General features: G+C 64.1%; 52 protein-coding genes (1 of these 52 cut by a window edge). 24 read left to right on the top strand and 28 right to left on the bottom strand.

What is annotated here, in order from left to right; translation table 11 throughout:
• Positions 1–653, bottom strand: partial view of a hypothetical protein gene (locus IPL79_17770; GenBank protein ID MBK9072825.1) — the 5' end (the start) only. It extends 787 nt beyond the left edge of the window; only the first 653 of its 1,440 coding nucleotides appear in the window; its start codon is at positions 651–653; its stop codon lies beyond the left edge, outside the window.
• Between the two features lie 165 nt (positions 654–818).
• On the opposite strand from IPL79_17770, the gene hflX reads away from it, so the two are divergent.
• Complete coding sequence (gene hflX / locus IPL79_17775) at positions 819–2,255, top strand: GTPase HflX (protein MBK9072826.1); 1,437 nt, start codon at positions 819–821, stop codon at positions 2,253–2,255.
• A gap of 20 nt (positions 2,256–2,275) precedes the next feature.
• Here hflX and IPL79_17780 read toward each other — a convergent pair whose 3' ends face one another.
• From IPL79_17780 to IPL79_17790, 3 genes are all read right to left on the bottom strand, one after another.
• Positions 2,276–2,890 carry a hypothetical protein gene (locus IPL79_17780; protein MBK9072827.1) on the bottom strand — a complete coding sequence of 205 codons (615 nt, stop codon included), beginning with the start codon at positions 2,888–2,890 and terminating at the stop codon, positions 2,276–2,278.
• Positions 2,891–3,075: 185 nt separating this feature from the next.
• Complete coding sequence (locus IPL79_17785) at positions 3,076–3,831, bottom strand: hypothetical protein (protein ID MBK9072828.1); 756 nt, start codon at positions 3,829–3,831, stop codon at positions 3,076–3,078.
• Complete coding sequence (locus IPL79_17790) at positions 3,821–6,439, bottom strand: AMP-binding protein (GenBank protein ID MBK9072829.1); 2,619 nt, start codon at positions 6,437–6,439, stop codon at positions 3,821–3,823. Before IPL79_17790 ends, IPL79_17785 begins: the two co-directional genes overlap by 11 nt.
• Positions 6,440–6,499: 60 nt before the next feature.
• Between IPL79_17790 and IPL79_17795 the strand changes: the two genes are divergently transcribed.
• Both IPL79_17795 and IPL79_17800 read left to right on the top strand, forming a co-directional pair.
• Positions 6,500–6,919: a hypothetical protein gene (locus tag IPL79_17795; GenBank protein MBK9072830.1), complete on the top strand. Its 420-nt coding sequence runs from the start codon at positions 6,500–6,502 to the stop codon at positions 6,917–6,919.
• Between the two features lie 5 nt (positions 6,920–6,924).
• A complete protein-coding gene (locus tag IPL79_17800) occupies positions 6,925–7,122 on the top strand; it encodes a hypothetical protein (protein MBK9072831.1) in 198 nt (65 codons plus the stop codon).
• Positions 7,123–7,146: 24 nt separating this feature from the next.
• Here IPL79_17800 and IPL79_17805 read toward each other — a convergent pair whose 3' ends face one another.
• From IPL79_17805 to IPL79_17815, 3 genes are all read right to left on the bottom strand, one after another.
• On the bottom strand, positions 7,147–8,214 hold the full coding sequence (locus tag IPL79_17805) for a hypothetical protein (GenBank protein MBK9072832.1): 1,068 nt from the start codon (positions 8,212–8,214) through the stop codon (positions 7,147–7,149).
• A 225-nt stretch (positions 8,215–8,439) separates the two neighbouring features.
• Positions 8,440–9,252: an enoyl-CoA hydratase/isomerase family protein gene (locus IPL79_17810; GenBank protein ID MBK9072833.1), complete on the bottom strand. Its 813-nt coding sequence runs from the start codon at positions 9,250–9,252 to the stop codon at positions 8,440–8,442.
• Between the two features lie 3 nt (positions 9,253–9,255).
• Positions 9,256–17,151: a tetratricopeptide repeat protein gene (locus IPL79_17815; protein ID MBK9072834.1), complete on the bottom strand. Its 7,896-nt coding sequence runs from the start codon at positions 17,149–17,151 to the stop codon at positions 9,256–9,258.
• A 199-nt stretch (positions 17,152–17,350) separates the two neighbouring features.
• On the opposite strand from IPL79_17815, the gene IPL79_17820 reads away from it, so the two are divergent.
• Together IPL79_17820 and IPL79_17825 are read left to right on the top strand one after the other, a co-directional pair.
• A complete protein-coding gene (locus IPL79_17820; GenBank protein MBK9072835.1) occupies positions 17,351–18,865 on the top strand; it encodes a deoxyribodipyrimidine photolyase in 1,515 nt (504 codons plus the stop codon).
• Positions 18,866–18,958: 93 nt separating this feature from the next.
• Positions 18,959–19,402 (top strand): hypothetical protein, encoded by a 444-nt coding sequence (locus tag IPL79_17825; GenBank protein MBK9072836.1) that lies wholly within the window; start codon positions 18,959–18,961, stop codon positions 19,400–19,402.
• Between the two features lie 23 nt (positions 19,403–19,425).
• On the opposite strand, the gene IPL79_17830 is transcribed toward IPL79_17825, so the two are convergent.
• From IPL79_17830 to asnB, 3 genes are all read right to left on the bottom strand, one after another.
• On the bottom strand, positions 19,426–20,643 hold the full coding sequence (locus IPL79_17830) for a PQQ-dependent sugar dehydrogenase (GenBank protein MBK9072837.1): 1,218 nt from the start codon (positions 20,641–20,643) through the stop codon (positions 19,426–19,428).
• Positions 20,640–21,488: a hypothetical protein gene (locus tag IPL79_17835; GenBank protein MBK9072838.1), complete on the bottom strand. Its 849-nt coding sequence runs from the start codon at positions 21,486–21,488 to the stop codon at positions 20,640–20,642. The genes IPL79_17830 and IPL79_17835 overlap by 4 nt, the downstream gene beginning before the upstream one ends.
• Positions 21,489–21,699: 211 nt before the next feature.
• The gene (gene asnB, locus IPL79_17840) at positions 21,700–23,691 is read right to left on the bottom strand and encodes an asparagine synthase (glutamine-hydrolyzing) (GenBank protein MBK9072839.1); all 1,992 of its coding nucleotides are present in this window, start codon (positions 23,689–23,691) and stop codon (positions 21,700–21,702) included.
• A gap of 2 nt (positions 23,692–23,693) precedes the next feature.
• On the opposite strand from asnB, the gene IPL79_17845 reads away from it, so the two are divergent.
• The 5 genes from IPL79_17845 to IPL79_17865 all read left to right on the top strand — a co-directional run bounded on the left by IPL79_17845 (position 23,694) and on the right by IPL79_17865 (position 27,902).
• Complete coding sequence (locus tag IPL79_17845; protein MBK9072840.1) at positions 23,694–24,002, top strand: acyl carrier protein; 309 nt, start codon at positions 23,694–23,696, stop codon at positions 24,000–24,002.
• 32 nt (positions 24,003–24,034) lie between these two features.
• Positions 24,035–25,012 carry an NAD(+) synthase gene (gene nadE, locus IPL79_17850; GenBank protein ID MBK9072841.1) on the top strand — a complete coding sequence of 326 codons (978 nt, stop codon included), beginning with the start codon at positions 24,035–24,037 and terminating at the stop codon, positions 25,010–25,012.
• A complete protein-coding gene (locus IPL79_17855) occupies positions 25,002–26,426 on the top strand; it encodes a hypothetical protein (protein ID MBK9072842.1) in 1,425 nt (474 codons plus the stop codon). The genes nadE and IPL79_17855 overlap by 11 nt, the downstream gene beginning before the upstream one ends.
• Positions 26,380–26,736 (top strand): YkgJ family cysteine cluster protein, encoded by a 357-nt coding sequence (locus IPL79_17860; protein ID MBK9072843.1) that lies wholly within the window; start codon positions 26,380–26,382, stop codon positions 26,734–26,736. Before IPL79_17855 ends, IPL79_17860 begins: the two co-directional genes overlap by 47 nt.
• A 446-nt stretch (positions 26,737–27,182) precedes the next feature.
• The gene (locus IPL79_17865; protein ID MBK9072844.1) at positions 27,183–27,902 is read left to right on the top strand and encodes a hypothetical protein; all 720 of its coding nucleotides are present in this window, start codon (positions 27,183–27,185) and stop codon (positions 27,900–27,902) included.
• A gap of 17 nt (positions 27,903–27,919) precedes the next feature.
• On the opposite strand, the gene IPL79_17870 is transcribed toward IPL79_17865, so the two are convergent.
• The gene (locus IPL79_17870) at positions 27,920–28,954 is read right to left on the bottom strand and encodes an NAD-binding protein (protein ID MBK9072845.1); all 1,035 of its coding nucleotides are present in this window, start codon (positions 28,952–28,954) and stop codon (positions 27,920–27,922) included.
• 52 nt (positions 28,955–29,006) lie between these two features.
• Positions 29,007–29,723: a hypothetical protein gene (locus IPL79_17875; GenBank protein ID MBK9072846.1), complete on the bottom strand. Its 717-nt coding sequence runs from the start codon at positions 29,721–29,723 to the stop codon at positions 29,007–29,009.
• 39 nt (positions 29,724–29,762) lie between these two features.
• Here IPL79_17875 and IPL79_17880 point away from each other — a divergent pair, with 39 nt between their 5' ends.
• A complete protein-coding gene (locus IPL79_17880) occupies positions 29,763–30,596 on the top strand; it encodes an alpha/beta hydrolase (protein ID MBK9072847.1) in 834 nt (277 codons plus the stop codon).
• On the opposite strand, the gene def is transcribed toward IPL79_17880, so the two are convergent.
• On the bottom strand, positions 30,591–31,166 hold the full coding sequence (def, locus tag IPL79_17885; protein ID MBK9072848.1) for a peptide deformylase: 576 nt from the start codon (positions 31,164–31,166) through the stop codon (positions 30,591–30,593). The two genes, IPL79_17880 and def, sit on opposite strands and share 6 nt — an antisense overlap.
• Positions 31,167–31,408: 242 nt before the next feature.
• On the opposite strand from def, the gene IPL79_17890 reads away from it, so the two are divergent.
• A complete protein-coding gene (locus IPL79_17890; protein MBK9072849.1) occupies positions 31,409–31,927 on the top strand; it encodes a hypothetical protein in 519 nt (172 codons plus the stop codon).
• Here IPL79_17890 and IPL79_17895 read toward each other — a convergent pair.
• Positions 31,924–32,943, bottom strand: a complete 1,020-nt coding sequence (locus IPL79_17895; GenBank protein ID MBK9072850.1) for a quinone-dependent dihydroorotate dehydrogenase — start codon at positions 32,941–32,943, stop codon at positions 31,924–31,926. The genes IPL79_17890 and IPL79_17895 overlap by 4 nt on opposite strands.
• 45 nt (positions 32,944–32,988) lie before the next feature.
• Here IPL79_17895 and IPL79_17900 point away from each other — a divergent pair, with 45 nt between their 5' ends.
• Positions 32,989–33,837, top strand: a complete 849-nt coding sequence (locus IPL79_17900) for an MBL fold metallo-hydrolase (protein MBK9072851.1) — start codon at positions 32,989–32,991, stop codon at positions 33,835–33,837.
• A 355-nt stretch (positions 33,838–34,192) separates the two neighbouring features.
• Here IPL79_17900 and IPL79_17905 read toward each other — a convergent pair whose 3' ends face one another.
• Entirely contained in the window at positions 34,193–34,387 is a 195-nt protein-coding gene (locus IPL79_17905; protein ID MBK9072852.1) for a cold-shock protein, read from the bottom strand.
• A gap of 330 nt (positions 34,388–34,717) precedes the next feature.
• On the opposite strand from IPL79_17905, the gene IPL79_17910 reads away from it, so the two are divergent.
• Entirely contained in the window at positions 34,718–35,236 is a 519-nt protein-coding gene (locus tag IPL79_17910; GenBank protein MBK9072853.1) for a hypothetical protein, read from the top strand.
• 16 nt (positions 35,237–35,252) lie between these two features.
• Here IPL79_17910 and IPL79_17915 read toward each other — a convergent pair whose 3' ends face one another.
• Complete coding sequence (locus tag IPL79_17915; GenBank protein ID MBK9072854.1) at positions 35,253–36,845, bottom strand: peptide chain release factor 3; 1,593 nt, start codon at positions 36,843–36,845, stop codon at positions 35,253–35,255.
• A gap of 109 nt (positions 36,846–36,954) precedes the next feature.
• Between IPL79_17915 and IPL79_17920 the strand changes: the two genes are divergently transcribed.
• Both IPL79_17920 and IPL79_17925 read left to right on the top strand, forming a co-directional pair.
• On the top strand, positions 36,955–37,554 hold the full coding sequence (locus tag IPL79_17920) for a hypothetical protein (GenBank protein MBK9072855.1): 600 nt from the start codon (positions 36,955–36,957) through the stop codon (positions 37,552–37,554).
• A gap of 44 nt (positions 37,555–37,598) precedes the next feature.
• Entirely contained in the window at positions 37,599–38,030 is a 432-nt protein-coding gene (locus IPL79_17925; GenBank protein MBK9072856.1) for a hypothetical protein, read from the top strand.
• Here the strand turns inward: IPL79_17925 and IPL79_17930 are convergent.
• A complete protein-coding gene (locus tag IPL79_17930; GenBank protein ID MBK9072857.1) occupies positions 37,998–38,684 on the bottom strand; it encodes a TetR/AcrR family transcriptional regulator in 687 nt (228 codons plus the stop codon). The two genes, IPL79_17925 and IPL79_17930, sit on opposite strands and share 33 nt — an antisense overlap.
• Before the next feature lie 72 nt (positions 38,685–38,756).
• Between IPL79_17930 and IPL79_17935 the strand changes: the two genes are divergently transcribed.
• From IPL79_17935 to IPL79_17945, 3 genes are read left to right on the top strand one after another with little or no spacing between them, the layout of a single operon-like run.
• On the top strand, positions 38,757–39,620 hold the full coding sequence (locus IPL79_17935) for a metal-dependent hydrolase (protein MBK9072858.1): 864 nt from the start codon (positions 38,757–38,759) through the stop codon (positions 39,618–39,620).
• A complete protein-coding gene (locus IPL79_17940) occupies positions 39,610–40,953 on the top strand; it encodes an NAD(P)-binding domain-containing protein (protein MBK9072859.1) in 1,344 nt (447 codons plus the stop codon). Before IPL79_17935 ends, IPL79_17940 begins: the two co-directional genes overlap by 11 nt.
• Positions 40,950–41,762, top strand: a complete 813-nt coding sequence (locus IPL79_17945; GenBank protein ID MBK9072860.1) for an SDR family NAD(P)-dependent oxidoreductase — start codon at positions 40,950–40,952, stop codon at positions 41,760–41,762. The genes IPL79_17940 and IPL79_17945 overlap by 4 nt, the downstream gene beginning before the upstream one ends.
• 293 nt (positions 41,763–42,055) lie before the next feature.
• Here IPL79_17945 and IPL79_17950 read toward each other — a convergent pair whose 3' ends face one another.
• From IPL79_17950 to IPL79_17965, 4 genes are all read right to left on the bottom strand, one after another.
• Positions 42,056–42,658: a GTP cyclohydrolase I gene (locus tag IPL79_17950; protein ID MBK9072861.1), complete on the bottom strand. Its 603-nt coding sequence runs from the start codon at positions 42,656–42,658 to the stop codon at positions 42,056–42,058.
• 6 nt (positions 42,659–42,664) lie between these two features.
• Complete coding sequence (gene mutY, locus IPL79_17955) at positions 42,665–43,762, bottom strand: A/G-specific adenine glycosylase (protein MBK9072862.1); 1,098 nt, start codon at positions 43,760–43,762, stop codon at positions 42,665–42,667.
• Positions 43,749–45,299: a hypothetical protein gene (locus tag IPL79_17960; GenBank protein ID MBK9072863.1), complete on the bottom strand. Its 1,551-nt coding sequence runs from the start codon at positions 45,297–45,299 to the stop codon at positions 43,749–43,751. The genes mutY and IPL79_17960 overlap by 14 nt, the downstream gene beginning before the upstream one ends.
• Positions 45,300–45,366: 67 nt before the next feature.
• Positions 45,367–45,951 carry a hypothetical protein gene (locus IPL79_17965; GenBank protein MBK9072864.1) on the bottom strand — a complete coding sequence of 195 codons (585 nt, stop codon included), beginning with the start codon at positions 45,949–45,951 and terminating at the stop codon, positions 45,367–45,369.
• A 247-nt stretch (positions 45,952–46,198) separates the two neighbouring features.
• Between IPL79_17965 and IPL79_17970 the strand changes: the two genes are divergently transcribed.
• Both IPL79_17970 and IPL79_17975 read left to right on the top strand, forming a co-directional pair.
• Positions 46,199–46,756, top strand: coding sequence for a hypothetical protein (locus IPL79_17970; GenBank protein ID MBK9072865.1), 558 nt, complete (start codon positions 46,199–46,201; stop codon positions 46,754–46,756).
• A gap of 112 nt (positions 46,757–46,868) precedes the next feature.
• Positions 46,869–47,054, top strand: a complete 186-nt coding sequence (locus tag IPL79_17975) for a hypothetical protein (protein ID MBK9072866.1) — start codon at positions 46,869–46,871, stop codon at positions 47,052–47,054.
• A 61-nt stretch (positions 47,055–47,115) separates the two neighbouring features.
• Here IPL79_17975 and IPL79_17980 read toward each other — a convergent pair whose 3' ends face one another.
• Together IPL79_17980 and IPL79_17985 are read right to left on the bottom strand one after the other, a co-directional pair.
• Positions 47,116–47,529 carry a DUF2171 domain-containing protein gene (locus tag IPL79_17980; GenBank protein MBK9072867.1) on the bottom strand — a complete coding sequence of 138 codons (414 nt, stop codon included), beginning with the start codon at positions 47,527–47,529 and terminating at the stop codon, positions 47,116–47,118.
• Between the two features lie 158 nt (positions 47,530–47,687).
• Entirely contained in the window at positions 47,688–48,542 is an 855-nt protein-coding gene (locus tag IPL79_17985) for a hypothetical protein (protein MBK9072868.1), read from the bottom strand.
• A 605-nt stretch (positions 48,543–49,147) separates the two neighbouring features.
• On the opposite strand from IPL79_17985, the gene IPL79_17990 reads away from it, so the two are divergent.
• Complete coding sequence (locus IPL79_17990) at positions 49,148–49,318, top strand: hypothetical protein (GenBank protein ID MBK9072869.1); 171 nt, start codon at positions 49,148–49,150, stop codon at positions 49,316–49,318.
• A 96-nt stretch (positions 49,319–49,414) separates the two neighbouring features.
• Positions 49,415–49,819 (top strand): hypothetical protein, encoded by a 405-nt coding sequence (locus IPL79_17995; protein ID MBK9072870.1) that lies wholly within the window; start codon positions 49,415–49,417, stop codon positions 49,817–49,819.
• A 27-nt stretch (positions 49,820–49,846) separates the two neighbouring features.
• Here IPL79_17995 and IPL79_18000 read toward each other — a convergent pair whose 3' ends face one another.
• From IPL79_18000 to IPL79_18020, 5 genes are all read right to left on the bottom strand, one after another.
• A complete protein-coding gene (locus tag IPL79_18000; protein MBK9072871.1) occupies positions 49,847–50,419 on the bottom strand; it encodes a sigma-70 family RNA polymerase sigma factor in 573 nt (190 codons plus the stop codon).
• Between the two features lie 4 nt (positions 50,420–50,423).
• Complete coding sequence (locus IPL79_18005) at positions 50,424–53,063, bottom strand: serine/threonine protein kinase (GenBank protein ID MBK9072872.1); 2,640 nt, start codon at positions 53,061–53,063, stop codon at positions 50,424–50,426.
• 150 nt (positions 53,064–53,213) lie between these two features.
• The gene (locus IPL79_18010; GenBank protein ID MBK9072873.1) at positions 53,214–53,744 is read right to left on the bottom strand and encodes a hypothetical protein; all 531 of its coding nucleotides are present in this window, start codon (positions 53,742–53,744) and stop codon (positions 53,214–53,216) included.
• A 53-nt stretch (positions 53,745–53,797) separates the two neighbouring features.
• Entirely contained in the window at positions 53,798–54,325 is a 528-nt protein-coding gene (locus IPL79_18015; protein ID MBK9072874.1) for a hypothetical protein, read from the bottom strand.
• A gap of 498 nt (positions 54,326–54,823) precedes the next feature.
• Positions 54,824–55,345 (bottom strand): hypothetical protein, encoded by a 522-nt coding sequence (locus IPL79_18020; GenBank protein ID MBK9072875.1) that lies wholly within the window; start codon positions 55,343–55,345, stop codon positions 54,824–54,826.
• 1,014 nt (positions 55,346–56,359) lie between these two features.
• Between IPL79_18020 and IPL79_18025 the strand changes: the two genes are divergently transcribed.
• Positions 56,360–57,151 (top strand): hypothetical protein, encoded by a 792-nt coding sequence (locus IPL79_18025; GenBank protein MBK9072876.1) that lies wholly within the window; start codon positions 56,360–56,362, stop codon positions 57,149–57,151.
• Positions 57,152–57,289 lie beyond the last annotated feature (138 nt).

The following is a 57,289-nucleotide window of genomic DNA, read 5'->3' on the forward strand; positions in this document are numbered from 1 at the left end:
CTGCCCGCCGCCTCGCCGGAGCCGATGGACGCGGCGGCAAAGGCGAGCTTGCCAGCCATTTTCTTGTGAAAGTCGTGCGGCTGGCCGTCGTCGGTTACGCGCTTGGCCATAAAGGCGGCCTCGGCGGCGGCCGCGGCGGCATCCACCGCATCGGTCTTGGCTTGCGTAACGGCGCCGTAGTGGCGTTGCTGCGCGGCCTGGGCCTTTTGCAGATGTGCGATGCGCTTTTCATATTCGCCCAGGCGCGGCCAGGCCGGCGACTTTTCTTTGAGCGCGGTGAAGGCAGCGACCAGCTTGGCCATCTCGCGTTCGACGTAGGCGACGTCGCGCCCGCTATTGCCCGCTGGGTCTTCCTTCCACGCCCAGATCGTCGCGGTGGGCTTTTCCATGCTGTAGATAGGATCTTCGACCGCCTTGATTTCTTTTTTTTCGGGCAGCTTGCTCATCTCGCCGGGCTGCGTCTTTTTGAGCTTGTCGGCATCTGCTGGCGGGCTGGGCGCATCTGCGGGCGCGGCAACCGTAACGCCCCGCGCGGCCGCGGCGTGCGGCGAACGGTCTTTTGATGGGGCGCTGCGTGGGTCGGCCCAGCTCGGCGTGACAAAAACAAGTGAGGCCAAAAGGCAGATGTGGTGGAGCAAGGATGGCGTGGTCATATGGTCGAAAATCCCCCTGAATTGTAGTGGCCAGCGCCCGCGTGGCGGCCCTGCGCCGTAGGCCGCAATGATATTGAGCTTCATGACGTGGCACACCCGCGCTTGTTCACATTTTTGTGACGGCGACGCTTCAGTATGTAGTTGGAGGTGTGGTTAGTAGGGTGGATGGCCACCGACGCTGATGCACCACTTGCCGTCTTGCTGGCCGTGCAGTTGCCGGGGGTGGACGAGGCCGAGCTGGCGTCGTCGCTCGACGAACTGCAGCGGCTGGTCACGACGCTCGGCCTGCAAACCATAGGGCGGGTGACGCAGAAGCGGCGCCAGCTCGCGGCGGGCAAGGTGGTCGGCGATGGCAAGCTCGAAGATCTGGCCACCTGGACCGGGGGCAGTGGCCGTGTCGAAGGCTTTGTCGCGCTGAAAAAACGCCGCGAGAAAGACGCGCGCGAGGCCGAGGATGAGGCCGGCGACGAAGACGAAAGCGATCAAGCCATCGAGGTCGCAGCCTCTGATGAGGTCGACGAACACGACGCGGCGGCGCCGAGCAGCCGCAAGCCTAAAGACTCGCCGTTGGCCACCGTGGTCGTGGTCGATCACGAATTAACGCCGACCCAGCAGCGCAATCTCGAGCGCGCGACCAAGGCCGAGGTGCTCGATCGCACGTCGGTGATTTTAGAGATTTTTTCGCGCCACGCCAAGTCGCGCGAGGCGCGGCTGCAAGTCGAAGTCGCCAAGCTCAAGTACTTGGCGCCGCGGCTGCGCGAGGGCGGTGGCGGCGAAGATCGCGTGCGCGGTGGAGTGGGCGGCAAGGGCGCCGGCGAGACCTCGCTCGAGCTCGATCGCCGCCGCATTCGCGATCGCATCGCCGAGGTCAAACAGGAACTCGCGCGCATCGAGGGCGGCGCCAACGTGCGGCGCCATCGCCGCCACGATGCCCTCACCATCGCGCTGGTCGGCTACACCAATGCCGGCAAGTCGTCGCTGATGCGTGCGCTCACCAGCAGCGAGATCTATGTCGCCGACAAGCTGTTTGCGACGCTGGATACCACCGTGCGCGCGCTGCATCCGCGCAGCGAGCCGCCGATCTTGGTGACCGACACGGTGGGCTTCATCAAGAAATTGCCGCACGATCTGGTGGCGTCGTTTCGCTCGACGCTGGATGAAGCCAACGAGGCCGACTTGCTCTTGCACGTCGTCGATGCCGCCGACCCCGCGATGTTGCAGCAGTTCGCCGTCACGCGCGAGGTGCTTGCCGAAATCGGCGCCGACACGCGCCCGTCGCTGCTGGTGCTCAACAAGGCCGACCAGCTGTCGCCCGAGCAACTCGCGGCGCACCGCGCGGCCTATCCTGACGCCGTGTTGATGTCGGCGCGCAGCCCGCAAGACGTGGCGCGGCTGCGCGAGCGCATCATCGAGCACTTTGCCGGGGCCTTTGCCACCGCGACCATCCTCTTGCCGTGGGCTGACTTTGGCAAGATTGCGCAGATTCGCGCGCAATGTCAGGTGCTCTCGCAGCAAGATGGCGACGCCGGCGCGCAGCTCGAGTTGCGCGGGCCCGCCGCCATGCTCGAGTCCTTGGCGCAGGCGTATCCAACGATCGGTTAGCCGCGTGTTGCGTTGCCTGCCTAGCGGTGTGCGCTCGGTTGAAAGCCCTTAACGATGACGCGCTCGGGTGCGGGGATGTTTGCGCCCGGTGGCAACATCAAGGAGGGTGCCTCGGGCAATATCAGCTTGGGCTTGTTCGCGACGTAGCCTCCCGCGTAGCCAATTAGACGGCGCATGCCAAACATGCCTGGCACGTCATTTGGCGTCGGATCGTCAGGCACGATCGCCTGCTTGAAGCCAATCGTGCGGCGGCTGCCAAAGAGCGGCAGGATTGAATCCGGGCCGCTGATAATCACGGGAGCACGCGACGCTTGCCCACGTGTGAAAAAGCCGATGCGGCGAGGCGTGCGCTGATCATTTGCCGGCGCGATTACCTCTGGCCTAAAGCCGATGCCGATGCGAGCGCCGAACCAGTTCCGTGGCGGATGGTTGCCACCGATGGTATCCGGTTTAAACCCTAGTCTTGTGCGCTGAGCTGTATTGCCCGGCGATCGTATGCTGCGCACCGGGCCATGGCCGGTACGAGGCTTGAGGTGCGGGTTGGTTGGCTTGACGCGGCGATTTGCTTGGGCGTGCGCTGAGTCGACCGCGATCACGGAGCCTGCCGGTAAGCCGGCAATCATCAGCCACGCCACGCAGGCCCCCACCATATTCCACGACCGTTTTGTGCGCATTAGGCGAAGTACTTCATGATTCGTGCCATCGCACGCTGGGGCGGTCCTAGCCCGCGCGGCGCGGCTGCAGGCGTCGCGGACCTCAAGCTGAGGCTATTCGTCCCCGGCAGCGCGGCGGTTTACCGGCTACGGTCGTTGCCAGGGGACTACGGCCGCTTGACTATGAAGACGCGGCTATTTGAAGCGGCGTCGGTAGTGATAGCCGTCGCCGCTGGTAGGCCAAGCAAGCGCAGCAGGGCCTGCGCTTCGCGATCGGTAGCTTCGAGGCATGCAGCAGGTGGCTGCATGCCGCAGTCACGCGATCCAAGTTGGTGAGTCGAGCCATCATTCATGTGCGCAAACAGTCGCGCCACCGTATCGCTGTCGCGGCGCCACGAGGCATAACGTCCAACCTTGGTGCCTATGGCGCGAACGTTGCCGACCGCCAGGATCACTGGCGCTTCGGGGACAAACGTTATCGGCGCAAGGCGCCGCAGCGTAAGGGTCCGCGCCTTGGTGTCGATGGTCGTCACCTGTCGCGGCACGCCGCGCACGAGCGCAAACCCATAGAGGGCGACCAAGGCGTAGGTGGCGAGCGTGGCGCGCGGCTGCCATTTGCTATCGCCGCGGCCCAGGAGGCGAAACGGTACGTAGACGAGCATCCCGACAAAGGTGCCGCCGATAAACGTAACCATGAAGTGGGCAAAAATTTGCAGCACGATGCCAGGCTGCGCCACGGTTAGATAGTGCGCGCTTGGCCACCACGTATAGTTGCGATACGGCGCTAGCTCATCGCCTCCGCGCCACCAAAGCGCGGTCAGGTACAGCACCCACCACGCCGCGAAGATGCCAAAGGGCGCGATGAGTCCTCGCCACCACGGCCCGGTCTGGGTTGGCCCTGCTGGCTCATCGTTAGGCTGCATCGTTCGTGCTCAATTTGGTGGCTGGTTGCGCGGGGCGGTCGACTCGGCCGCGCAGAAAGACGTCGCCATCGGCATCCATCGTAGCAAGTTCTCGTGTGGCATACCAATGGTCGCCAAAGGCAAAGACGTCGGCCAAGATGGCTTGCGGCGCGCGCGCCCCGAGCTGATCCCAGGCGCCCTCCAGCTTGGCGATCAGCAGGCCAGGCGCTCCCGCTGCCATCGCAAGCACGTGGCCGTCAGCGCCTCGCCGCACCGCGCGCTGCTCCACATCGTAGCTGGCGATGGCCACTTGCGCGCTGCCAGGCAACGGCCTGCCGACGCTGCCAATTTTTTCGCCCGAGGCATTCACCAGCACAACGCTTGCCTCAGACGCGCCATAGAATTCGACGATGCCGGCGCGAAATCTCGCCTTCATCTGCCGCCAGGTGTCGGCGTCTAGCCCGCTGCCCGCAAACAAACGAATCGGCAACGCATGCTCATCGCCGCTGCGTGGCACTTGCACGAGCCGCCGGCAAACCTCGCCGGCATAGAACACGACCGTGACGCCATAGGTGCGCGCATCGTGCAGCAATTGCAACGGCGCGTAGCCCTGTGCGAGCGCGAGGCGTGCGCCGCCAACCAGGGCGCTGCTCGCGGCGACGAGCAAGCCGCTGGGATGATGCAAGGGCAGGCAACAATAGACGGTGTCACGTCCGGTTAGCATGCATGCGGCCGCGGCCCCAAGCGCCGAAAACGCCCAACGACGATTGGTGATATGCGTGGTGCGCAGGCTACCGTCTTGATCCTGCCGCACAAAAATAAGGGCGAGCTCGCGCGCCAGGCCGGGGTTTGCGGCGGGGCCATCGGTCGGGGGAGTTGGCTGCGATACCGGCCCCTCGATTGTTGCGACCCCAAGCGTCTTGATCGGGATGACCGTCGTAAAGACTTGGGCGGCCGTCGCCGTGTGTTCTGGGTCGACCAGCGCGATCTCGGTGCGGGTTAGCGACGCGGCATCGAAGGCCGCCGTCGCCGTTAGCTCCGGAGGCATGATCGCGGCAACGGCGCCAAGCCGATTTAAGGCAACGATCGCCATTAGCAAGCTTGGGCGGGAGTCCATCCATACGGCGATGGCATCGCCGGCGCTCACCCCCCGCAACGCGAGCGCGGCCGCCACCGCATCGACGCGCGCATTTGCCTGGGCATACGAGACGGCGCGTCCCGCCCAGATGAATAAGGTTTGATCGCCGTGCGCGGCGGCACCGTCGGCAAGCGCGCGGCCAAGCGAGATCGCGGTGTCATCGCGGAGCGTGGCCAGGGCCGATAGCCGCGGCACCTGCCAGCGTGCATTTTCCAAGTGCCGTCCCAGCTCGGCCCCGGCGTCGGCGGCTTTGCCGGTAAGCGCGTCGAGCGATTGCGCAAGCACGTCGCGCCATCGCGGCGTGCTTGGCGGCGGCGAGCTGGCGGCTTGCCCTGTTGTGCTGGGGGTCGGCAGGCCTCGCGCGACGCGATGCAGCCATGGCGGTGGGGGCGTGGCGTTGCCGATCCAGCTCATCCAGGCCGCCACTTGTGGCCATGTTTGCGCTTGCGCAACGCGACCCACGACAATGCCAAAATGGCCCGCTGGCACCGCGCTTTCAAAGATCTGCGCATCGGCCGGTGCGGCGTCGACGATGGCGCGCACGGTGGGGGGACGGGCGATTTCGTCGTGCTGGCCGATGAAATACAAGACGGGGCAGGTGAGGTCGCGCAGCGATACGACATCGCCATCAAGCACCAAGCCGCCGGCAGTCAGGCGATTGCCGACGACCAATTCATCGATGAAGGCGCGCATGGCGGGGCCCGGCCACGAGATAAAGCCACCGCCGCCAAGAAAGAGCCGCCGCGCCTCGCGTCGGGCGAGGGCCTCGCGGTCGTGCAGGTTGCCGATGAACTCGACCAGCTGGCCTAGCTCCTTGCGCGCCGAAACCAATTTGAAGCCAGCCGCCGCGACGGCGCCCGGCACGCGGGTCATGCGCGAGAGTGGTGCATCCAAGATGGTGCGGATCCCAACTAGCAACTTATCGGTGATCTCCGGCGCCACCTTGGGCAGCGTCCTATGCCAGTCGACCGGGCTGCCGAAAGCGACGACCGAGGCGATGCCAGCGCCTTTGCGCCAGGCCGCGGCCTGATAGCAAAACATCCCGCCCTGTGAATAGCCCGCCAAATGCACGGGCTGCCCCGTGGCGGCATAAACATGATCAAGCGCGCGCGAGATAGCGCGGACGTGGTCGTCGAGCGTGCGGGCATTGCCGCCGGGTGCGAGCTCGGGCGCGCCAAAATCCACGACCCAGACATCGGCGCCACGGTCGAGCAGGGCACGGACCGCGCTGGTCTCGTGAGATATGTCGTAGACCTCGGCGGTGACCATAAGCGGCGGCACCAGCAAGATGGCGCCGGTAAGGGGTGGCACACGCGTCGGCCCAGGCGCGCGGTAGCGTCGCAAGGCAAACGAGGCGCCTAGATCATCGCGGTCAAAGGGCGTGCCATAAGGCTCGCTGATGCGACCCTCGCGCATAATTTCAAGCAGGTTGGCCCACGCCAGGCCGAGACGTCCTGAGACGCGCGCCGGCTCGACATTGTTTATCGACACGCCGCAAAGTATACTGGATCGTCGTCGCGGGGCTATTGCCGCGACCATGGAGGCAACCAAATGAAACGCCAGACGCGCCTGCACCGCTCACTTGTTGCCCTTGTGCTGGCGGGTGCGCTCGCTAGCGGGTCGACAGCCTGTCGCACCGATCAACGCGCTGGCGCGAGCGAGGCGGCGGCGACGGATCCTGCGTCACGCCCCAAGGCTCGGTCGGCGGCGGCACGCGCCATGGAAGAAGCGGGCGACGACACCAGCTATGCCCGCGGTAGCGAGGCCGACGGCGGCGCGGTGCCAACCCCTAAGGGCAAAGACTGGGACGGCTGGCGCTATCGCGGCGATCGCGGCACGTGTTTTTATCTGGTGGACCGCCGATGTGAAACCTCGCTGGCAGCGGCTTGCGAGCGTGCCGCTTGCGAAGCCGGCGAGGTGTGCGCGACGCGCGGCGAGGCGCCGGTGCGTGTGGAGTGCCGAAAAAAATAATGTGGTTGGCGAATCTCGCCGACTTTGGCATTCCGCTGATCGTAGGCGGGTATTGCGCGGCGCTGGGGCGCGACATGGGGGGCGCATGGGGCTTGCGCCTGCCGGTAGCGACGCGACGCTTGATTGGGTGGCTCGGAGCCGCGTTGGTGGTGGTGACCTTGCTGCGCATGGCGATGGCGCTGTATCTCGCGCAGCGCGCTTAGCACGTGCGGCGCAGGGCCATCGCGCTACGCGGCTGCTTGCGCGTGATGCTGCATGGTGAGCACGCGCGGCACGGAGATGGTGGGCCCGAGGCGAAACTCAAGGCGCGTGATGTCGCGATAGCATTCGCCGTCGATCACGGGTGAGAGCCGCTCGCCATCGGTGGCCGTGACGATCAGCTCGCGGCACGGGCGGTCGATGATGTCGCGACCGGTCATGTCCTTGCCCATCGCCATGCGCGGCAGATTGCGCGCGATACCGAGCGCCGTCGGTGCGCCGACCAGTGCGTTCATCACGCCCGGCGCGTCGGCCTTGCCGAAAAAACGAAAGACGCCGCCGATGTTGATCGACATTGAGGCGATGTGGATGCCGGTAAACTCATTGCCGGGCAGCGTGACGCCGTCAATGGAGATTTGAGCACGGGTGGGCGAGAACAGCTCATTGGCATAGCTGGCATACGGCGCCAAGCCCGGCACGTGGCGCAACGAGGTGAACGCCACCGGCATCGAGGCAAGCGCCTGGCCGACGACGCGCATGATGGTGCGCGGATTTGGATCGGGGTCTTGATAGTATTTATCAAAGAAGCGTTGCCCAATGCCGCCCGCCGCGACGGCGAAGCCATAGGTGCGCAGCGGCGAGGTCGTGCCATCCGCCGCGGCCACGGTTGCATCGATGCACATGGTCTCGACCTCCGCCGTGGCAATGTGCTGCTCGCGCGCGATGGCGCCGCGCAGCGCCGCGATCAAGCTTTCGGCGTTGCCGACGAGGCCGACATTATTGGCAACGAAGTCGATGGTGCCCCCCCGCGTCGGCATGATGGGGGGCAAGTTATAATGACGAAACTCCGGTTCTTGCAGCACCTCGAGGGCGCTGCGCATCACCCAATGCAAGGCGCCGTCGCCGCCGTCCGCAACGATGTACTTGCAGCCCGCTGCAAGAAACGATCGAATGGCTGGTTTGATGTCTGCGAGCTGCTTGGTTTGTACGACCACGCCAGCGTCGCCAACCAGCCGCGCCAGCTCGCCGGCGCGCTCTGGATGAAGCTTGTTTTTGCGCGCGTTGGGATTGGTGATGATGCCGATGTCGATGTCCATAGGGTCCCCAGCGGGGAACTTGGAGGAAATGCAATACAGATGCCGATGGGCGTCGGTGGTGGAAATCTTTGTGCTCGCAATACATTCAAGTAGTTACGAATTAGTGGGCTTTCCCTGGTTGAACTTAGCTTCTGTTGCCGGGGGCGATGATCGAGACCTCGAGGCTCCATGCGCAACCCATTACGCACCAGGCGCCGCCGGGCGAGTAGCTGGCAACGCACCGCTTTAGCGGCCGGAAAACGTGGGCGGGCGCTTGGCGAGTAGCGCCGCAACGCCTTCTTTGGCGTCGCTGGTTTCCAGCGTCGCGGCTTGGGCAAAGCTTTCGGCATACGCGGCGGCGCGCGCGGCGGCGGCATGCGCGCCTCGCAAGCTGCGCTTGGTCAGGCGTACCGCAATCGGCGCGTTTTCCGCGATCTGCGTCGCCAACGCGAGCGCGGTTGGAAGCACCTCGGACGCGGGCACGGCCTGACCCAGCACGCCCATCGCCTCGGCCGCGCGGCCATCGAGCAGGCGACCGGTAAATAACAACTCGGCCGCACGCGCGCCGCCGATGAGCTGCGGCAATAGATACGTGATGGCCATCCCAGGATGAATGCCGAGCTTGACGAAATTGGCGCCAAACTTTGCGTCCTGCGCGCCGATGCGGAGGTCGCATGCCAGCGCGAGGCCAAAGCCACCGCCCACCGCGTGGCCGTTGCAAGCCGCGATGGTTGGCACCTCGAGATCGAGCAACGACAAAAACGGTTCGTACATCAAGGCGGAGCGCTCGGCGGAAATTCGCGAGGCGTCGTCGCGCTGAATGTTCGAGCGAAAGTCCGCGCCCGCGGAAAAAAATCCGCCCTCGCCGGTTACCACCAGCGCGCGCAACTCGGCATCGGCGCGCGCCAGCGCGGTGGCCACCGCGAAGCCATCGAGCAATTCGGGCGTCATGCTGTTGCGATTAGCGGCGCGCTGCAGGCGGATGATTCCGACGCCCGCATGTGCGTCAGGCGAGGCGGGGCGCTCATATGTTACGGCTGCGGTTGGCGTCGCGGTCATGGCCTACGCTCCTAGCTCGGCGAGAAAGGTCTGCGCGTCGGCAAACGACGGATCTTCGCGCAAGGCCTTCTTGGCCCACAGCTCGGCCTTGGCGCGGTTGCCGCGGGCATTTTCAATTTTCGCCTCCCATAAAAGTGCCATCGGCCGTGTGACGGGCTGGGGGTTTTCCATCAGCGCGATCGCGCGCAGCGGCTTGAGCGCGAGCTCATAGTCGCCGGCCTCGGTCGCGAGCTGCGCCAGCTCGGCGGCAATCTCGGAGCTTTTGCGGTCGACATCGAATGCCTTTTTGAGCCAGCCGAGTTGGGCCTCCTTATCGCCCAGCGCGCCACACACGCGCCCCATGCGCTGCTGCAACGCCGCGAGCTCGGGCGTGCGCTTCTTGTGGGCATTGATCGAGGCCTCCAGCGTCGTGGCCGCCTCGTCGGTCTTGCCCGAGGCAATTAGCACGTCGACGAGCAACATCGCCAGCGCGTGGTCTTCGGGAAAGACGGCAAGCGCTTGCTGCGCCGGGCCGGTGGCGGCCTCGGGACTGCCTACATTGTAAAGGTAGATTTCCGCGGCGCGCCTGAGATTTGTGAAGCGTTCCGCGGGGCTTGTGGCGTGCGCGGCATCAACGATGTGAAGGGCCGCCAGCGGTTCAAATAGCTCCTTGCTGGTATAGTAGTCGCGTAAGCGGGCGCGCAGCTGCGCCGCGCCAGGTTGCGCCTCGTGAACGCGTTGGAGCGTTTCGATGGCGTCCTGTTCGCGACCTAGCTTTTGCGCGGCCTCGGCCGTTCGCAACGCGGCCTCGACTTGGTCGCTCCCCGTACATACCAGGGCAAGCTTGGCGCTCGCGGCCAACACGCCATCCCAATTGCCAGACTTTACATCGATGTCGCGCAGGAGCTGCAAGGCTTCAATGTCATCGCCGTGGGCCCCCGTCCACGCAGTTAAAAGTTCGCGGGCACCTTCATGGTCGTGGTGGGTGACGTGAAGGTGACCTTCCTTAAACAGCAACTCGCGCTCACGGGGCGCATCTTTTTTGCTTGCCGCGGCCAGCCGCGCACGCGCGTAGCCCGCGGCCAAGGCCTCGTAGCTCGCCGCTGGCGCCACTTGATACGCACTTTCATACAAGGCCAGCGCGTCCTCTAGGCGCCCAAGCTCCATCAACACGGTCGCGCGCGTCGTCGTCAAGGCGGCGACGACCGGTGGGGAAAAGTCTGGACGGGCCAGCGCCGTCTCAAGCAACGCGTCTGCCTCCGGGCTGCGCCGCGCCGCCACGAGGGCATCGGCAAGTTCGGCGATCACCGTCGCGTCGTGGGGTGCGCGTTGATTAGCCAGCGTGAGGGCCTCGATCGCCTCGGGCAGTTGCGACAAGGAATCGCGATAGATCCGCGCCGCATCGCGCAGGCTTTCGACCGCCGCCTCGACCTTGGCGTTGCGCTTACCGTCCGCCAGGTGGAGTCGCGCCAGCCCGCCAAGATCACCTGACTCGGCGTACCAGTTCTCGAGCTGGGTGCGAATCAGGCGATCTTCAGGTGCGGCTTGCAGCGCGGTCTCGAGCACCCGCTTGGTGGCCGCGCTGTCGCCGGCCAGGCGCCATAGCTCGGCGACCTTGCTCGCAAGCACGGCGACTTCGGCTGGCTCTTCCACGGCCAACAAACGCTCGCTGAGCTGCGCCTTTTCACGAGGATCCGCATCCGCCGGCAGCGCCTCTAACAGGCCGTGCAGGATCGCGCGGTCGGCGGGCGCAATCGCCAAGGCCCGCCTGAACAGGGACTCGCGCGCATGTGGCCTCGAGATGGACGCCAAGCGCACCGCGAGGCGGCTGGTCGATTCCTTGGCGCCGCGCGCGATCGCGTCATCAAACTGTTGTGACAAATAGGCGGCCAGCCCATCGCGGTCGCCGGATTTTTCGAGGGTTGCCTCAAAGAGGGTGGCCGCCTCGGCGTGATCTGGGTTGTCTTGCAGCACCTCTTTGAGCAACGTAATGGCTTGCTCGTAGCCGCCCGGGCGCGCGAGCAGGTAGCGCGCTTGTTCGAGGCGCAAGTCGTTGCGCTCGTCAACATCGGTGAGCTGCGGCATGACGCGGCCAAGCAATTGAGTCAGCGCTTCGTCGTTGCCGCGTTCGTGGTAGAGGGTGACGAGTGGCCTCCAGATGTCTGGATCGTGTGGCCGCCGTTCTTGCAAGAACTCAAGCACGCGGACATGGACGTCGGCACCCGCGCCCTTGCTGTGGCCGCCTGCGTTGACGGTGATGGACGTGATAATATCGTTTGCCAGCTTTTCGATGATCGCGCCTTCGGCCAAGGGGGCCGCGGCGAGCAGCAACGCGAACGATCCGGTCGCGTCGCCTTTGCGCAGCGCGTGGCGCGAGGAGGTGACGTAGGCCCACGCAGTTTGCGAAGCGTCGAGCTTGCCGTCCTTGGCCTGGGCGGTGGCCCGCGCCAGCAGCGCATCGACTTTTTCGTGGCGACCTAGCTCCTGCGCAATCTCAACCGCGCGCTCGAGCTCGGCGCCGGCAACGTCGGCCGTCTGCGATTTCTTTTCGAGGTAGTCGAGCAGGACATCGAGATCACCGGCCTGCTGCGCCACCTTGCCGTAAAACGCCAACGCGCGCTCGTCGCCACCGGCATCCGTGATGACGCGCAGGGTGCGCCCCACCTGAGCCCATCGAGGCTCGACCGTAAAGGCGCGCTCGAGTAAATCGACGCTTTGCTTGCGCCGCTGTGGGTGCGAGGCAAACACCTCGGCCAAGCGGTACATGGCGTCCAGCTGCGCCGCGCTCGGATCGGCGGCGCCAGGGCCGGCGACTTGCATCATCGCATCGAGCACGCGCGCCTGCTCTTCGTCGTCACCGAGTTCGCCGGCAATGCGTGCCAAGCCTCCGTACGCCTCGGCGAGATGAATGCCCAGCAGCTCGACGCGGTGGTAGAGCTTGGAGGCCGCGCGGAGGTCGCCGGCATCGTGTTCGAGCGCCTCGGCCGCAGACAGCAGCAGCGCCGACACGATGGGCGGATCGTCTTGGCGACGCAGCCGCTCGCTGATCGCGACGACGCTGTCGACGTAGAGTTTTTGCGCGCCTTGCTCCTTGGCAAGCTTGCGCGCGCGATCGCGTATGTCGATGTCGGCGGGGCTGCCTTGCAAGGCGGCGATGAGCGCCTCGAGCGCCTCACTGCCGCGTCCCATGTCGATGAGGAGATCGGCCTTGTCGGTGAGCAAGGGGCCGTTGCCGGTGGCGCCCGACATGCTCAGGCGACGGTCGATAATCTGTAGCAAGCGCTCGCGATCGCCATGCGCGAGCATGGATCGCCGCAGGCGCCTGACCTCGATATTTGAGGCCACGGCCGCCTCGGTCGCGCTCTGCAGCAGCTCCTTGCTTTGCGCCGCCTCGCCGCGCGCCTCGGCCAGCTTGTGGAGTTCGTAGAGCACCTCGCTTTGGCCGACGGCTTCAAGTTCGTCGGGGCTGGCTTGACGGCGTACGACGAGCAGAAGCGCGCGATAATTGCGTTCGGCGCGATCGATCTGGCCGGCGCGCTTGGCCAATTGCGCGAGCTCAAGCTGGATCGCCGCGCTGTTGACGTCCATGCGCGCCGCTTGTTCGAGTTCCGTAAGGGCCTCCTCTTGATTGCCCTCGGCCCACGCGATGCGGCCTAACTCCACGTGTAGCTCGGCGCGATCCGGCGTGCGGCGACGTCCGTATTCGGCGATGAGCGCGCCGATCACGTCGCGCGCCTCCTTGAACTGTTTGGCCGCGCGATAGGCGGCGGCGAGCCCGGTTCGTAGCACGCGATCGTTTGGATCTTGGACCAGCGCGCGGAGCAGCGCGGGCACCGCATTGCCGGGCTCGCCGAGGCGCTGGCTATAGATCTCTGCGGCCTCACGCGCAAACGCCGTGGCCTGGTCATCGGCGACTAAGTCAAGGCTGCCCGTCAAGAGCTCGGCGAGGTCGCGCCATCGCGCGAGCTGGCGATAAATCGTCGCCAGCAGGCTGCGCAGCTCGATCGAATCGTTAAATTCGGGGAGGGCTTTTTCGATTACGCTGGCGGCGCGTTCGGGTTGGCCGACATCGGCGTGGACCCGCGCGAGCTGGATGACGACCTCGATGCGTTCAGGCCCGGTCGTCGTGCCAAGCAGGCTTTCAAACCACGGCAGCGCTTGGGCGGGTTGCTTGCGCTCCATCTGCAGCCGCGCTAGCGATCGCAGCGAGTCGGCGGTTGGCGCCAACGCGACGACGCGGCGATGGCCCGCGATCGCGCGGTCTGGCTCGCCGAGGTCGATCTCGGCGATTTGCGCGTAGTGCCGCCATAGGCCCGCGGCGGGCTTCATGTCGCCCAGCACCTCGAGCTTGCGGGCCTCGCGTTCGAACAAGAGGGCCAGGCGGCTTAGCTCGCCACGTTGGCGCAAGAGCTCTGCGAGCGCGTCCATTGAGGCGGCGTGACCGGGCGCGTCTTCGAGATTTGCCAGGAGCACCTCGACGCGGCCCGAGCGGCCTTCGACGATGCCCATGCTCTTGGCCATTTCGAGCCGCAGGCCCACGCGTTCGCCCACGTCGGCGCTCTCCGCGACTTGGTGGCGGCGGATGGCGATCAGCTCGGCATGCTTGTCTTCGCGCGCATAAATCTCGCCGAGGGCGGCGAGCGCCTCGGGTTGATGCGGGTCTTCGCGCAAGATCGAGACGTACATGTCCGCGGCGAGCGCGGCGTCGCCGAGCTTGCCCAGCGCGATGTTGGCGGCTTGCACCCGCAAGGATCGCCGAACGCCGGGCGCAAACGGCAAGCGCGCGGCTTCGGTGAGCTGCTCAAATGCCTGGGCAAATGAGCCCTGCGCCAGCAACGCGTCGACCAAGCGGCTGGCCGTTGCGTTGGCGAGCTGCTCGATGGGGCTGGGAGGTTGCGTCGCGCCCTCAAAGCGCGACACCGGCGACGATGAGCGCCGCCCGATGCGCGCGGCACTCTTGTTGCTCGCCGGCGGCGGCGTAGCCTTGCCTTGGGCAAGGATGGCCGGGACGCTGGCGCCGGTGCCATGAATACGCCATTGCGCGGCGACGCGCGCGAACTGCTGCGCCAGCAAATCGATCAACGCGGCTTGATCGCCAATGTCGTCGGCGACGGCGATGGCGTCGCCGAGCACGGTGAGGTCGGCAGGCAAGAGCTCCGCGAGGCGACGCAAGGTGGTGAGCCGCGCGGCCGAGGCAGGCTGCGCCTGCTCGATGCGCCGGATGGCCCCCAGCAGCTCCACGCGATCGGGGGTGCGCGCGATCGCCTGGCGCAAACAGCGCAAGGCGCTGGCCGTGTCGTTGTTGCCTTCGAGATGCCATTGCGCCAGTTGCTGTCGCACCTTGGCCTCGAGGTCGGCGGCGAGCGAGCCGTTGCTTAGCGCCGTCTCCAGGGCCGCCGTCGCCGCGGCAAAATTATTGCTGTCATCGGCAGCCTTGCCATAGCCGGCGACGAGCTCGGGATGCAGCACGTCCTTGGCCACGGCGTTGCCAACCAACGCCGCCGCGGCGTGGTCCCACCCGTGCTGCTTGGGGGCTAGCCTAATGATCGCCGTGGCGGCGCCAAGATGCGACTTCTCATAGGAGAGCACTTGGCGATACGCCGCAATCGCGGGCCCCGCCTGTTCTAGCTCATTTTCATAGATGTCGCCCAGCCGCATCGCGAGGCGCGCAATATCGGCCGCATCCGTTTCGGACTCGACCGCGCCAGTGAAGGTGTTGATGGCGTTCTCGATGCTCGTAGCCGCGACTTCCCACGCATCGGTTTGATGCGCCAGAGAGATCACTTGCGCGAGCAGGGTGGCGTCGCTTGGCGCCAAGGGGAGGCACGCCGCCAAGTTGGCGAGGGCGCCGGCGGCATCGCGCAAATACTCGACTTGCATGGCCGCGGCCTCGCGGCGCAGGCGCAGCTGTTCACGCTCGTCGCGCGCGTCGCTGAGGCGATGCGGCAAGAGGCCCAATAGTTGCGCCCATTCGCCGCTTTGCTGAAAGCTATCAACAAGCGTCTGCGTCGCTTGCGCCCGCGTTGCGGGCGTCTCGACCAACGCCAAGAGGCCGGCGCGCGCGCGCGGGTTGCCGGGTGCCAGCGCGAGCACGTGGCGATACGCCGCCAGCGCCTGGGCAGGTTGCGCGAGATGGTGCGCATATGCGTCGCCGAGCGCCAAGATCTCGCTCAGCTGACGCGAGGTTTCTCGGCTCGCCGCGCGGGCGAAGAGCTCCGCCATCTCGCCCCATCGTTCGGCCTTGGCTAACAACTCGCCCAGCGCCGAGGTCGCCTCGGGGTCGTCGCCGGTCTCGGTGATCACGCGTTGCCACGCCGCGGTGGCCTGCTCGCGGTCGCCGAGTTGGTGTTGCCACAGCTTGGCAATCGTCATGAGATCGGCGCGCCGTTGGATGTCGTTCTTGGTGGCGGCGGCCCGCGCGCCTAGCGACTCGATCAGCTCGTCAAAACGGCCCGCGGCCTGCAGCAAATAGATCCTTGAATCGAGCGGCGACGTGTCGCTTGGATCGAGCTCAAAGCGCCGCTGCCACAACGCCAACGCGCGATCTGCATCGCCGAGCGATTCGGCCAGACGTGCCGCCTCGCCGAGCAAGCCGCGCTTGGTCGCTTCGCCGGGCTCGAGCTGCGCTAGGCGTTCCAAGGTGTCGAGTTGCGCTTCCGTCTTGTTGGCGCGGCTGTAGAGCTCGCCCAAGCGACGTTGCACCGTCAGCTCGTCGTGCTCGCTTAGGTCGGGGGTCTGCAGCGTTTGCAGATACAACGCCGTCGCGCCCTCGGCATCGCCGAGTAAATCGAGGCGCGTCCGCGCGGCCTCGGTGAACAATTCGACGCGGCGCCCGGCCTTGGCGGTGAGCGCGGCGGCGAGCACGGCCTGCGCATAGCGCTCCCATTGCCCACTGCGTTGCGAGACGAGGCGGAGGCGTTCAAGCGTCACGCTGGAGTCGGGCAGGGCCAGCAGCAGCTGCGCATAATGCTCAAGCGCGGCATCGTCGTTGCCTAGCTCGGCCAAGCGCGATGCAGCTTCTTCGCGTAGCAGGTGGCTGCCGGCAGGATCGGCGTTGATCGCTAGTTCGAGCACGCGCACGACGTCGCGCGGCCGCCCCGAGCCCTCGTAGTGCGAACGGAGCAGCTCGATCGCGCCGTCGCGAATGGGGCGCTTGGCTTGCTTGCTTTGCACGATGCGCTCGAGAAACGCGCACGCATCATGATCGGACTCGGCTTCGCTTAGGAGCCGACGCGCCACGGCGAGCGCCTGCGTCTCGTCGCCGACTTGCTCAAGCCAACAGGTCGCGATGCGGGTTAGGGTTTTTTCGCGTTCACGACGCGTTTGCGTATCGAGTTGACGCTGCCACAGCGCGATGAGATCGTGCCAGCGTTCATGGCGCTCGAGCAAGCGTTCGAGACCCGCGCGCAATTGGCCGTCATCGGGCGTCAGGCGCAGCAGGCGCTGCATGTAGCCAATGGCCTGCTCGGGCCGATTGGCGACGTCCTTGGCCAGTTGCGCCGCCTCTTGCAAGAGGCGGATCTGGCGCAGCGAATCGACGCTGCGATCGCAGAGCGATTCATAGAGCCCAAGAATATCGTCCCATCGCTCGGCGACGGTGTACGTCATCGACAAGCGCTCGACGGGCGCCTCGGCGTCGGGCGCGGCCTCGAGCACGGCGAGCAAGACGCCCTCGAGCACGCGCGGGTCGTCGCCAAACCACTCGTCGCAAAAGGCAACGGCGCGCTGGCCAACGATCTCCGCGACCTCGGGGCCAGGCCGTGAGGCTAAGATCTCGCGATAAAGCGCGACGATCGTCGTCGGCCCGTTGCCGGGATCTTGCCCCGTCGCGGCCTGCTCGGCTTCGTCCCAACTCGGATGCAGATGCGGCGCGCTGCGGACGGCTTTGAGCGCGAGTTCGAGATCGGTTGCGTTAGCCATGAATTCCCCTGCGATCGTGCGGCAGCGTATGCGATGACGCGGCGTTATGCCTGATCACCGCTGATGCCGCCGAAAAATTGTAACCCCGTGCGCGCAGCAGCGGCAGCCCGCACCCGCGATTTTTGATCGACCCCAAGTGTAGGTCCAACACCGACCAAACCGCGTGCGACACCGCGGGTTTCGAGCTACGTTGGGGGCAATGCGTCGCGATCAAGCTTCGATACCAACTGGCCTGGCCACGCGCGTCGCGCACGCAAACGCGCAGCCGGTGAATTCGGCGGGGCGCTACGTCTTGTATTGGATGATTGCGGCGCGGCGCACCACCTATCATCCCGGCCTGGAGCACGCGCTGTCGTGGTGTGCGCGGCTTGGCCGGCCGCTGCTCGTGCTGGAGGCGCTTCGGCTGGACTACCCATGGGCGAGCGCACGCCTACATGCGTTCGTCATGGCAGGCATGCGCGACAACGCGGCGGCCTTCGCGGCGGCCGAAATTGCATATCTACCTTACGTCGAGCCCACACCAGGGTCCGGCAAAGGGTTGTTGAGGCGGCTGGCACACGACGCCTGCGTCGTGGTGACCGACGAATTTCCCTGCTTCTTTTTGCCGTCGGCGGTGCGCGCGGCCGCGGCGCAGGCGCCGGTGGCGCTCGAAACCGTCGACAGCAATGGCATCATGCCGCTGCGCGCATTTCCGCGCGCCTACACCACCGCCGCCTCATTTCGCTGGGCGTGGCAAAAGGTGATCGCGCCGTATTTGATCCATTTTCCCGCGGCCGCGCCGCTGCTATCGACGCAGGCGAACGTCGCGCGCGGAGGCTGCATCCCAGACGATGTGCTAGCGCGCTGGCCGGCGGCCGCGCTCGCCGCGCCTGGCGCTGCAAATGCGCTGGCGGCGCAACTACCCATCGATCAAGGCGTCGCCATATCGCCCATCGGCGGCGGCCCCGTCGCGGCGGCTGCCGCGTGCACGCGCTTCATCGAAGCGCGCCTGGCCCGCTACGCAACCGACCGCAGTCAGCCCGATGCGGAGGCCGCTAGCGGGCTTTCGCCATACCTGCATTTTGGTCATATCTCGACGCATGAGGTGGTTGCCGCGCTGATGCGCGCCGTCGATTGGACGCCGGCCTTGGTGGGTACCAAGGCAAATGGTCGCCGCGAGGGATGGTGGAATCTGCCTGACGCGCCGCAGGCCTTCCTTGATGAACTCATCACGTGGCGAGAGCTTGGGTATGGCTATTGCTTCCACACGCCGGACTATGCGAGCTACGCGTCGCTGCCCGCGTGGGCCTTAGCGACGCTTAAAAAACACGCGGCAGACCCCCGGCCCCATCTCTACAGTCCCGCGCAGCTCGACGCGGCCCAGACGCATGATGCGCTATGGAATGCGGCGCAGCGCCAGCTTCGCGGTGAAGGCATCATTCAGAATTACCTCCGCATGTTGTGGGGGAAAAAAATCTTGGAATGGTCTCCCACCCCCCAGGCGGCGCTGGCGACCATGGTGGACTTAAATAACCGCTACGCGCTCGATGGGCGCAACCCCAATTCGTACTCCGGCATTTTTTGGACGCTCGGTCGCTTTGATCGCGCCTGGGGGCCCGAGCGCCAGATCTTTGGATCGGTGCGCTATATGTCGTCCGAGAACACCGCGCGCAAGCTGTCGCTCAAAGCGTATCTGCGGCGGTGGGGCACACAGAGCGGTTTTACCTACAATTAGAAATATTGCGGAACCTGCGCATGCGCGTAGAAACCGACATGTCAACCTCGTTACTAAGAGAGGATGGGCAAATTTCGCCTCATGGAGAGAGACATGAAACGAATTCTTCTTGCGTTTGGATGTGTGGTCGGGCTGACGTCGTGTTTATACAGCGACAGCATCGATGAGGGTGGACAAGGAGAGGTAGCCGAGGTGCCCATTTATGGGCCAGGCTCCCAGGAGGAGCTATGCCCCTTGCTGGAACCCGATGCCTGCCGAACCGAGGCGGGATGTCGACAGGAGGGAACATGTCTCGGCGGCACCTGCGCCCAGATCGAACTCACCGCATGCCTGCCGGTGTCCTTTGGGACGCCTGGCGATGTGCGATCGTGCAGCCAGCTCGACGCGAGTGATTGTCGCACGCGTGCCGACTGTCTGTCCGCGGTGGAAATTGGTGGTGGCAGCCTTTGCATCCCTGAGTCACGCACCGAAGACACGCATATCAGCGACGACGATCGGGTGATCGTCACCGTCGATCTGCCACAGGTTGTTCGCTAAGCCCCTGCGGGCCAGCGCCAAGGCTACGGGCGGGCAACGCGATAGATGGTGCCGGCAATCGAGACGACATAGAGCTCGCCAAAACCATCGCTGCCAAAGCTCACGAGCGTGCCGAGCAAATCGCCATCTGGGTCGAGCGCGCTCGTGTGCGAGGTAAGGCCAGAGGTGGCATTGCCCGAAATCGTGAAGCTATTTATTTCCCCGGTGCAGTAGTCGCCAAAGAAGTAGCGCCCTTGCAGGTCGGTGAGGCAATTGCCGCGGTACACACTGCCGCCGATCACCGAGCATTGCGAGGTCTGCGTGCGGTTGTACATGTGCAACGGTGCCGTGAAGTCGCCGTCGCAATTGCCGGGGGAACGGCACAGGTCGCCTTCGACTAGGGGCCAGCCGAAGTTCAGCCCTGGCGCCGCAGGAGTCACGAGATTAATTTCTTCGAAATCGCCTTGGCCGACGTCGCCAATAAGCAAGTTCCCGTTCGCCGGGTCAAAACCAAAGCGCCACGGATTGCGCAACCCCCACGCGTACATCTCTTCGGCGCCGGTGTTGGTGCCGGCCCAGGGGTTGCCTTCGGGAATGGCATAAGGCGCCGCGCCATCGACGTCAATGCGCAAAATCTTGCCGAGTTGGGTCTGCTCGTCTTGAGCGTTGTCCGGCCCCTCGCCCATGGAGATATAGAGCAGCCCATCGGGGCCAAACGCAACGGTACCGCCGTTGTGGTTGGTGGCGCCGCTGTGCTCGGCCTCGATCAGGATGCCTTGCGCGGTTGCCGAGGTGCCATCGCTGTTAGCTAAATACTCTTCGACCACGAGCGCGCGATCGGTGCGGGTATAGAAAATAAAGGCGCGGCCGTTAGCGGCAAAATCGGGATGAAACGCGAGGCTTAGCAGCCCTTGCTCTTCATCGCTGGTCGCGATGTCGCCGCTGACGTCGATAAAGGGCGTGGTCGCGACTTGCCCGTCATCCCACACGCGAATCTTGCCACCGCGTTCAACGACATAGAGGCGCTCGTCTGCCAGCGGCGCCGTGACATAAACCGGCGCATTCAGATCGGTAACGATGGGCTGCAAGGTGAGCGCGCCGCTGCTGCTCGGCTCGCAAAAGCCCGGTTGCGGGAAGGGAGGGAACGGCGGATTTGGCGGATTGGGCGTGTCGCCGCCAGAGTCGCATGCTGCCGCAAGGCCGAAGGCCGCCGCGACCAAGGTCGTGGCGAGAGAAAAACGGCTAGCGGCGAGAGATTTCATTTTTTGCTTTTTTTTCCCTTGGTCGGTTTTTTCACGGCCTTGCTCGCGGCCGCTTTTTTGGCGGGCTTGCTCGGCTTCTTCGCCGGTGTAGCACGCTTCTTACCTACGGGTTTCGTGACTTTTTTCGCTTTGGGCTTGGCAGCCTTTGAGGCGGGTTTGGCGATTTTTTTGGCTGGCTTGGCTGGCTTGGCTGGCTTAGCTGGCTTGGCTGGCTTGGCTGCCTTCGTCGTCGCTTTCTTTGCCACCGGTTTGGCTGCAACAATGGGTTTGCCAGCAATAGCGGGCTTGGCGGCAATAACCGGCGCTAGCGGTGTTTTGGCCACAGGCGGCGCAGCGGGCTTAATCGCGACGGGCGGGCGTACCGCGGGCTTGGGCGCCACGAAGGCTGGCTTAATCGCGACGCTGCTGTAATCGTCATCATCATCGTCCAAGGCGACGCGCACGCCCACGGCGGGGGCATCGTCATCATCGTCAGTTTCTTCGCCGTCGATGAGCATGTCTTTCTCATCTTCTTCGTCGTCATCATCGTCGGCACCCCAGTCGCCGCCCCACTCGGCGTCTTCGGCGATCACCGGCGCGACGGTTTCTTCTTCCTCGTCTTCATCTTCGTCATCCGTATCGTCGTCGTCATCGTCATCGTCATCTTCAGGGGCCGCGCCGGCACCCCAATCATCCTCTTCTTCTTGGGCCTGCGCATCGGCCGCGGAGGCTGTCCACGTGCTGTCGGTCTCGCTAGCGGCGGCGTCCGCGGCCAAGGTGGTCGTGATCGAAGCGTCAAGCGGCGCATCGGGCGTCACGGCTTTTGGGGTGATTGCGGCGGTTGGGGACAAGGCAGGTTGGGTCATCGAGTTGGCTCCTGAAAAATCGCTGTTGCGAATTCTAACCACGGCGTTGCTAGCACGTTCAAGCGAGCGGAGGTACAACTGCCGCTACCGGTGCGATTGCGGCTGGGGCCTTTACCTGGCCGGCGGGGTGCGGCGCCGCGATACCTTGTGTTGTGACTGGATAGTTTTGAGCCATCAGACTTGGTCTGCTTCCGTGGGGCGTCGTTAAAAACTAGGCGGTTAGGCCAAAACGCTCGCCCAACCAGTGCGTCGTGACAACGCCCACAAGCGCCGCGACGTCGGTGTGGGACGCGCTGGCACCGCGTTGGTGTTGGCGCAGCAATTTGTCGCGGAGGCTGGTGACGGCGGGGGCGGCAAAAACCCCAAACTTGACGCACGCCGCGGGGCTGGTGATGTCGTGCAGCCACGGTGCCGCTAGGAGCGCCCGCAGGTCCGGCGCGCGGTAGGGTTGCTTGGGGCGATGCACGATGGAGTCAGGCACGAGCCCCATCGCGATGCGCTTTAGCAACCATTTTTCGCGAGTGCCAAAAATCTTAAAATGATCAGGCAGGCTGGCGGCCAGCGCCGTGACCTCGGCATCCAGAAATGGAAATCGCCCCTCGACGCCATTGCCGAGCAACATGCGGTCGCCTTGGCTTGAGAGCAAGTAGCCCGCCATCAAGGTGCGCAGCTCGAGATATTGATCAAAGGCCAGCGGCGACACCGTTTCCGACGCGGCGGCGGCAAGATGCGACGTTACGGCGGCAAGCGCGGCGAGCTGTGGCGCCTCGGCGTGGCCAGCCACGGCCGTAAACTCGGGTGACCACAGGCGTGCGATCGCGGCACCGACGCGCCAACGAGTCTGGTGGGCAAACCCGGGCTCGCGCGCGTGCTCGAGGCCTTGCGCGAAAAAGCGCACCGACATCTCGCGCATCGCCACGGGCGAGCGGGCGAGATACGGATACAGCCGCAAGATAAGCGATTGCCGCGCCAGCGAATCGGGCTGCCGCGCCCAGAACCGTCGCACGATGCCCTCGCGAAAGATGTCGTAGCCGCCAAACCATTCGTCGGCGCCCTCGCCAGTTAAGACGACTTTGATGCCGGCCTGGCGCGTGGCGCGCGCGAGAAGAAACATCGGCACCGGTGCGGTGCGCAGCCACGGGCGCTCGGCGTGCCAGACCGCGTCGGGCAGCGCGGCGGCGATATCGGCGTCGCTGACCGTGACGCTGATGTGGCGATGTCGCGTCGTGGCCGCGATTGCCGCGACCGCGGCGTGTTGATGATTGCCTTCATCGAACTCAGCGTCGGCAAAACGCAGGCTCAGCGTGGTCAGTGAGGGCGCCATGCCGGCGGCCATTAGCGCCAGCAACGTGCTATCGACGCCGCCCGAGAGGTAACACCCTACCTCGACGTCGGCGCGCACGAGACGCATTTGGGTGGCGTTGTGCAACGCCGCGCCGAGTTCGGCGGCGGCGTGGGCTGGCGTCCAACCGCGGGTTAGCGCCGTCGTTGCGATGCGCGGCAAGGCGACCTCGCTCGCTGTGCGCGTGCCCGCCGTCTCGCCGCGCAATTGATAACGCCACACCGCGCCGGGCGGCAACTCGGTCACGCCGGCAAACACGGTGGTAGGGGCAAGGGGCGCCCACAGCGAAAACACTTGGGCGAGGCCTTGCGGGTCAAAAGTGCGTGGCAGCTGAGGCAGGCCGGCGAAGATCGCCTTGACCTCGCTGGCAAAGGCAAGCACGCCCGCATGCTGGGCGACATATAACGGCGCGATACCCATGGCGTCGCGCGCCAAGATCAATTCGCCGCAGCGTCGATCCCACAGCGCGAAGGCGTATTGGCCATTGAGGCGCGGCAGCACCTCAGCCCCCCACGCGTGCCAAGCTTGCAGCAGCACCTCGGTGTCGGAGGCGGTCGCAAACGCGTAGCCCAACGCGACCAACTCGGCGCGGAGCTCAATGTAGTTAAAAATCTCACCATTAAAGCAAATGACGCAATCGCCGCCTGCGGTGGCCATGGGTTGGGCGCCAAGCGCGGGGTCGATGATGGCCAGGCGCGCGTGGCCAAGCGCCGCGAATTCGTCGGCCACGATGCCATGGCCATCGGGGCCGCGATGCGCGAGCTGCGCGACCATTTGGCCGACGCGCGCGGGCGCATCGCCTTGCAGTGGCGCCGCGGCGCATGCGTCCGCAAACGCAACTAACCCGGCAATCCCGCACATTTATGTACTATACACGCAGACGTCACACGACGTGGCGATGGTATGCTTTTTTGGTGGCGGCAACGACAGAACAACAGATCGTAGACTTCATCGTCAAAAACTTCTTGTTTGGCAAACGCGAGCAAGCACCCGCGCCCGAACAGTCGTTCCTCCAGGCGGGCGTCATCGACTCGACCGGCGTGCTCGAGCTCGTTGCCTTTGTCGAGGAAACGTATGGGATCGCCGTCGCGGACGACGAATTGGTGCCCGCGCATTTCGATTCGGTGCGCAATCTGGCGGCCTTTGTGGAGCGCAAGCGGGGGCAAGCGTGAGTTCGCTATCGCAAGGCGATCTGGCAGCCGCGATGGCGCTCGATCTGCCCGCTGAGGCGGCGCGGATCGGCGAGCAAATTGTTGCGCTGCTCACCACCCAGGTCAAACGCCGCGGCATCGTGCTAGGGCTGTCGGGCGGCATCGACTCAAGCTGCGTGGCGGCGCTGTGCGTGCGCGCGCTGGGACCTGAGCGCGTGGTCGGGCTGCTCATGCCCGAGCGTGAGTCGTCGGCCTCGACGCTTGGCATCTCGCGCAACTTGGCGGAGACGCTTGGGATCAAATATCACCACGTCGATATTTCGGCGCAACTGGCGGCCTCGGGTGCATATGCCGCGCGCGACGCGGCCATCGCTAGCGTCGTGCCGGGCTATGGCGACGGCTGGAAATCTAAGATCGTGCTGGGCCATGTCGGCGCGCAGGGAGGCGCCGCGTCGCCGGGCATGAACGTTTATTACGTAGTCGCGCAACCACCAAGTGGCGAGCAAATCCGCAAGCGGCTGACGCGCGACGCCTACCTAACGATTGTTGCGGCGACCAACTACAAGCAACGCATACGCAAGATGACGGAATATTTTTGGGCGGATAAGCTGCACTTCGCGGTCGCGGGTACGCCCAACCGCCTCGAATACGACCAGGGATTTTTCGTCAAGGGTGGCGACGGCCTGGCTGATATTAAGCCCATCGCCCACCTCTATAAGACGCAGGTCTATGCGATGGCTGCGGCCACCGGCGTGCCCGCGGACATTTGCGCGCGCGCGCCAACCACGGACACGTATTCGCTCGAGCAAGGCCAAGACGAGTTTTACTTTGCGCTGCCGTATCAGCAAATGGACCAGTGCCTGTGGGCAAAAAACCACGGCTATAAGCCAGGCGACATCGCGGGGGCGCTCGGGCTATCTGTCGAGCAGGTCGCGCATGTGTACGCGGACATCGACCAAAAGCGCGCCACGACGCGGCCGTTGCATCTCGCCGGATTGCTGTGCGGAGACGTGCGTGAGCTTGAGCCGTAGCTTGTTGGCAGGTTCGCGCGAGCGCGCGGCCGTGCGATGGGCGTTGGCGCTTAGCGTGCTCGTTGGCGTGGCAAGCCACGTCGAGACCGCCGCCGCGCAGGCATGGCGGCCCGCCTTCGTCGGCCAAGGCGCCGTGACGGTTGGCTATACGGATAATGTATTTTCCGTCGCCGATGACGCGACCGATCCGCCGCACGTAAGCGATTGGTTCTATCGCCTGCGCGCGGGCGTCGCGGCGCACTTTGTTGGCCAGCGGCAATACACGCTGCTTGAGTATATGGCCGAGGGTGAGCGCTACCAGACGCAGACCGACGAGATCTTATGGATCCATCGCGCGTCGGGCGTGCTCAGCCGCACCGTGTCGCGTCGCAGCACGCTTGATGCGGCGGCGGGCTATGAGCGCGGGCGTTCGCACGTGTTTGCCGGCGCGGGGGCGCGGCGCGATCAGACGCTGGGCGTGCGCGTCGGCGAGCGCGCATTTTCGCTGCTGCGCGGCTCGCAGCGCATCGACTACGAAGTCAGCGACACGATAAGCGTCTTTGAGCGCACGTGGGCGCAGAAATTTGCCAGCGAGGACACGCAGGAAAATACCGCCAGCGGCTTTGAGCTCGGCGGCCAGGGCGGCCTCGAGCGGGAATGGCGCAACACGACGGGCTTTCTCACCGCCGGGCCGCGCTACATCAGCTTTAAGCAACTGGGCGCACCCGATCGCACGCGCGACTTGCTGCTCGATGCCAGCGTCCGCGCCGTGCGCGATTTGGTGCGGTGGGGGCGCCCGTGGGCCGGGGCGCTGGAGGTAGGCGCGACCATGGTGCGCCCACTGCAGCGAGACGATCGCAATGTCATTCAACCCACGGCGATGGCGCAGCTTACCTATTCGCCACCCAATTCCGGATACGCCATGCTGACCTTGCGCCGATCGGTGGTGCCGAGTTTTGAGGCAGGCGCGTCGACGGTGTCGGATCGCGTGATGCTGGCCGGCGGCGTGCCCTTGCTGTGGAATCAGCAGGAGCAGCGGCCGCGGTTGATGCTTGATGGCGCGGCGGGCTGGGAGCAATCGCGCGCCGCCAGCGACGTCGCCGAGACACGGTTCGTCGTGCGCTTTGCCGACGTCGGCGCCACCTTTGCGCCGGTGGTGGGCGTCGGCGTCAGCTTGCGGTACGCCTATATTCATCAACGCGTCCATCAGAACGACGGCGCCGCGGACGCGCTAAGTTCACTGGGCGATTATGAACGCAACACCGTCATGCTGGTGATTTCGGGCATGCTACCGGGGCGCGGCCCGCGCACGACGCATGTCACGGGGCTGGGCTATTCGCCGTCGGGCGACGTTGCGCTGCCGCGCTCGGTGTTGTCACCCGGCGGCGGTGGTGGCCCCGGTGGCGGTGGCGGCGGCGGCGGCGATGGCCGTTGATTGCCAACAGTGCGGCGCGTGTTGCGTCAATCTGCCAAGCAACCGCCACGAGGGCGCACATCTGTGGGTGGAAATCGAACCCGACGATGGCCTGCTGTCGCGTAAAGATCTCGCCAAGCACGTCACGTATGACGCGGCCGGCGTGCCGCACTTGCGCATGGCGCCTGATGGCCGCTGCCTCGCGCTCTCGGGGCGCATCGGCGCGCGCGTAACCTGCCGCATCTATCACGCGCGGCCCTCGCCGTGCCGCCGCGTCAACGCGGGCGACGAGCTTTGCCTGCGCTACCGCGCCGCGCACGGCCTCTCGTAAACAGAACGCATTGAGTGGGGCCGGAGACAAGAATAGACGCGGTGTACGGCTTCGCGAGCCTCGTTACATCGTGCATCGGTTAGCGCGGCCTTTCTACGGGGAAACACAAGCGTACGATTCCAGCATTCGGACACTAGCGTGTCCGCGTTCTGTCCTCCGCAAATCTGGAGCTTGGATTGTGCGTTTCTGGGTAGTCCGGAGCGCGCTGGCCTACCGGCAGGTGGCGCACGTTTCTTCCGCGAGCATAGATTGCAGGGCGGGGTGGTTGGCACCGAGGGATGTGGATACCACAGTGGTCTCACCATGCCCCGGAGGGTCGCTATCTGCGAGCAGGAAGACATGTGCGCTCACCTGCCGGTCCGCACGAGGCGAGCAGGAAGACATGTGCGCCCACCTGCCGGTTAGCGTGGACACGCCGCGCGACGGGTGCGTGGTATAACGCCGCCATGTCGCTAGCGTGGAACGTCTTGCCGCATGGACCGCTCGATCAACTAACCGACTCGCTGTGGCATCTCGAGGGCGAGGTGCCGCGCTTGCCGCTGGGGCGCCACATGGTGGTGATGCGCCGCGCCGATGGCTCGCTACTCATCCACAATGCGATCGCCTGCGACGACGAGACGATGGCGGCGATCGACGCGCTGGGGCCGGTTACCGTGATCGTGGTGCCGAGTTCGTTTCATCGCATCGACGGCGGCCGCTTTGCGCAGCGCTATCCCGCCGCGCGCGTGCTCACGCCGGCTGCTAGTGCGGCCAAGGTGCGGCGGCGGATGCGCGTCGACGGCGACGTCATGGAGCTTGTCGATGATGGTGTAGTAAGAGCCGTCGCACTGCCGGGCGTGCGCAAGGAGGTGATGCTGCTGCACAGCGATCGCGATGGGCACCAAACCGCGGTGTTCAACGACATCTTCTTCAACCTGCCACGCTCGCTACCGGGCGTGCTTGGGCTGGTGGCGCGCCTGGTTGGGGCACTAGGCGGGCCCAAGGTGACGCCTGGAGACCAGTTCTTGCTTGTGCACGACAAATCTTCCTTGCGCGACTTTTTTCTTGAGCTTGCCGCTAACGAGATGTTGGTGCGTGTGGTGCCCGGGCATGGCGCGCTTATCAGCGGCGAGCCATGTGGGCCGGCACAAGACGCAATGGAACGCGCGGCCAACAGCCTGCGCTAAGGCCGTCGCGCGCTGGATTAGGCCGGCGCGGTGGTGGCCGCGAGCACGTGGCGCAACTTGGAGACCTGCGCGACGTCGCCTAAGACGACCACCGCGGCACCCTTGCTGATGACGGTCGTCGGCGGTGGGTTGTACTGCCATGTCGGGCTCGCTGGCTCACGCAGCGCCAAGACACACAGCCCGAAGCGCGCGTGTACTTGCAGCGCCTCGAGTGTCGTTCGCGTATCGCCGACGATGATGTCTTCGATGCGCACGCGCTGGGAATGGTCGCGCAGCATGTCGTCGAGAAACCGCACCGCCACCGGGCGCAGCAGCTCAGAGGCCATGCGCATGCCGCCAATATGATTGGGCGAGACCACGCTGTCGGCGCCGGCGCGGCGCATTTTTTCGACATGGTTTAGCTCGGCACAGCGCGCGATGATGCGCAGGCTGGGGCCAAGCTGGCGCGCACTCACGATTACGTAGACATTATCCTTGTCCGACGACAAGGCCGCGATCAAGCCCGCGGCCTGCGCGACGCCGGCCTTATGTAGCGTGTCGTCTTCGGAGGCGTCGCCGACGACGAAGCTGAAGTTGGGGCCGGGATGCTGCGTTGCCAAGTCGCGCAGCAGGGCCTCGCGCTTGTCGATCGCGACCACGGTGTGGCCGGCGTCGCAAAGCTCAGTGATGATGTGGCGACCGGTGGTGCCGGCGCCGCAAACGATAACGTGCTGTTTCATGGCCTTGATCCTTTTGTGCCGCTTGCTGCGCTGAAGCGCCTCGCGTAAATCACCCTCGACGACGAAGGCGGTGAGCACGGACACTGCATAGACGAGGGTGCCGGTGCCAAAGAGCAACAAGACGGCGGTGAAGCCGCGCGCCAGCGGCATGTGCTCCATGCCCGCCAGCAGCTCGCCATAACCAACGGTGCTTACCGTGATGACGGTCATGTAAAAACACTCAAAAAGCGTCCATTTGCCGCCACCAAGCAACCAATAGCCCACCGTGCCCATCGCGATCACGCACGCGATCGCGGCGGAACCCGCGAGCAAGCGACGTCGAAACTGGTCCACGCCGTTATTCTAGCCCGGCGGCGAGGCTAAATTCGCGTCGGGTGACGATAAGTTACGACGTCAAGGCGTCGCGCTGGTGTGTGTAGTGATACCGGATCTGAGCGGCGCCAAAGCGGTGGGCGCGGCCAACCGGGCAGGCGTCGCGCAGCGCGAGGTAATCTTCCCAAGCAGCATGCACGCGCGCCTGGGTGTGGTTTGCCAAGGCAAGTCGATCGATGATCGGTTGGCAGGCAAGGGCGCAGTCGCAGGGCGCGGGGCAGCGCACGGGGGCCGCGCCGGTGCCGCCATCGCCCGGGGCAGGCGCGTCGAGTACGACGAGCGCGCGCAGCGAAAACCATGGGCCATAGATGGGATGAATGCAGAGTTGGCTCGGCGCTAGATAGGCGAGGCCGGCCGCGACGGCGGCGCGCTGGAGGAGGAGCCGGCGAGGCGGCGGCTCGGGCGCCCAAAACGCTTCGTACCTGACGCCACCGTCGGCGGCGCCGAAAAGGCGCTCAAGCTGCGTCGCGATAGTCGTCGCGCAATAATCGTCGAGAGGATTGGCGAGGCGCTGCAGGTGAGGCTGGTCGCGATACGCGGCCGTAAAGGGCGACCATAGCGCGCGCGTGTTGCCAATGAGCAGTGCCAGCGTGCTTGGCCGCTCCATCGTTGGCGCGGCATACGCGGGGGCGAGCGCATTATAGGCCTGCACCGATAGCGGCTGCACCAAATCAAGGCCGTGCGCCGCCAGCGCGGTGCCAAGCGACGCGATCGCAGACGTCATCGTCACGCGCGCGGTGTAGCATGGAATAATGGGTATACTGCGGCCATGGCGCAGCTGTACGTCGAGACGTTGGGGGCGCCGGAGGCGCCAGCCCATGTGCTATTTACGCATGGCATTTACGGCGCGGGTGGCAATTGGCGGTCGATCGCGCGGGCGGTGGTGGCGGCGCAGCCGCGATACGGCGCGGTCTTAGTCGATTTGCGCGGCCACGGCCGCTCGCCGCAAGGCGAGCCACCGCACACCTTGGACGCCTGCGCGGGTGACCTCGACGAAACGCTCGCGACCCTCGTCCATCGAGGGGTGGCGGTCACCGTCGCCTGCGGTCACTCCTTTGGCGGCAAGGTGCTCATGGCGTTGCGCGCCCGGCGCGATGACCTGGCGGCGTGTTGGATTTTAGATTCGTCCCCGAGCACGCGACCCGGCGCCGTCGATGATCCCAGCAACACGGTGCAGGCCGTTTTAGCGGCGCTTGGCGCGCTGCCGCCTACGTTGCCGCGGCGCGACGATTTTATCGCGGCGTTGGTGGCGGCAGGGCAGACGCCCGCCTTAGCGAGTTGGCTCGCCATGAATGTGGTGCCCGAGGCCAGCGGTGGCTATCGGCTGCGCCTGGACTTGTCGCAGATGCGCGAGCTGCTCGCCGACTACTACCGAAGGGACCTGTGGGACGCCATCTTGGCGCCGGGCCGCGGCGAGTTGCATATGGTCGTGGCGCAGCGTTCGCCGGTGGTGTCTGAAGCCGACCGCGCGCGACTGCGTGAGGCGGCGGCGGCCTTGCCGCACCTCGGGATCCACGAGCTGCCCGATGCGGGCCATTGGCTCCACATCGATCAACCACGCGCGGTGGCCGAGCTGATCGCCTCGCGCTTGCCGACGCTATGAACCGACGCGCTTAACCAAGGCCTCGGCGTATGCAAAAAATGCCGCCTTGTGGTGGCGATCGAATTCGGTCCAGGTGGATAGCGTCGAGGTGTCGGTGACGCGGTCGAGAAACACCTTGCCTCGCAGATGATCGACCTCATGTTGATACGTCCCTGCCTTAAAGCCATGGACGACCTCGTCGATGGGCGCCCCATGGCGATCGAGCGCCTTGACATGGAGATGCAGGAAGCGCTGCACCTTGCCCCGCATGTTTGGTACCGAGAGGCATCCCTCATAGTTGTCAAAGAGCTCGTCACCAACCGGCGTCAGCTCGGGGTTGACAAGGATGGTTAGCGGGATCGGTGGCTTGTACGGATATCGGACATTCTGCCTCACCTCGATCGCGCACAGCTGCACGGGCTCGTAGATTTGCGTTGCGGCCAACCCGGCGCCGTCGGCATCGCGCATGGTTTCGATGAGGTCGTCGATGAGGGTCTGCATCGCCGCCGAACGCAGCTCATCTAAAGAAATCGGGCGGGCGATCTCCCTGAGCACGGGGTGGCCAAGTTGTGCAATTTTGCGAATCGCCATGGGCTCAAGTCTAGCTGGCGCGCGCGGGTTTGGCCGCCGCTCGGGGAATTTTACCCGCGAATCCGCCCACAACCGCGGCTAACAGCGCGTATCGACCGCGGTCCCAGAGCTAGCGAACGTGGTTCGCAACGCCGGCCGTAGCGCCGGCCGAGCGATGGGGTGTAGCCAAACGCCCCACGTTTTGCAGTTGAATTCGAAATTTGTTACGTGTTACTCAGCCGTCACATTCAAAGGGAGAGCATATGTTGAAAGCATCACTTCGCGTTGCGTTTGTCGGTCTCATGGTTTCATGTGCGTTTGCCGCCTGCGGCAACGATGGGGATAAGGATCCTGTGGTGACGCAGCCACCTCCGCCACCTCCGCCACCAGCGCCAAATCCAACCGCGTTTACGTTTGGCAATGCATGCGCGGCCAATGCCGATTGCGGCCCCGACGGCGCTTGTTTGACCTTCGGCACCGGCACGACCGCAATGTGCAGCGGCCCATGCCGCCAAGAATCGCAAACCAGCGAGGCTGAAATCGATGCGAGCTGGGGTCTTTGCGCTGATAACCAAACGGGCAATCTTGGCGCAACGGCGGCGTGCGTTGCTGGCGACGGCGCTGGTCAAGTTTTCTGCGCCGCGATCTGCGGCACGGCGACCACCATCGCCACCGGCGAAACCACCGACTTTGGCGTCTGCGACGGCGGCTTCACGTGCCTGATCGGCGCGTTCACGTCCAGCGAGACAGCTGACCTCAGCCAGCTTGGCGTCTGCAGCTAAGTTCGCAAGGCCCGGACCAGGCGTCGCGCGGTCAGCGGCCCTCGGTAAATAAACTCAGTATAAATCTGAAGTAAGTGAGCGCCGGCTGCCAGGCGCTCATTTGCATTTTCGGCGGTAATGCCGCCGGCGGCGATCAACGTGACGCGGTCGCTGACGCGGGCACGCAGGCGGCGCAATACCGCGAGACTACGGTCGGCAACTGGGGCGCCGGAAATGCCCCCTGCGCCCATTGCGGCCACCGTAGCCGCGTCGGTCCGCAAGCCCTCGCGCGAAATAGTCGTGTTGGTGGCGATCAGGCCGTCGAGTGCGGTTTCAAGCGCAAGGTCGGCGATGGCATCGACGTCCTCGTCGGCGAGATCTGGCGCAATCTTGACCAACAAGGGTAGCGGCGTGGCGCGCACGTCAGCCACGGCGGCCCTCACCGCGACAATGATTGCGCGCAGCGGGGCCGTGCCTTGCAGCGCGCGGAGGCCTGGCGTGTTAGGCGAGCTGACATTGATGACTAGGTAGTCCGCCACCGCGGCGACGGCGCGCGCGCTGGCGGCGTAGTCGGCAGGAGCCTCGGCCTCGTCGACCGCCTTGGTCTTGCCGATGTTGACGCCCACCACGCCGGTGCGCGGGCCGCGCAGGCGGAGGGCCGCGGCGGCGGCGCCATGGTTGTTAAAGCCCATGCGATTGAGCAGCGCGTGATCGCGGTGAAGGCGAAACAAACGAGGCTTTGGATTGCCGGGCTGCGCCCGCGCCGTAACCGTGCCGACTTCGACGCCACCAAAGCCAAGGGCCAGCAAGGCGCGATACCCCGTGGCATTTTTGTCAAACCCCGCCGCCATGATCAGCGGGCTGGCAAACGTCAGGCCCATGGCGTGCACGGCCTGGCCGCGAGGCAGCAGCAGCTTGCGGCTTAGGGCCTTCATGCCGGGTATTGCCATCCACGCGCGCAGCAGCGCAAAGGCGACGTTGTGCGTTGCCTCGGCCGGGAGGTGCCGCAGCACCGCCCAATAGAGAAATCGATACACCGAGGCACCGTAGCATCGACACCCACCGCAGGGTAAGATCTCCGCATGCGTACCCTCACCGCCGTGCTCGGAAATTCGCAGCGCCTCGACGGGGGCGCCATGTTTGGCAATGCGCCCAAGGCACTGTGGTCGAAGTGGATCGCGCCTGACGAGCAGAATCGCATTCCCTTGGCGTGTCGATGCCTGCTGGTGCGCGACGGCGGGCGCACCATCTTGTTCGAGACCGGGATTGGCGCGTTTTTTTCGTCTGAACTTAAGGCCCGCTTTGGCGTCGTCGAGCCGCAGCACGTGCTCGTAGAGAGCTTGGCCGCGCATGGCGTTGCGCCCGCGGACATCGACGTCGTGGTGCTGTCACACCTGCATTTTGATCATGCCGGCGGGCTGTTGACGGCATGGGAAGAAGGAACGCCGCCCCGCTTGGTATTCTCGCGGGCGACCTACGTCGTGTCTGAGGAGGCGCTGGCGCGCGCCAAGGCGCCGCATGCCCGCGATCGCGCGTCGTTTATAGCCGAGCTGCCGGCGCTGCTTGAGGGCAGCGGCCGGCTGGTGGTGGTGGCGCGCGACGCGGCCGGCTGCAGCGTGCTCGGCGAGGGTTATCGGTTTTGGCATAGCGACGGCCATACGCCGGGCCTGCTGCTTACCGAGATCGCTACGGCGCAGGGGCCGGTGCTCTTCGCCGCCGACCTAATCCCCGGCGCAGCCTGGGTGCACGTACCCATTACGATGGGCTACGACCGCTATCCCGAGCTGCTCATCGGTGAAAAGGAGCGCCTGCTGCGCGACCTGCATGCGCGCGGCGGTTCGCTGTTCTTCACCCACGACCCTCACCTCGCCATGGGCAAGGTGGCCCTCGACGCCAAAGGCAAGTTCACCGTCGCGGCGGCTGCAGCTTAGTTGAGACCCCGGCCTTCGCATCGCGTTGCGTCGCATGCTTCGTTTATGGCCCCACGGCTGGGCACGGTGCACGGGTGCGCGCATGTTCGTTTCGGACCCGTCGCGAGGTTCTATGCCGTGCCCGATGTATCGTAAATGACATGACCGAGTGAGAGGCGTCGCGAGCCCTGCGAGCAGCCGTGGGGCCGTAAACGAAGCATGCGCGGCGCCCGTGTACACGCTACCGCTGGCTCGCGCCAATTGAAGCGGGCATCGGCTATTTTCGATAGCCGGCAAAGCCCTTGGCTTACCTCGTTAAGAGGGTTGGTACGTCGCTGCGCTGAGGGCGCGACGTATGGTTTAGTGACTATGTTAGTTAGACGATTTTAACGCCGCTGGCTTGTGGGCCTTTGTTGCCCTGAACCACTTCGAATTCAACGTTGGTGCCTTCGTTGAGGATCGCGCCATTGGTGTCATTGGCGTGAACGAAAACGTCCTTGCCGCCGCCTGCTGGCGTGATGAATCCAAAACCTTTTGCCGTGTTGAAAAACTTAACTGTACCGGTTTGCATAATATTTACCTTCTGTCGGATTTGATTGGGTCGCAACGCGCGGCCCATCAACTCGCACTAGACGCCGCGCGGACGCGCTTGTCCATCACTGAATGGACCTAAGGCGCGGAAGGGGCCATGGGCGGGGTCGGGAGCCCAAAAAAAACGCCATTCGGCTGCGAAGGAGCGCGGCGTGGGTTCTAGACCGCCCTGGGAGGCGCAGCCCCCACGTACCTGGGACCACAAACCCACATAGTTGCTCGCTTAGACGCGACCATTCTGCTGATGCCAATAATGTTATGCACTTGCATGAACACCCCACTTGGCGCGCGAGTTGCAAAATAGTCCGGCATGACCAGAAAACTTACTCAACTTTCATTTTCCGTGTTGCTTGCGGCGACTTGCTTAACTGGCGCCTGCGTCGAACCGAGCGACAGCAGCGAGCCCGATCCCGCAGAGGAGACCGACAAAAACGGCAAGCGCACCATGGACCTGCGCACGGAGGCTACGGAAAAATCGTTTGACTGCAGCGAAATTTTTTACTGTGACGTCGATATTCGCGCCCAGCGTTGCGCAACGGGCGCGCCAACCGGCCGCATCCTCGGCCACCTCACCTTGACCAACGAAGACGGCGAGGAGTTGGTCGTCGCCGAAGTTAAAGACAGTCCGTACATTTGGCTGATCGGTACTAATCAGCCAGGGCAATATGCCAACCGCATCGAGACGCTCGGTGCGCGTGAAACGTTTACGCTATCGTATGAGCCCGCACCCGTGCCAGAGCCTCCGCCACCACATCCACCCGGTTCGAATCTCCCACCGCCAGTGCCCCTGCAACCCGCGTGTATTAACCTGACCGTCAGCTGGTCCTAGCTGCGGGGGCACACGCTTAGCGTGCGCCCTGGACTTGTTCCTTGGTCGAGAGAAATTTGAGCTCTGGAAAATCCTGCGTCGCGCGGCCAAGCTGCCAATCGTTGCGTGCCAAGAACACCGGCGCGCCGGCGTGGTCGTCGGCGACATTGTCGCGATTGAGCTCGGCAAATTTCTTGATGGTGCGGGCATCGCCGGCGATCCAGCGCGCGACTTGAAACGAGGTCGCCTCGAAATGGCAGGGCAGGTCGTATTCGAAGCGAATGCGGTCGGCCAGCACGTCAAATTGCAAAGAGCCGACGACGCCGACGATCCAGTCGCTGCCCATGAACATCTTGAAGGTCTGGGCGGCGCCTTCCTCGGCGATTTGTTCGAGCGCGCGCCCGAGGTGCTTGGCCTTCATCGGGTCATCGGCGCGGACGCGGCGCAAGAACTCAGGCGCAAACGACGGAATGCCAGAGAAATGCAGCGTCTCGCCCTCGGTGAGCGCATCGCCAATGCGCAGCGCGCCGTGGTTGGGTATGCCGATAATGTCGCCGGCCCACGCCTCCTGCGCGAGTTCGCGGTCATTGGCCTGGAAGATCATCGCGTTGTTGACGGCGACGGTTTTTTCCGTTCGCGGGTTAGTCAGCTTCATGCCGCGGGTGAAATGCCCCGAGGCGAGGCGCACAAACGCGATGCGGTCGCGGTGCTTGGGGTCCATGTTGGCCTGAATCTTAAAGACAAAGCCAGACACGCTGGGTTCGCTTGGCGCCACCTCGCGCTCGACCGCGGGCTGTGGCCGCGGCGGCGGCGCGTAGCGCGCGATGCCATCGAGCAGCTCGCGGACGCCAAAGTTATTGACCGCGCTGCCAAAGAATACCGGCGTTAGGTGGCCGGCGAGGTAGCTCTCATTGTCAAAGGCGGGGCAGAGGCCGCGCACCATCTCGACGTCTTCACGCAGCTTGGCCGCGGCGGTGTCGGGCAGCAGCTTGTCGATTTGCGGGTCGGTGAGGCCCTTGCACGTAATGCCCTCGGCGATAAATTCGCCCTTGGTGCGTTCCATCAAGATGAGCTGGTCGCGCAAGAGGTCATAGCAGCCGCGAAATTCGCGGCCGCTGCCAATGGGCCAACTGGCCGGCGTCACCTCGAGCTGCAGGCCCTCGGCGATCTCGTCCATGAGGTCAAAGGGGTCGCGCCCCTCGCGGTCCATCTTGTTGATGAAGGTGACGATGGGCACGTTGCGCATGCGGCAGACTTCAAAAAGCTTGCGGGTCTGGGTTTCGATGCCCTTGGCGGCATCGATGACCATGACCGCGGAGTCGACCGCCGTAAGGGTGCGATAGGTGTCCTCGGAAAAATCTTGGTGGCCCGGCGTGTCGAGCAGGTTAAAGGTGCAATCGCCGTAGTCGTAGGTCATCACCGACGAGGTGACCGAGATGCCGCGCTCGCGCTCAACCTTCATCCAGTCGCTGGTGGCGCGCCGGCGGTCGCCACGTGCCTTGACCGCGCCGGCCATGGCGATGGCGCCGCCGAAGAGCAGCAGCTTTTCGGTCAGCGTGGTCTTGCCGGCATCGGGGTGCGCGATGATGGCAAACGTGCGCCGGCGCGCGATCGGGGCTGGCAGGCTCATCCGTTACAGATCTCATACCGGCGCGGCGAAGTCAACCGCCACGGGCGCCGCAGGGGTGGCCGCCGCGTTTGGTGACGCCGCGCGCACCATTTTGTGCTACCACTGAGGCGTGCAGCGCACGCTCATCTTGGTGCTTATCGGCCTCGCCATCGCGAGCCTCGCGGCGCTGGCTTGGCGCATTCGCCGCCCCATCGACGTACCCGATATCGAGCCGGCCACGCCAGGTGCGCGCGTCGCCACGGTCGTGCCGCCCTCATCAACGCCGCCCTCCCTGCCACCGCCATCGCTCCGCGAGCAAACGCCGCCATCGCTCAGCCCGCCGCCCGAAGCGCCGGCGCGACGAGGATTTCGCGACCTGCCAGCGGGCCAGCGCGACGCGCTAGGTGCCCTTAAGCCCATGCGCATCGGCCGCTTTGGCGAAGGCCGCACGTCTGGCATGGGCCACGCCGATCCCGCCATCTCGCTCCAGATGGACGAGGCAAATCAATATTTTGAGCGCGGCCAATTTGCCGACGCCAAGGAACAAGCCTTGCGCGTGCTGAGCATCGCGCCGGCGCATCCGCGCATGTTGCGCGTGGTGGTTGGATCGGCCTGCATGACGGGCGATGCGGAGACGGCCCGGGCTCATTTTGACCAAATCGAGCGGCCGCGCGACCGCGAACAAATGTTGCAGCGCTGCCGCCAGGCCGGCATTGAATTGGCGCCATAGCGGCGGCTCGCACACCGTGTGGCTATTGCGTGGTAGAAGGCGGCATGTCGTTACAGCAAACCCTGGGTCAGCCGCCGGTACGTGCGCAGGTGGTCGCGGCTTGTGTCGAACTCGTCGACGCCCAAGTTAAAAAACACGGGTTCATGATCAAGGGCGCCTACGCCACGGTCAAGGCCATCAAGAAAGGCTTTGTTGCCGACGTGATCAACGCGCTGCTCGGCGAATGGCTGGCGGAGCTGCAACCGTTTTATGACCAATGGGTTGCCACGGATAAGACGGTGGCGTTCGCTGCTTTTGTCGTTGCGCGCAAGAGCGAGGTCGCCGCGGCATTGCTGGCCGTCACCGACCGCCGCGCGGCGAAGACGAGCCACGGCGTCGCCAAGAGCGCCTACAGCAAGCTGCGGCCAAGCGCGCTACAGCACGTCACCGAGGCGGTGCCCGAGCTAGCCGCCATCGTGCAGCGGTTTATGCCGTAGGTGGGGCCGCCGTTTGGGCGGCTCATCATGGCTAGCAATCGTCTCGACCGTGGCCGCGAGCATGCGCAAGAGATATTCGAGGAGCTGGGCCTTGCCAGGGTCGCCGTGCCGCAACCAATCCGCGGTCGCGATTTCGCATAGGCCAACCCAACCGCGCGTCGCGACCCGGACGCGCGGATCGTCGAGGTCGGCGCGCATGCCGAGCGCTTGCAAGTGATCACAAACGCGCTGCATGTATTGCCGCCGCATGTCGCCCATGATCGCTGCGATGCTGGGGTCGGCCGCCTCGCTACCGCGCATGAGGTAGAGAAACGCCTCGCGGCGCGACTGCACGTAGTCCAGATAGAGGTTGAGGTTCGCCGCGGCGGCAGGCAGCCCGCTGCCCGCGGGTTTGGTCGCCGCAAGCAAGGCCTGCGTTTCGTGGGCCAGGCCCGCGACATATAGGGAGCGCTTGGAGGGGAAGTAGTGAAACACCAACCCCTTGGAGATGCCGAGCCGCGCCGCGAAGTCGTCCATGTTGACCGCTTCGTAGGGCGTCTTGGCAAACACCTTGATCGCCTCGGCGAGAATTTGCTGCCGGCGCGCGGCGGTGGGCAGCCGGTCGCGCGACCTCGCGGCTCGCGGCGGGGCCTTGCGCAAGGTCAACTTCGCCATCGTTGGATGATGATAACTTTGCTATTGACTGAAAGACAATAGGCTGTCACGGTTAATTGACTGGAGGTCAATATGGTAACAACCGCAGCAACCCACGACGAAACCGCAACGGCCCCACGGCGCATCACTGTTCGTCGCCCGGTGTTTGGCTTTGACGGCGTGCCCAAGGCGTGGCTGAACAACAGCGTGGTGGCGTCGCACATCGCAAATGGTGTCAGCATCTTGTTTCCGCTCGGCGAACGATCGTTTGTGCGCGCGGTGCACGACTGCCTGCCATTGCTTAAAGACCGGCCCGAGCTCGCCGCGCAAGCCAAGCTGTTTTTTGCTCAGGAAGGCGCGCACTCGGCCGCGCACGAGGATCACACCGATATGTTGCGCGCGCAGGGCTACGACCTCGATGGGCTGCTCGCGGCGTATGCGCAGTACCATCGCCTCACCCAGCGTTTGCCGCGAACATTTCGCCTCGCGGTCACGGCGGCGTTGGAGCACTACACCGCGATCATGGCGGAAAATCTCTTTACCTTTGACGTCTTGCGCGAGGTCGATCCGACGATGGCGCGGCTGCTCAAATGGCATGCGGCGGAAGAGATCGAACACAAGGCCGTCGCGTTTGACGTGCTCGCCGCGGTGGCGCCATCTTATCCGTTGCGCGCCGCGGGCATGGCGTATGCTACGGCGTCGTTTATGGCGTGGTGGGTCGCGGCGACGGCGATGTTGCTTAGGCAAGAGCGGCTGCCGCGCGGCGAATTGCGCCGGCAATTGCGCGAAGCGCGCCAGCGCCATCCCATCGTCAAGCGCGTGTTTCTCCGCGGCCTGCGCGAGTATTTTGCGCGCGATTTTCACCCAAATCAGCGCGACACGTACCCCTTGGCCCAGGCGTTCTTTGCGGACGACAAGGCCGCGGCGGGCGAGCGAGCAACGCGGCATGCTTCGTAGCCCTGGTATGCCCAGCGCGCCAAACGAGGTCATCGACTACGCCGCGCGCCATCTGGTGATCGGCGCCGGCTTCGCGGGGCTTGGCGTTGCCGCCGCGCTCGGGCGTGCGGGCATCGCCTTTGACGTCGTTGAGGCGGCCGATGACGTCGGCGGCAACTGGTACCATGGCGTCTACGATTCGGTTCATATCATTTCGTCGCGCAAGACCACGGAGTATGCGGAATGGCCAATGCCCGCGACGTGGCCGGATTTCCCAAGCGGCGCGCAGATGCTGAGCTATCTGCGCGGCTACGCCGACCAGTTCGATGTGCGCCGCCATATTGAGTTCAACACCCGCGCGGTGAAGGTGAGCCCGGCTGGCGATCGGTGGCGCGTCGAGCTGCGGCACGCCGATGGTCGGCAAGACGAGGTGCGGATTTATGGCGGCGTCGTGGTGTGCAATGGGCATCACTGGGACAAACGCATGCCGGCGTACCCGGGTGCATTTGCCGGCCCGTTGCTTCACGCGAAAGGCTACAAATCGTCTGAACTGCTGCGCGGCCAGCGCGTGCTGGTGATCGGCGGCGGTAACTCCGCGTGCGATATCGCGGTGGCCGCCGCGCGCGTCGGCGCCGCCGCCCACCTGAGCCTGCGCCGCGGTTACTGGTTTTTGCCCAAGACGGTTTTCGGACGGCCGCTGGTCGAGGCCTTGCCGCATTGGCTGCCCGAGCGCGCGCAGCGCCTCGTCGTAAAAGCGCTAGCCCGCGTTTTTGTTGGATCGTATGAAGCGTACGGCTTGCCCCGGCCCGATCATGAGCCCTTCGCACATCACCCGACGATCAACTCAGAATTGCTCTACGAGCTTAAAAATGGCCGCATCGCACCGCATGGCGACGTCGCGCGCTTTGACGGCCTGCGCGTCGAATTTGTCGACGGCACGTCCATCGAGGTCGACTTGGTGATTTGCGCGACGGGGTATCATGTTAGCTTTCCGTGCGTGGACGCTGAGGTCATTCCCTTTGAGGGCGGCATGCCCGACCTCATCGCCGGCATGTTGCCGCGTCATCACCGCAACCTCTATGTCTTTGGCCTTGGGCAGCCGCGTTATGGCGCAGGTCCGCTCATCAGCGCCGGCGCGGCGTTGCTCGCCGAAATGATCGCGGTGCAGCCTGGGCTGCAGCGACCACTCGGGCAGATCATGGCCAGGCTGGGCGTTAAGCCGCCGCGCAGCTACCTCGCCAATCCGCATAAATCCTTGCGCCAGGCACGGCTGGGACGTCGGCTGATGCGGCACTTGCCAACGCTTGAGCGTCGATTGTTTTCCGGGGTTGGCGAAGGGGCGCGCTCGTCATGAACGTCGTCATCACCGGCGCGGGCTCCGGCATTGGCCGCGCGACGGCGGCGCGACTGGCAGCGCGAGGCGACCGCGTCTTGCTGTGCGACGTGAATGAACGCGCGCTTTCGAGCGTCGTCGATGAACTCGGCGAGGCGGTGCTGTTTGCGGCGGTGGTCGACGTCGCCGATGCGTCGCAAATGGAGCGGTTTGCCCAGGATGCGCTCGCCGCGTGCGCGGATACCGGCGGCGTAGGCGCCTTGGTCAATAATGCTGGCGTCGCCCACGTTGGCGGCTTGCTTGAAACGACGCTCGCGCAGTGGGATTGGCTGCTCGGCGTCAACCTGCGGGGCGTGATCCACGGTTGCCACTTTTTCGCGCCGGCGATGGTGAGCGCGGGGCGCGGCGTGATCGTCAATGTCGCCAGCGTGCTCGGCTTTACGCCGCTGGGTTCCTCAGTGGCGTACGTGGCGAGCAAGTTCGCCGTCATGGGGCTGTCGCAGTCGCTGCATCGCGAGCTGGCACCCAAGGGCGTCGCCGTCTGCGCGATTTGTCCTGGCCTGATCGCGACCAATATTATGGGCGATGCGACCTTTAGCGACGAGGCGGCCGCGCAGGCCCAACGCGGCAAATTGCAACGATGGTTCGCCAAGGCTGGCGCGTCGCCTGACGTGGTAGCGGCCGCCATCGTCGTCGCGCTAAGCAAGCCACGGCCAGTGATTCCCGTGACCAAGGCGGCATGGTTGTTGTGGGCGCATGCGCATGTCGTGCCGGAAAACGCCGCGGCGCGGTTGGCGACGTGGGTGCAGGCGTGGAACAAGCGGCTATAGCGCTTAGTCTCAAATGGTATCCGCGCCGACCTACCGGCAGGTGAGCGCACGTGTCTTCCTGCTCGCAGGCACGGCGTGTCCGTGGTGAACGGCAGGTGAGCGCACATGTCTTCCTGCTCGCAGATAGCGACCCTCCGGGGCGCAGCGAGACGGCTGTGGTATCCACATCCCTCGGCGCTACGAACACCATCGTGCAATCTATGCTCGCGGAAGAAACGTGCGCCACCTGCCGGTAGGCCCTTGCGTCGTGGAAGCAGCGCGCCGCTGACTTTTGCTCTGCCTGTTTAGGCAGGTTAGATCAAGCTTGGAGCGGCCGACGTGACCAGCTTGAGAAACTCTTCGCGCGTCGCTTGTTCGAGAAACACGCCGCGCACCGCGCTGGTGACCAGCCGCGCCTCGTGGGCGCCGACGCCGCGGGCGGCCATGCACATGTGCATGCCCTCGACGTAGGCGGCAGATCCTTGGCTGTCGAGCTGATCGTGCAGCGTCACGGCAAGCTCGTGCGTGAGGTCTTCTTGCAGCTTGGGCCCGCGCGAGAGCAAGCGCACCAGGCGCGACATTTTCGAGAGGCCGAGCACCTTGCGCGTCGGAATATAGGCGACCGAGATGCGGTAAATCACGGGCAAGAGATGATGCGGACACACGCCAAACGCTACATTCCCGCGTGAAATCACCATCTCGCCGTATTTGGCGGGAAAGGTCTTGTCGAGCAAGGCCTGCACCTCGGCGCGCGCCTGATTGTGGTCATGCGAGAGCTCGTGAAATCCCTTGGCGGCGCGTTCCGCCGTTTCGCGGAAGTTCTCATCGGCGACGTCGTAGCCGAGCTCGCCGAGGCCGGTGAGGATGCTGCGAAAGCCCTGCGTAAACAGCTGCAGCGCCTTTTCGTTGTAGTCCATGCCTGCTTATATGACCCGATCTTCGAGATGCGCAAGCAGCGTGGCCGTGGATGTCGCGATGCCCTTGGCGCGCGCCTGCGCCGGCGATAGCCAAGCGAGCTTGTCATAGGCCTCGGTCTTGCCGAGCACGAGTGGCGTGCTACCCTTAGCCGCCCAGCGCGCCGACCGCACCGAAATCATGAGGCGGCGATGCGAGAGGTCTTGCTGGTGCGACGCGACCTCGCGACCTACCACGATCGGCGCCCGCAACACGGCGCGCGCGGCGGCCAGCGTCGCGCCCTGGGGCAGCTCCCACATGCCGCCAAAGAGCCCAGCAGGCGTGCGGCGGGCAAACAGCACCCGCGCCGCGTGGTGCATAAAAAGCGCCACGCTGGTCAAGCGCGGCAATTCATCGCCCCGCTTGCGTCGTGGCATAACGGGCAGCGAACCGACCAGGCCATTGCGCAGCGCGACGCAATGTCCGGAAACCGGACATGTGTCGCATGCGGGCGAGGTGGGTGTGCACACCGTAGCGCCGAGCTCCATGATCGCCTGATTGAGTTCACCGGCGGGTAGCGCCGCTGGCAAGTCCTGCATCACGCTCGCGCCATGGGCCCACAACACCTTTTGCGTCGAGGCCGCCTTGATGTCGGCCTTGATCGCAAAGAGCCGCGCGAAGACCCGCGCGACGTTGCCGTCGACCAAGGGCACGCGCTCGCCAAACGCAATCGAGGCGATGGCGCCAGCGGTATACGGCCCAATCCCGGGCACCTCCCGCAAGCGCAGCGCCGAGCTGGGCATGCGGCCGCCAAACTTTGCCTCGATAAGCTGGGCCCCGCGCTGGAGGTTGCGCGCGCGGCTGTAGTAGCCAAGCCCCGCCCACCGCGCGAGCACGTCGTCGAGCGGCGCGTCGGCCAGCGCTCCCACCGATGGGAAGGCCGCGAGCCACGCCTGCCAGTAAGGAATTACCGTCGCGACGCGGGTTTGCTGCAGCATCACCTCCGAGACCCAAATCGCGTATGGATCGCGGGTCTGTCGCCACGGCAAATCGCGCCGATGCTTGCGGTACCAGGCGACCAAGGCCTTAGCCAGCGCGCGATGGTTTTGATCGCTAGGGCGCGACATCGAACGATAGGATGATGAGCCCGCGCGTCGCGTCCGCGACGTAGACGAGCTGGCCGATAGGATCGTAATCTATGCCGACAGCGCCTTCAAAAAAGCTGGCGCCTTCGGCGGCGGGATACCCTGGCCACGTATTGTACCAAGCCACCAGCGCGGGGGTTTCGGGCACTGAGATGTCGAGCACGCGGATGCCATCTTGGTAGTGCGAGATAAATACCAGCGGCCCAAAGGCCATGATGTTGTGAATGGAGACCTCGGGCCGGGTCTGCCATTCGCTGATGATCGAGAGAAATCCCGGCGTATTTTCGGTGACGTCCACGAGGTAGGCATGGGCGCCATATTGCTCGTCGCCGGTAATTGCGACGTCGCGATCGCCGATGGTGGTTACCCAGCACGAGTGGTTGGTGTTTTCGCCATAGCCGGTAAAGGCATCGACGCGCGTGGGCGCCGTGGGGTCGCTAACGTCGACAATTACCATGCCGGAGTTCCAATAGTTTAGGTAGGCACGGTCGCCCGAGACATAGAGATCGTGCAGATAGTGGCTGGCGCTGTTTATGCGCAATTCGCCCAGCTTCACCGGCGCCGTGGGATCGGCGATATCGTAGATCTCAACGCCGCGTCGGGTGTTGGCGAGATAGGCCTTGCTGGCGTCGATGAACAGCGTATGCACCTCGACGCTGTCGCCAAGCTGCGTCGGCTCGCCCATGGTGGTGACCTCGCTTGGGTTTGCCGGGTCGGAGACGTTGATGACCACCGCGCCGCTGCCACTGCCCGCCATGATGGCGTAGACCTGGTTGCCGGGGCCCGTCGTCACCTTGACGTCGTTGTAGATTTCGCCGGCGGTGCGGACGTCGAGGTGGCCGAGCTGAATTGGTGCGGCGGGATTGCCGACATCGACGATGTCGAGGCCGCCGTGGTAATTGGCCATATACGCGATGCCATCGCGCACGCGCACGTTGACGCTGATGTCACTCCACGCCTCGGGCCTAAATTCGCCGAGCAGCGTGAGCCCCTGCGCGGGCGCCTCATCGAGCGGCTCGACGCGGGTGGCAAACACCTCGCCCAGCAGGGCGCTCATCGACACATTGCCTTCGCCATCCTCGCTGCTAAAGATAAAGGCGAGCTGCCCGTGCCACGTGCCCTGGGCATCGACGCGGCAGAAGAACATGGCGGTTTGATACTGGCCATTGTCGCGCAAGGTGAAGAAGTAGTCGTCGGTGGCGCTGACGCTGACGACGGAGTGCCCGTTTTGCTGCACGGCTAGCGCGCCTCCTTGGGCGGCATCAATGCGCATGGTCAGCTGGTTGGAAAATTGGTCCGCGTCGTAGCGTCCGTGAAAGATGCCAGGCGTCGCCTGCCCCGCCATGCTGCCGGCCACGCAATGACGGCGGCTAAAGCCTTCCGGCGTGGTGTAATTCGGCTCGCCGGGTAGCGGCACGGTCGGCGGCTCAGTTGGCGGGCGGTTGTCGCTGCACGCGGCGAGCGCGGCCGCGATGACAACAGCCCAGCGGGTAGGCGCAAGCAAGTGCATTCCAAGCATGCTCCGACCGTAGCCGGGCGAGCCGCCTCGCACAAGGGCGCGCGGACTGGCCGGCGCCCACCTCGCCCTAGAAGCCGTAGCCGATGCGAAAGTAGCCGTTAAATGAGACGGGCTCAGAGTAGCCGTACTCGTCCTCCTCGACGCCAAACAAACGCACGGGTCCCGCCGCGGCGACCACCGAGAACCCACTATCCCAGGTGCGTTGCCAACCCATCAGCACTTGCAGCCCGGTCTCGCCATAGTCGTCGATGCTGCGGTGCATGAGGCCCGGCTCGATGAAGAATCCTTGGTAGACGCGCTTCAGATAGAGCGGGGTCGAGACGCTAAACTCGGCGCCGTCGCCGCCATTGTCGATGAGGTCGTACAGCGTGAGGTCGCCCTTGAGCGCGACGTTGTTGCCGAGCGTAAGCCAGCCGGAGACGCCGTACATGCCAAACAACCACCCCGCCGGGTTGGCGCCGATCATGTATTTCTTGTTGGCCTTGAGGTATTCAGTTCGTTCGCCAACCTTTACCAGCTGGCCGTTGATGTGTTCAACCTCGTTCCACGGTGTGGTTTGCGGCGCGGTGGACGGGCCTGCTTGCGGCTGCGGCGCCGGTGCCACGATAGGCGCGGGCGGATATGGATCCGCCGCCGGTTGAGCCGCCGCCACGAGTGGCAAGCCAGCGATTGCAAGAGTGATAATTATTGTTTTTGTTAGGCGTGAAGTAGCGTGCATGCCTGGAGCTAAAGCAAGCGGCTTGCCAAGCTCCCAGCCCTTTTAATTCAATGGCTTACCAGGGTACACCTGGGGAAAGGGTGTGAACTGGCGGGGAATTCCTGACACGCATGTCAGAATTGAGCCGACACCGTGCGCCACCTCACGGCGGGCGCCGGCGTGATACGTTTTTGTCATGGGTATGAAGGCGAGACCAAAGGCGCTAGGTGGTTCCTATGGCGAGGCTAGCGCCGCTGCCGTGGGGAGGCCGCTAATCGCGCGCGTGTTGCGAGCCACCGGCGGCAAGCTGCGGGCGGGGGCGGCCTCGTCGCTTGAGGCACACAGCGACTTGGCGTATTTGCTCTTCGTGGCAGATCAGACCGCAGCAAGCATATCCATCGTCGACGTCGTGGCCGCCGCGGCAACGTTCGACGGCGACTTTGATCTGTGGAGCCCTATCGAGGTAACGCTCGCGCTGGGCGCGGTGATCGATCCCAAGCGCGCGCCCGCGGTTACCAAACAATTGCTCGCTCCTTATGGCAAGCACCGCGCCGCGCTTGATCGGCGGTTAAAGGGCGAGCTGCTCGAGCAGGCGCTGGACGACGTGCCGCTCGACATTGAAGACTGTTGGCCGGATCTAGCTGAGCTGTGCTTTATGTATGTGCTTGGGGGCTCGAAAACTCAGCCGCCGGCAAAGATCATGAAAGCGATTGCCTTGCACAAGCAACTACTTGCACCCGCGCTGGCGCCGAAGAAGTAGCACCACGGGCCCCGCACCGACAGCAATGGTCAAGAATTACGCCGCGGCGTCAGCCGAGCTCCGCCAAGCGGAAGTGCTTTTTGAAAGCAACCCTATCTTAGCGTTGCGCCAAATGGTCGACTTGTACGCCCAAGCGAGCCAAGCCCTCAATCACGAGGTCGCAGATGCGATCGAAATTTGGCTTTATGAAAACCCACGTCTCGAAATCGTTGACTATATAAAGTCAACGATTGGCGCAGGTGACGAGGTGAACCAAGTGTATTTGAAGTGGATTGACGGCTTGCATGCGCGTTTGTGAAAATGGGTCGACCCAAGCCTCGAACAGATAGCCCCTTAGTCGGGCGACGCGCGGTCGCGGTTTACGACTTCGATTTATCGGTCGCGTTACTGCGGTCGTTTGACTTGTTCCGACCGTTGGCCTGAGCGTTGCCAATTGCCGGGCTCGACGGCTGGCGCCCATCCATCGCGTCGGTCCGATTGGCCGCGTTGATCCCATCAGTCGCTTCGAGCACATCAGGCATGTTCGTCGCGCGGTCCTTGGTGTTCGGTGGCGTCGTCGACCAATCGAGCTGGGCCTTTTTGCCGGGGCGATCGACATGGATCTTGTCGTCGACCTTGGTCACCCAGGCGAGCGGAAAGTAGTGATGTTGACCTTGCTTGTCTTTGGTAACCTTGATGGTGTCGGCGCCTTCCATGTGGTCGACGACGCCAAATTGGCCGTTCTCTGAGCAGACGATGGGGGTATTGGGCTTGATCTGGTTTGCGTTAATCATAGTGGTTGGGCTGCACTGCAAGATAGGGGCCGCGGGCTCGCGGCCAGAAGTGCTGCCAGCAAGCGCCCACCTCGGGCTCATCGCAAAAAAATGGCGCCCTGCGTACGTGCGCAACGGCTCGTCGAGCGTGTGCGCTCGATCGTTCAGAATTGCACCTATCAGCGTCGCTTTAGAAAGTCAGCCGCCGCAGCGTCCGGTGTCGGGAGCGCAAGCAGCGGCTTCTCGCCCCGCCTAGCCAATGCCGCGGTCATGAATTTGTGGCTGCGCTCCATGCGGGCCATGTCGGCGGGGTGCGAGCCGCGCTCGCCGCGCCTGCCGCTGACTTGCGCGGATTTTGTCGCGAGATACAAATAGGTTAGGTAAACGCCTTCAGGGCGAAAGCCTGCGCGGTCGGCGAGGCGCGCACCTACGAGGTCGGCCGCGACCTCTTTGCCACGCCAGCCAACGCCGTTCAACCGGCTTGGCTTGACCCTCAAGGCATCGCGTCGCCATTGATGCGTAAGTTCGTGCCCGATGATGGTCGCCATAACGGCCCCGCCAAGTTCGTCAGCCAGCCGCTCATCGGTGACGCCCATGTCTTGGCGAAGAAACCGCTCGATATCGATGATCATCTTTTCGGCAATAAACACGCCCTCGGCGCCGTCATAATGGCTCGCAAACGCTGAAGGCAGCAGCATGGACGACCCGAACACCTCAAAGTCCCCAAGCTTCGTCGCGCCGTGCGCCGTGGCGACTGCTGCCACCTTGTCATAAACTTGTTGGGTGGCGGTCAGCTTGGCGGCGGAGAGCCGGCGGGGCTTGCCGCGCATTGACAACAGCCCTTTGCCGATCGTTGTCTGGGCGCGGCGCAACAAGCGTTCTTTCAACGATAGCGATGAGGGCGCGACTTCCTTGCCCTCAAAATCGATCGACCGCGTCTGTAGCCTGGCGACCGCCTCGCCCAGTCCCCCGGGCTTGTGAGGTTGCGGGCTAACGGCCTGGCCCTCCGACGGGTTGCCGAGCCTCTGGGGCATGGACGATTTACGCCCTTTAGTCGAGCTTGTCAGGCGTTCGGCCGCTGGCGATGTACTACTCGTCGCAGCATGCGTTTGAGGCTTTGATTTGCCGACGCGGCTACTGCCTGAGCGTCGCGACTGCCATGGCGCCGTGAGCGCTGGCACGGCCGAGCTCGCGCCTTCGCTGCCACTTGCACGCCGACGGCCACCAGCCTCAGTTGGCGCGGGCGCCATCACCAAGCAGACAAGCGTTAGGAACGCAGGCAAGCGCGCGTGAGCCCCGGTCCCAAGGCTATGAGGGGTCACGGGCGCTCGCATCACCTATCGTATCTGCATCTCGTGTGCCAGCTTGGTGACGCCGATAGGTGCAGCAACTTTATGAATTTATTGGCAGTCGCGGCGCGCTACCAGTAGAACGTACCCGCATCGGCGACTCCGGGCCCCACCTATCACGGTGTCCGCGGTACCTCATTTACCCGAAGCGACTTCTCCGCAAATCGTGTGCAACACGCTTAGACAGGTGCGGAGGCAATGGCTTTCGTGCAGCTACCGAACTTGTCGCCTTGTCGCTCTGTGGCAAGCCGATATTGCCCAGCAGCGACGCCTCGCGTTAGATATGTTGCATGGCCAGCGCGCTCATCATCGGGGGAGTTTACGACACCCCGCTGAAGTATCACGTGGAATTCAGAACCGCCGAGGGCGCAACCCTGCAAGGCTTCGCGTTGGTGGTGCCCTTTACCAAGCCGCGCGTCGACTGGGACGCCTTGGTCGCACCCGCACAAACGATACAGTGAGCGCCTCCGCACGGGGTTAACGGTGGGTTCCATTGCGTACCAGGGCCCCTGGCTTGGCCTAGCTATTGCTATGTCGTGATCGCGTAAAGGAACTACATGTTAAAGCACACATTCATCATTGCGACCCTCCTGCTAGCCACCGCGGCCTCCTGCAAAGACAGCGCGTCCAAAGACGTCACCCAGGCGCGTGAAAACACCGTCGAAAAACAAGCCGACCTCGCCAAGGCCGAGCAAGAGGTGCAGGCCGCAACCCTCGCCGTCAGCCGCGCCCGGGGCGACTTTCTCGTTGTCGCCGATGTGCGGCTTGCCGAGCTCGACAAGAAAATTGCCGAGATGAAATTGGCCCAACCGAGCAAAACGGACTGGAACGAGATTGCGCGCTTGCGCAGCAGCGCCGAGCAGCTACGTAATGAGATCAAAAGCAACGCCAAGATTTACGCGCAAGATGTGCAGCGCGAATTCGAAGAGCTCGTCGGCAAGATCGACGAAAGCCTGAAGTAGGCGGCATCGACCACTTGCGGCCGCAAGCTAGCGGAACTCTGAAAACGTGATCACGCTTTGTTCCTCGCTTTGGCCGAGGCGATCGCGCAACACGGCACGCGCCTTGGAGAGCGCGCCGCGCACGGTGTTGGCGGGAATGCCAACGACCTCGGCTACCTCATTGGCCGACATGTCCTCCCAATAGGTGAGCTCGAGCAAGATGCGGGTGTCGATTGGCATCTCGTTTAAGACCTGCATCAGGGCCTCTTTGGCCCGATTTTGCAAATGCGCGGTCACCGGCGTCAGGCCAAGGTCTAGCAAGCTATGCGACGATAGCTTGTCAATGGTGAGCCCGCGGTAGCTGCGCCGCAAATGGTCATAAAGGCGCGCGCGGGCGATGGTAAAGAGGAAGCCCTGAAACGTGCTGGTAATGGTGTGCTTGGCCTCCAGGCAATCGAGAAACGTCTGCTGCACCACGTCGCCCACGTCGTCGCCGAGCTTGCTGCGAAAAAAACGGCACACGGCGTCGAAGTGGCGATTGACCAGGCGCTCGCCCGCCTTCGCATCGCCCGCCTGCCATGCGGTGAGCAGCGCCATGTCGGTGTCGATATTGGTGGTCATGCGGCTATGGCTTTCTCGCGACGGTTGCAGCTTCGGCCTCGGCCAAAAGGCGGGCATGCTCTTCAAGGTCACCCTTGGCCGCGTTGGTGCGCGTGCGCAGCGCCAGGCTTTCGCTGAGCAGGGCAATTTGTTCTTTGCGCTGGCGAGGCGCCGTCAGGGTTTGGGCGTAGTGAAACATGGCGTAGCCGAGCAGCGCTTCGGATTTGATCTGGGTTGCCAGCCGCATGCTTGCTTGCAGCGTCATGCGCGCGGCCGCCAGGTCGCGGCTCTCGCGCTGCGCGATGCCCAACACGATGCGTCCCTTGATGGCCTTTGAATGGTCCGTGGGGTACTTGGTCAGCAAAAGCTGGTGGGCGCGCGCCAGCAGCGGCACCGCCCGCGCTGGATCATGAGGGATCAAGGCGTAGCCGAGGTTGTGGACGAAGGTTTGGGTGCGAAAGTCATTGGCCCCAAACTTTTGATCGACAAGTTGCAGCGCCTCTTCTAGATCCGCCAAGCCCTTGGCGGTTTGCGCCATCATCATGTGCGGCATGCCCCGATCTTGCAGGCTTCTCGCCAGCGCGACGGGTTCGTTCCAGAAGCGTCGAGCGGCCACCGTCGCATCTGCGAGCTCCAACGCGCGGGCAAGTTGATCTGCGTGGCGTAGCGTCGCAATATAGTCCGACGCGGCGGTCAGCGTGGCCTCGCCGTACGGGCCTTGCACGCGCAAGGCGTGCTCATAGGCGTGTTGCGCGGTCGCCAGGGCATCAGGCGCGCGCGCCGCTTCCTTGTAGGAGGTAAGCCGCGACATCGCGGCCAGCGTGAAGGCATCATACGGGTTGCTCGCCTCCAGCAACGCGACGGCCGTGGTCTGGACCTCAATCGCTTCAGGCAGCTTGTCTTGGTCCCTCAAGAAATTGGCTTTTTGATGCAACACGTTGCCGTGGAGCGACGAGCTGGTCGCGACACTACCAAGGCGCCCTTCGATGATTTTGAGCTTGTCATCGACACCCTCGAATTGGCGCGTCAGGGAGGCAAGGCGGAGTTCGCGCAGGCCCGCCATAATGGCCAAGTCGGCGCGGCCGCTGCGCTCCGCCAGCGCCTGCATGCGCGGGATGATCGGCCTGACGACTTCATATTCCTGGAGATTTAGCAGGTGCGTCGTCTGCGCCAGCCTCGCCTTGGTCGCATAGGCGAGGTCGCCGAGCTGTTCAAACAAGATGGCGAGGTGGCCATATTCTGCGGCGAGCTTGGGGGTCGACTGGCCGGTTCGGTTGGCTCTAAACAAGACCGGCTTGAGCGCCTGGACGAGCGCAGCTGCCGCGAGCCCTTGTGGTGCCTCGTTGAGGGGCGTGATGACCAGCCGGCACTCCTCAAGCGAGAGCTGATTGAGCACGTCTCCCAGCGACTTAGGCGTAGGCGTTGCCTGCGCGTCTAAGGCCGCCGCGGCGCCGCGCAGGCTGGCATCGCGCAAGCATTGCGACCTAGTCCTCGCAATTTTGGGCGCCTCTTCGCAAGCGCCGCGGGCGAGGTCTAAGCGCTCGCGGTCAAACGCCTCGAAGGCCGCTATCATGCGCCCCGCGACGTCGACGTGCGCGACGTTGACCGACCGCAAATGGGCCTCCATGCTGGCGCGCGCCGCCTTAGAAAGCGGCACATGCGCCGCGCTCGCCGCGCGTTGGCAAACCGCGACGGGATTTCCGCGCACCGTGGTGCGATACGTCATGCCAACCGCCGCCAACATCACGGCCGCGAAAACACCGGCCAACACATGCCGGCGCCGCCGCCCGCGCTCCTTGGTGGCAAGCGCTTGCAACGCCGTGGCCGGACAACGCCGCGCAGGCTCGCCAAGCGTGGTGGCAAGCGCCGCGCGCAGCCCATACGACAGGCCGGCGCCATTTGTCGTGAAGCGACCGGACAATTGTTCTGCGATTCGTCGCGCCTCTTGCTGCTGGCGCTCGCGTTCTGGGTCAGTCGACGCCGCCTGGCCCCAGAACATCCGGCAAGCCAATTTGCCGATGGCGAACATGTCTGAGGCGGCGGTGGCTGGCAAGCCTGCAAGTCGCTCCGGCGACGCGTACCCCAGCGTGCCACCAGCCATGACCGCATTGGCGGTGGTCGATAAGCCAAAATCAGACAGCATGGCGCGGGGGGCGCCGCCGGTCTTGTCGATCGCCAGCAGAATGTTTTCGGGTTTTATATCGCCATGCACAAGGCCGGCCGCGTGCACCGCGGCGAGGCCGGCGCAGACATCGGCGAATACCGCGAGCTTGTCGTCGCGCGTGCGCGGCGCAGCCAGCCATTTGTTTAGCGACGGCCCGTCGACAAATTGCTGAACAATGATGTTGCCGTGGGCGGAATCAAACTCGTCATAGACGGCGACCACGCATGGGTGGTCGAGCCCCGCCAGCGCGCGTGCCTCCTGGGAGCGTAGCGCATCAGGCCTTGGCGATACCGCGGGCGCGTTGATGACCTTGAGGGCGACAGTGCGCCCCAGCTCATCGTCCCAGGCGCGAAACACGGTGCCTTGGCCACCCTTGCCGAGCACGCCATGTAGGTCGAAACGCCCAAGCTTGACCGGCGCGACGTCGTTGCCAAACAGGGCCGTCAGCGTGTGGCGCTTGATGAGCGCGGCCACCAAGTCTTGCTGCGTCCCCTCCTGCACCGGCGCTGGATGCCATAGCGGGTGCGCTGATTCAAGGACAATTCATGGGGGGCGCCGGGCGATTGGCGCCGCCGCCTGGCCATCCGCGCCCGGCGTCCCGGGGCGAGTCCTTACGGGGCCGGGGCCGGGGCCGGGAAGGGGGCTGTACCGTTACTGCGCCAGCGGGCAAACCTGGCGTGCCAGCTCCAGCGGTGGGGCCTCAAAGCCGCGGTACTCGCAGAGAAACCACCCACCATCTTTTTTGTAGAAGCGCGCGACGCCGGAGTAGCGATCGTAGGTCTCGCTGGCGGCCTTGTATTCAAGATACGCGGACTCATCGTCCACCTCTTGCACCGTTGCATACGCCGAGCGCTGGGCCGCGAGAAAGCTGGCCGCGATGTCCTTGGCGGTGTCGCTGGGGGATTCTTTCGTCTTCTTGAGGATGAGCTTCCAATTTTTTAGGAGCGCGGCCTTGTTGACGAATTCAATCCCATACTCCCCCAGGTATTTGTAGCCGCGCACCGCCTTGTATTGCGCGGCCAGCTCGCCCGGGATGCGCACCTCCGCATTTTGTGCGGTCGTGACCAAGTGCGACCCATCTGGCTGCACGACGGCGGCGGTGTGTTTGCCGCCTAGAACTTTAAAACACGAGCTGGTGAGGGTGAGCATGGCGATGATGAGGACGAGGCTAGACTTGTTCATTGACTTGGTTCCTTGATTGGTCGAGGGGAAGAATTGATGCTGGGGCACGTAGGCTACGCGCGGGCCTGCCTGAGCTTGCGGCCGCCGAGCGCGGCAAAGATGCCGGCCAGCGCAAACGGCACGGCCAGGACATAGCCGAGCGTGCGAAGCGCTGCGCCGGCGTTTTCGCCGCCGCCACCCGCCGGGTAGATGAAGGCCCCGACAACGGCCAAAACGATGAGCGCCAAGCCGACATGCATGACCGCTGGCCTTTTCATTGCGGCGAGCACAATTGTTACCAGCGCCAGCGCAACGATACCCAGGGTGCCATTGAAGGCCGTGCGCACGCGCGAAATAGTGGAGGCGGCGCCGTTCGTTGTCTTGTCAATCTCGGCCGCGCTCACGCCGTCGGCCTTGAGCTGCGCCAACATGGCTTCGCCTTTGGTTAGATCGCCTTCGACGCGCTCCTGGGCGAGCCCTGCGATGGCCATGCCTATAAAGGTAAATAGGACCAGCAGCGCTAGGTTGAGCTTGCCGAATTTGGGTTTTGCCGCGATGGCAGGGGATGAGTGGGTGGCTTGAGCATATTGATTTGATTGCATGGTGTTTTTGACTCCTCACAAGGGAAGTCGCGGCACCACGCAAATTGATCCGACTAAATAGCGTTTAGTCGCAAGCGCATGAATTTGCTAAGAAGGCCTCGCAGCGGCGATGCCCCTGCTGCAAGTGGGTCATGGCTTCCGCCAGTTCAATCATCTCACCGAGATGGCCATGATCACGCTGAGAGTCCCCCCTTGTCGCTTAGCTGTATCAGCGATTTAAACATGACCGGCAATCAGATTCCCTGCGGCGGTAGTTGCCTCGTCGCCGACTTGGCAACCGACGGACACTGCGCCGTTTCATGTCGGGGGATCGATGGCGAAGAAAGCAGGGTCGGGGCCGCCGAGATGGGGGACATTGACTGCTCAAACGGACAAACCACGGTGGGGCGACAGGCGCCAACCATCTCGCACCTGCAATTTCAGTAGCGACAATGCGGAAGGCAAGCGGCGACGCCTGGCGTTGTTGGCGGTCTCTCCAACGCTAACACGTCGTGGGAATTACTGGATTTCTTCTAGCTGGCTAACTTCGCCGCTGATATCTCCCATAGGAGTTGCAACGCCGTCGGGAAAGACGTACGCGCCGCTGTTGTCTTCAAACATAACCACCATCGAACCATCGTCCTTCTTGGACTTGAACGTACGCATCTGCCACCGGGCGTACAACGTCACTGACTTCGCGGTGGACGTCGTGGTAAGGCCGTGCTTAGCCACGTCTTCCAAAAACCGGTGCGACATCGTGTTTCCCATGTTTGCGAGTTGCAGCATCATCATCTGATCAAGCAAGACGTCGGTTGCGGATTTCGCAACTGGTGCAGCGGTCGGAGCAACTAGCTTTGTGGCCGTGGTGGGCTTTGCCGTGCTAAGTTTTTTGAGGCTCGACCGAGTGCTCACTCGATTTGGCTTGTTGGCTGCCGTGAGCTTGGACTTAACCACCGGCCGATTGGTCGCGGAGACAGCTCCAATGGCTGGTATCCAGAAGGCGATGCTGAGGGCGGCGAGGGCATGTATAGATTTCATCATGCACCTGGCATCAGCAAGGGCCGTGCCACCCCTGGCGGGCATGCAACTGCGAGGGCTCCAGCTCATAGACGTAGATGGCACAGCGTGCGGATGGCTTCGCCGGGGTTACTTGTCCTCAGTTCGCAAGCAACCGTGGTAGCCCGGCTCGCCGCCCTCCCGTGGCGAACGCGCCTTTCGGGGGTGTTGCGAAATCCACCCAAGTTGGCTAGGACGAAGCGCAGCCCTGATACTCGTATTTGCATAGTTCGTTTAGATCACAATAGAGCGGCAGACAATTCGCAGTGTTCAGACACGCCTCTTCGCTTGGCATGGCCTCACACACTGGCGGCGGCTCGCACGCGCTAACGGAAACGCACGCCCCCGTCCAGCAGCTCTCGGCGACGCCAGGCAAGGTGCCTTGTGGACATTCCGGCGCCAATAGATCGCAGGTCGAGTGAGCGTAGCAAAATCCAAGCTCACTAGGAGGCGGCGTCGGTGCCGGCGCGTGCGGGCCCTGGGGTTGTTCGAGCGTTTGCTCGTTGGGTGCTTGCGACTCCACGCAGCCGACCATGCCAAAAGAAAGAATACCCATCACAACAAGAATATGTTTCGTCATGAAATCGGCATGTGCATCGGTTGGGCCAAAATGGGATGGTTACATTTCGGCTAGTTGTACGCGTTGGCCCACAGATATCTGACGAAGGCCTCAGAAATCTGAAGCCAACCGCACGGCATCCCCGCTCCGAAAATGTCGGACGTGCATTCAATCCTGGCGACGTTTCTGAGCGATTTAACCGCGCTATCGACTTAAGGTGCGTCGCGACCAATCCGTCGACATTGATACTGTAACTGAGTTTGTGCCTGATCGCTTAAATATCGGCAAAAGAACCTTAATCGCATCGACCGTGCAAATAGGCCGTCGGATCGCGAAGAGATTTCATTCACGTCGGCAACTTCGTTGGCCGTCATTTTGCATCGCGAACCACCATGTTGCGAATCGACCACACCCGAAGCACGCGCAAGCATGTCGCGCTAATGACACCAAACTTGATACCGGCGATTGTCGCCGCACTTGGCCTCGCGCCGTTTGGTTGTTCGAATAGCGGTGACCCCTCTCCACCTGAAGCTACGTATCCGGTATGCGAGGCGCCAACCAGCTGCGACCCTGCTGTTCATTTTTCGCAAGGCGACCGCGGTGATCTTAGAGAGTTTCAGCGCTATGTCATCGTCGGTGCGTCGAGCGATGGACATAGACTTGCCGTGCTGTATTCGCATTTTGGGCCTTCGAGTTCCGTATCCTTCGTCAACGTCATCATCTACGAGGCCGACGCGGCGGATTTTGTCTATCATCTGAACCTCACCGGCGACCCGATGGGCGGCGCTGGCACCGAGGAGGAGCTGCAGGAACTCGAGACGGAGGTGCTCGCGGAGAGCGCGACGGCCTTAGCTAGCGCTGGGATTGTGCCTGGGGCGCATATGCCACAAGCGTTAGCGTGGTGTCAGGATGGGGAAGCGGTCCTCACCGATCACTGTCAATTGTCCGAGCTCGCCTGGTCGGTAGCCCCAAGCGCTTGTCCTGGCGGCGGGGCGGACCCGGCAATGCTTTGGAGCATGTGTCCCGCCGATGCCGAGGCGGCGCTACCATGCGCTGTCCAGACCACGGACCCCAATGCGGACTGTCAGGAGGGCGCGCTCGCGTTGCTCGATTTGTACTGGTATGGCGACGCCATGTGGGTCGTTGCGGCGCGCGCGACGACGCCACTGCAATCGCTGGAATTTTCAATTATTAGCGTTGGCGGAACTGTGCTGCCGGGCGCGAGCGGCTGAGCAGCCACCGGATCCAGCGGACCGCTATGTACTGCCAACCGTTGCGGCTAAGGAAGCTATACCAGCCTTAAGGCCTACTGCAGTTGCCGGCAGGTTCGCGGCAAACGCTCGATGGCGCGCCGCGCACAGGGCGTTAGA

The sequence above is a fragment of the Myxococcales bacterium genome (genome assembly GCA_016716835.1).
Lineage (GTDB): Bacteria > Myxococcota_A > Polyangia > Haliangiales > Haliangiaceae > JADJUW01.

Bases quoted from the DNA above. Each gene is read 5' to 3' on its own strand.
- IPL79_17985 (MBK9072868.1), bottom strand. From the start codon at position 48,542: ATGCCCCAGAGGCTCGGCAACCCGTCGGAGGGCCAGGCCGTTAGCCCG.
- IPL79_18020 (MBK9072875.1), bottom strand. From the start codon at position 55,345: ATGATGAAATCTATACATGCCCTCGCCGCCCTCAGCATCGCCTTCTGG.
- IPL79_17835 (MBK9072838.1), bottom strand. From the start codon at position 21,488: ATGACCCAACCTGCCTTGTCCCCAACCGCCGCAATCACCCCAAAAGCC.
- IPL79_17795 (MBK9072830.1), top strand. From the start codon at position 6,500: ATGAAACGCCAGACGCGCCTGCACCGCTCACTTGTTGCCCTTGTGCTG.
- IPL79_18000 (MBK9072871.1), bottom strand. From the start codon at position 50,419: ATGACCACCAATATCGACACCGACATGGCGCTGCTCACCGCATGGCAG.
- IPL79_17945 (MBK9072860.1), top strand. From the start codon at position 40,950: ATGAACGTCGTCATCACCGGCGCGGGCTCCGGCATTGGCCGCGCGACG.
- IPL79_17815 (MBK9072834.1), bottom strand. From the start codon at position 17,151: ATGGCTAACGCAACCGATCTCGAACTCGCGCTCAAAGCCGTCCGCAGC.
- IPL79_17980 (MBK9072867.1), bottom strand. From the start codon at position 47,529: ATGATTAACGCAAACCAGATCAAGCCCAATACCCCCATCGTCTGCTCA.
- nadE (MBK9072841.1), top strand. From the start codon at position 24,035: ATGGCGCTCGATCTGCCCGCTGAGGCGGCGCGGATCGGCGAGCAAATT.
- IPL79_17830 (MBK9072837.1), bottom strand. From the start codon at position 20,643: ATGAAATCTCTCGCCGCTAGCCGTTTTTCTCTCGCCACGACCTTGGTC.
- IPL79_18025 (MBK9072876.1), top strand. From the start codon at position 56,360: ATGACACCAAACTTGATACCGGCGATTGTCGCCGCACTTGGCCTCGCG.
- IPL79_17880 (MBK9072847.1), top strand. From the start codon at position 29,763: ATGGCGCAGCTGTACGTCGAGACGTTGGGGGCGCCGGAGGCGCCAGCC.
- IPL79_17785 (MBK9072828.1), bottom strand. From the start codon at position 3,831: ATGCAGCCTAACGATGAGCCAGCAGGGCCAACCCAGACCGGGCCGTGG.
- IPL79_17930 (MBK9072857.1), bottom strand. From the start codon at position 38,684: ATGGCGAAGTTGACCTTGCGCAAGGCCCCGCCGCGAGCCGCGAGGTCG.
- IPL79_17845 (MBK9072840.1), top strand. From the start codon at position 23,694: ATGTACTATACACGCAGACGTCACACGACGTGGCGATGGTATGCTTTT.
- IPL79_17910 (MBK9072853.1), top strand. From the start codon at position 34,718: ATGACCAGAAAACTTACTCAACTTTCATTTTCCGTGTTGCTTGCGGCG.
- IPL79_17925 (MBK9072856.1), top strand. From the start codon at position 37,599: ATGTCGTTACAGCAAACCCTGGGTCAGCCGCCGGTACGTGCGCAGGTG.
- IPL79_17905 (MBK9072852.1), bottom strand. From the start codon at position 34,387: ATGCAAACCGGTACAGTTAAGTTTTTCAACACGGCAAAAGGTTTTGGA.
- IPL79_17865 (MBK9072844.1), top strand. From the start codon at position 27,183: ATGTCGCTAGCGTGGAACGTCTTGCCGCATGGACCGCTCGATCAACTA.
- IPL79_17995 (MBK9072870.1), top strand. From the start codon at position 49,415: ATGTTAAAGCACACATTCATCATTGCGACCCTCCTGCTAGCCACCGCG.
- IPL79_17970 (MBK9072865.1), top strand. From the start codon at position 46,199: ATGAAGGCGAGACCAAAGGCGCTAGGTGGTTCCTATGGCGAGGCTAGC.
- asnB (MBK9072839.1), bottom strand. From the start codon at position 23,691: ATGTGCGGGATTGCCGGGTTAGTTGCGTTTGCGGACGCATGCGCCGCG.
- IPL79_17890 (MBK9072849.1), top strand. From the start codon at position 31,409: ATGTTGAAAGCATCACTTCGCGTTGCGTTTGTCGGTCTCATGGTTTCA.
- IPL79_17900 (MBK9072851.1), top strand. From the start codon at position 32,989: ATGCGTACCCTCACCGCCGTGCTCGGAAATTCGCAGCGCCTCGACGGG.
- IPL79_17820 (MBK9072835.1), top strand. From the start codon at position 17,351: ATGCGTCGCGATCAAGCTTCGATACCAACTGGCCTGGCCACGCGCGTC.
- def (MBK9072848.1), bottom strand. From the start codon at position 31,166: ATGGCGATTCGCAAAATTGCACAACTTGGCCACCCCGTGCTCAGGGAG.
- IPL79_18015 (MBK9072874.1), bottom strand. From the start codon at position 54,325: ATGCAATCAAATCAATATGCTCAAGCCACCCACTCATCCCCTGCCATC.
- IPL79_17810 (MBK9072833.1), bottom strand. From the start codon at position 9,252: ATGACCGCGACGCCAACCGCAGCCGTAACATATGAGCGCCCCGCCTCG.
- IPL79_17960 (MBK9072863.1), bottom strand. From the start codon at position 45,299: ATGCTTGGAATGCACTTGCTTGCGCCTACCCGCTGGGCTGTTGTCATC.
- IPL79_17805 (MBK9072832.1), bottom strand. From the start codon at position 8,214: ATGGACATCGACATCGGCATCATCACCAATCCCAACGCGCGCAAAAAC.
- mutY (MBK9072862.1), bottom strand. From the start codon at position 43,762: ATGTCGCGCCCTAGCGATCAAAACCATCGCGCGCTGGCTAAGGCCTTG.
- IPL79_17990 (MBK9072869.1), top strand. From the start codon at position 49,148: ATGGCCAGCGCGCTCATCATCGGGGGAGTTTACGACACCCCGCTGAAG.
- IPL79_17825 (MBK9072836.1), top strand. From the start codon at position 18,959: ATGAAACGAATTCTTCTTGCGTTTGGATGTGTGGTCGGGCTGACGTCG.
- IPL79_17975 (MBK9072866.1), top strand. From the start codon at position 46,869: ATGGTCGACTTGTACGCCCAAGCGAGCCAAGCCCTCAATCACGAGGTC.
- IPL79_17935 (MBK9072858.1), top strand. From the start codon at position 38,757: ATGGTAACAACCGCAGCAACCCACGACGAAACCGCAACGGCCCCACGG.
- IPL79_18010 (MBK9072873.1), bottom strand. From the start codon at position 53,744: ATGAACAAGTCTAGCCTCGTCCTCATCATCGCCATGCTCACCCTCACC.
- IPL79_17940 (MBK9072859.1), top strand. From the start codon at position 39,610: ATGCTTCGTAGCCCTGGTATGCCCAGCGCGCCAAACGAGGTCATCGAC.
- IPL79_17950 (MBK9072861.1), bottom strand. From the start codon at position 42,658: ATGGACTACAACGAAAAGGCGCTGCAGCTGTTTACGCAGGGCTTTCGC.
- hflX (MBK9072826.1), top strand. From the start codon at position 819: ATGGCCACCGACGCTGATGCACCACTTGCCGTCTTGCTGGCCGTGCAG.
- IPL79_17915 (MBK9072854.1), bottom strand. From the start codon at position 36,845: ATGAGCCTGCCAGCCCCGATCGCGCGCCGGCGCACGTTTGCCATCATC.